This is a genomic window from Pseudomonas sp. 22085, assembly GCF_052045815.1.
GTDB classification, from domain to species: Bacteria; Pseudomonadota; Gammaproteobacteria; order Pseudomonadales; family Pseudomonadaceae; genus Aquipseudomonas; species Aquipseudomonas glycinae.
This window is the reverse complement of the sequence record NZ_JBQEQA010000002.1, coordinates 57,672-115,342: the sequence shown is the minus strand read 5'-3', so window position 1 is coordinate 115,342 and position 57,671 is coordinate 57,672. Positions and strand designations below refer to the sequence as shown.

Below are 57,671 nucleotides of genomic sequence, written 5' to 3'. Positions count from 1 at the left end.
AAACTCATCCCTTACGGGCGCATCGGCGATGTCGAGGACGTGGCCAACGCGGTGGTGTTTCTCGCCTCCGATGCCTCCGACTACATCGTCGGCACCACCCTGTTCATCGACGGCGGCATGAGCCTCTATCCGGAGTTCCGTGGCAATGGCTGAGCATCAATCCGAACGACAAAGCCCCATCGACGCCCACGGCATCATTGGCGACATGCGCAGCGCCGCGCTGGTCAACGACAAGGGCAGCGTGGATTTCTTCTGCTGGCCGGAGTTCGACAGCCCGTCGATTTTCTGTTCGCTGCTGGACACCCCCGACGCGGGGATTTTCCAGCTCGCGCCCGACCTGCCCGATGCCCGGCGCGAACAGATTTACCTGCCCGATACCAACGTCCTGCAAACCCGCTGGCTAAGCGATCACGCTGTGGTGGAAATCACCGATCTGCTGCCCATCGGCGACAACGACGATGCCTTGCCGCTGTTGATGCGCCGGGTGCGAGTGGTCAGCGGGCAGGCAACGTTTAATCTGCGCTGCGCCGTTCGGCATGACTACGCCCGCGCTGAAACGCGCGCCGTCATCGATAAACAGGATGTGCTGTTCAGCGCCAGCGGGCAGCCGACACTGCGGCTGGCCTCGGATCAAACATTGAGCGTCGATCACGATGCGGCGGTCGGGCAATTCACTCTCAAGCAGGATCAGACCGCCGCGTTCATGCTCGGCGCCAGCGACGATCCGCGATTTGCCGAAGGCGCCGCGCAGTTGTGCATCGAGCGCACGCTGAAGTTCTGGCGCGACTGGATCGGCCAGTCCAACTATCGCGGCCGCTGGCGGGAGATGGTCAACCGTTCGGCCCTCGCCCTGAAGCTCCTGACCTCACGCCAGCACGGCGCAATCCTCGCCGCCGCCACCTTCGGTCTGCCGGAAACACCCGGCGGCGAACGCAACTGGGACTATCGCTATACCTGGATCCGCGACGCCTCGTTCACCGTTTACGCCTTCATGCGCCTGGGGTTTGTCGACGAAGCCAACGCCTATATGCGCTGGCTGCGCGGGCGGGTCAGCGATTGCAGTGGCCAATCATCGATGAAGCTGAATATCCTCTACGCCATCGACGGCCGCCAGGAACTGCCGGAAACCGAACTCACGCATTTGTCCGGCCATGGCGGTGCGAAACCGGTGCGCATCGGCAATGGCGCGTACGACCAGATTCAACTGGATATCTTTGGCGAACTGATGGACGCCGTTTATCTGGTCAACAAGTACGGCGACGCGATTTCCCACGAAGGCTGGAAACATGTGATGGAAGTGGTCGATCAGGTCTGTGAGACCTGGCAGACCAAGGATGTAGGCATCTGGGAAATGCGCGGTGAGCAACATCACTTCCTGCATTCGCGGCTGATGTGCTGGGTGGCGCTGGACCGGGCGATCCGCCTGGCTTCGAAACGCTCGCTGCCGGCACCGTTCGCCCGTTGGGATCAGACCCGTCAGGCCATCCATGCCGACATCTGGGACAATTTCTGGAACGAAGAGCGTGGGCATTTCGTGCAGTACCAGGGCGGTACCGCGCTGGATGGCTCGATGCTGCTGATGCCACTGGTACGCTTCGTGAGCGCCAAGGATCCGAAATGGCTCGCGACCCTGGAAGCCATCGAGAAACATCTGGTGCGCGACGGCATGGTTTACCGCTATCGCAACGATGATGCCGGCATCGACGGTTTGTCCGGCACCGAAGGCGCGTTCGCCGCGTGCTCGTTCTGGTACGTCGAATGCCTGGCCCGCGCCGGGCAAGTGGAAAAGGCCCACCTGGAATTCGAGCAACTGCTGCGTTATGCCAATCCGTTGGGGCTTTATGCGGAGGAATTCGACAATCGTGGCCGGCATCTGGGCAACACGCCCCAGGCGTTGACCCACCTGGCGCTGATCAGCGCGGCGAGTTTTCTCGATCGCAAATTGAGCGGGGAGAAAAATTACTGGCAGCCATAGTCATCATTTTTCGCCACACGCTGTAAGAAAGATCTCCACTCCAACCGCCGTTTGTAGGATGACCACCTACGAACGGCAAACACCCCAGACCCTTGCGGTTGAAGGGCTGGCCCACACAATCGATTCCTTTCGATACAACTGGTTGATGACACGGCCTACAGAAACCTGCCAACCCGGTGTAACGCTTGGCCCGCAACTCGCACTTACACCCCGAAATACCTTGTTGCCAGCTGTTACATCCCCCCCTACCATCCACCGCAACGGGCACAGCGGAGCTGTCCAATAAAAACCCGATTCAAGGAACCAGAATGAGCCAACGTATCCACCGCCCCATCGCCTCCCCATTGAGGTCTGGCCTGACCCGCGACGAACTGTGGGAAGCCGCCGACAAGGGCCTGATCAAATGCTGGGAAATCGGCCGCCAGCGCGCCGCCCGTTTCCCCGGCCTTGCCCAACGCTGCCGCGCCGATGAATTGCCGGTACTGGGCTGGAAAGGCGGGGTCAGTCGCAGCCTGAAGAAGAATGAAAAGTACGGATCGCTGAAATACCTGGCTCAGTGGCAGGGTTTGCGTGGGGAAGATCTGGATATCGATTTGAGTGCCGAACGGGTGCTGACCTGCTCGCGGACGAAAATGGTGGTGACGTTTACGCCGGATCGCAGCAAGTATTTCAATCAGGTGGCGGAAGCCGAAACTTGAGGAATCCCGTATGACCCAAGCCGTGATGCAGTTTTGCAAGACTGAAAGTCTGACCATCGCCTATGAGCATCACGGTCCGGGAAACGGCACGCCGGTCATCCTGCTCCACGGCTTCCCCTACTCTCCCCGCGCCTACGACGAAATCGCCCCGCCCCTCGCCGCCAAGGGTTATCGGGTAATCGTGCCGTACCTGCGCGGTTACGGCCCGACCCGTTTCAACAACCCGGACACGCCGCGTTCCGGCCAGCAAGCAGCGCTGGCGCAGGACCTGCTGGATCTGATGGATGCCCTGGGTATCGAGCAAGCGACATTGTGCGGTTACGACTGGGGTGGTCGGGCGGCGTGCATTGTGGCGGCGCTGTTCCCTGAGCGGGTGCGCGGGTTGGTGACGGGCGATGGCTACAACCTGCAGGACATTCCGAATTCGGTCCGGCCGCTGGATCCCGAGACCGAGCATCGCTACTGGTATCAGTATTACTTCCACACACCCCGTGGCGTTGAAGGGCTGACGCAGAATCGTCGGGCGCTGTGCGAATTGCTCTGGCAATTGTGGTCACCGACCTGGGCGCGGAACGCCGAGCGTTATCCGTTGAGCGCGCCGGCGTTCGACAACCCGGATTTCGTTGAGGTGGTGATTCACTCTTATCGCCATCGCTTCATGTATGCGCCGGGCGATCCGGCGCTGGAGTGGATGGAGCAGGCGCTGGAGAAACAACCGGCGATCGGCGTTCCGACGATTTCGCTGTGCGGTGCGGATGATGGCGTTGGCCCGGCGTCGGCGGACGATGAAGATGCGCACCACTTCACCGGGCCTTATGAGCGGCGGGTGCTGGCGGGTGTCGGGCATAACATCCCCGAGGAAGCGCCGGGCGAAACACTCAAGGCATTACTGGATCTGCTCCAGCGCTGACCGAAAACCGCTCCCGATAAGCCTGCGGCGTCACACCCATGGCTCGCAGGAAACTGCGTCTTAACGTCTCTTCACTGCCAAATCCACAATTGGCCGCGACCCGTTTGATCGGCAAACCGGTATCGCTCAGCAACCGGCGGGCGGTTTCGATGCGAATCAGTTCGATGGCCCGGGCCGGGGTCTGGCCGGTGTCGGCGCGGTAGTGGCGCACGAAACTGCGTTCGCTCATGCCGGCCTGTTCTGCGAGGGTCGGGATGCCCAGATCGCAGGTCAGGTGCTCGGCGATCCACGCGTGCAAATCGTCAAAGCGGTTGCCCTGTTTTTGCAGCGACAGCGTCACGCTGAATTGCGACTGCCCGCCCGGTCGCTTGAGGAACACCACCAGTTGCCGGGCGACGTCCAGAGCCATGTCGCGACCTAGGTCGTCTTCGACCATGGCCAGCGCCAGGTCGATGCCGGCGGTGACGCCCGCCGAGGTCCAGACCGGGCCGTCGTTGATGAAGATCGGATTCGGTTCGACCTGCAATTGCGGGTGCTGCTGCGCCAGTTGTTCGCAACGGGTCCAGTGGGTGACGACCCGACGACCGTCGAGCCAGCCGCTGGCGGCCAGCAGAAATGCACCGGTACACACCGAAGCCACGCGTCGGCATCCGTTCGCATGTTCACGCACCCAATTCACTAACTCGGCATCTTCAGAGGCCGCATACACACCCCAGCCTCCGGCGATGATCAGCGTATCGCTTGGTTGCTCCGGCAGCGATTCGGCCAGCATCGCCAATCCGGCGGACGAGTTGACCACCCCACCACCGCTGGCAATCACCGTTGGCGCATATGGCGCAGGCAAACCCTGCTGGCGGGCGATATCGTTGGCCGAGGCGAAGACCTGCAACGGCCCGGTGACATCGAGCAATTGCACATTGGCGAATGCGAGGACGTGGATGGTTTTCGGCATTTGGCGTAATTCGTGGGCTGATTGGCGTATGCGCCAAAACCTACGCGCCTACAGTGAAGCCGTCTACCCCCTTTTCACGGAGAAGAACCATGGCGTTGCAGATCGGTTTTCTGTTGTTTCCCCAGGTGCAGCAACTCGACCTGACCGGCCCGTACGACGTGCTGGCGTCGTTGCCGGACGTGCAAGTGCACCTGATCTGGAAGGATCTGGTGCCGGTCACCGCCAGCACCGGGCTGGTGCTGAAACCGACCACCACCTTCGAGGACTGCCCGGCTCTGGACGTGATCTGCGTTCCCGGTGGCGCCGGGGTCGGGCCGTTGATGGAAGACGAGCAGACGCTGGCGTTCATCAAGGCGCAAGCGGCGCAGGCGCGTTACGTGACGTCGGTGTGTACGGGTTCGCTGGTGCTTGGGGCGGCGGGTCTGTTGCAGGGTAAACGGGCGACCACGCATTGGGCTTATCACGATCTGCTGCCGACATTGGGCGCGATTGCGGTGAAGGATCGGGTGGTGCGCGACGGCAATCTGTTTACCGGGGGCGGTATCACGGCCGGGATCGATTTTGCCTTGACGCTGGCGCAAGAGCTGGTCGGCGTCGACACGGCGCAGCTGGTGCAGTTGCAACTGGAATATGCGCCGGCGCCGCCGTTTGATTCGGGCAGCCCGGAGACGGCGCCGAGTGCGGTTGTCGATGAGGCGCGCAAGCGTGCGGCGCCTTCGCTGAAGTTGCGCACGGAAATCACCGAGCGTGCGGCGGCAAGGCTCAATCTGCGCTGACATTTCAGCCTTATACAAATCCCTGTGGGAGCTGGCTTGCCGCGATGGCGTCTGCACAGTCGATATCTTCATTGACTGACTCACCGCTATCGCTGGCAAGCCAGCTCCCACAGGTCTCCCACAGGTCTCAGTGTCAGCCACAGGTTTGGGTGTTGTCCCGGTTTCTCGCCTCAACTTCACTTGTCCCCTCGCCCCCACCCGTGTAGAAAGCCTGTCCACAAATCGTGCACAAGGACTTTCCATGACAGCTCTGCCATGGCTCTATCTCGGGCTTCTCAGCCTTGGTTACGGATTGGCGTCGAGTTTCGGCCAGCTCGGCTGGCTGGCGCTGATCTCCATTGCGCTGCTGGTTTTCGCCGGTTACGCCGTGCGCCAGCAAACCGTGCCGGTCGGGCGTTATCTCGGCCATGGCCTGTTTATCGTGCTGGCTCTGGCGCTAGCCCTGCATTGGCTGCCGGGCTTCTACAACGGCCGGGCCATCGAGCCGCAGCGCTTCACCGACAATGCCGTGCCGTTCTCGATGTACCTGAATCTCGACAAACCGCTGATTGGCTTCTGGCTGCTATTGGTCTGCCCGTGGATCGTCGCGCGTCGTTCGTTGCGCCTGACCGTCTACGCCACTGCGCTGGCACTGACGTTGAGCGTGATTCTGGCGCTGGGCGGCGCGGTGTTACTGGGCATGATCACCTGGGCACCGAAATGGCCGGATCAGGCGTGGCTGTGGGTGCTGAACAACCTGCTGCTGGTGACGCTGGTCGAAGAAGCGCTGTTTCGCGGCTATATACAGGGCGGCCTGAGCCGGCGTTTCAAACACCTGCCTTACGGCGAAAACCTCGCGCTGCTGCTGGCGTCCCTGCTGTTCGGCCTGGTGCATGTGGGCGCTGGCTGGCAATGGGTGTTGCTGGCGAGCCTGGCGGGTGTCGGCTATGGTCTGGCCTACCGTTTTGGCGGGCTCGGTGCGGCGATCGCGACGCATTTTGGCCTGAACCTGCTGCACTTCGGTCTGTTCACCTATCCGATGCTCGCGGGTTGAAGCAAGGGCCGTTTTGCGACGCCGTACATATAAATGAAAAAAAATTTCAATAAATGGCTGACCCCGCCGACAACCTTTCAAAGCCTTGCGGATTGAAAAACCATGCGTAACAACCAGCCCATTACACAACGCGAACGGACTTTCCCGGCTCAGCAACGGTTGATTTCCACAACCGACGCCAAGGGCGTGATCACCTACTGCAACGACGCTTTCGTCGAAATCAGCGGGTTTTCGCGTGAGGAACTGATCCGTGCGCCGCACAACCTGGTTCGTCACCCTGACGTGCCGGCGGCGGTGTTTTCGCACATGTGGGGCACACTGAAACAAGGCTTGCCATGGATGGGCATTGTCAAGAATCGCTGCAAGACCGGTGATCATTACTGGGTGAACGCCTATGTAACGCCGGTGTTCGATGGCAATCAGGTGGTCGGTTACGAGTCGGTGCGGGTCAAACCTACCGCCGAACAGATCCGCCGTGCCGAAGCGCTCTATCAACGCATCAACCAGGGCAAGTCGGCGATCCCTCAAACAGACAAATGGCTGCCGGTGCTGCAGGACTGGCTGCCGTTCATTCTGGTCAGCCAGCTGAGCTTCATGATCGGCGCCACCCTGAACTCGCAGTGGGGCTTCGCCCTCGCCGCCGGTCTGTCGGTGCCGCTGGGCCTGCTGGGCCTGCAATGGCAACAACGCGGGCTCAAGCGCCTGCTGCGCCTGGCCGAGCAGACCACCTCCGACCCGTTGATCGCGCAGATGTACACCGACAGCCGCGGCCCACAGGCCCGTCTGGAGATGTCGATCCTCAGCCAGGAAGCGCGCCTGAAAACCTGCCTGACCCGTCTGCAGGACACCGCCGAGCACCTGACCGATCAGGCCAAGCAATCCGACGCCCTGGCGCACAACAGCTCCAGCGGGCTGGAACGTCAGCGCGTGGAAACCGAACAGGTCGCCACCGCCGTCAACCAGATGGCCGCCACCACCCAGGAAGTGGCGAGCCACGTCCAGCGCACCGCCGACGCCACCCAGGAAGCCAATCGTCTGACCGGCCGCGGCCGCGACATCGCCGGCGAAACCCGCGAAGCCATCCAGCGCCTGTCGGTCGTGGTCGGTGAAACCGGCCTGACCGTCACCCAACTGGCCAAGGACAGCGACGAAATCGGCGGCGTGGTCGACGTGATCAAAGGCATCGCCGACCAGACCAACCTGCTGGCGCTCAACGCTGCGATCGAAGCAGCGCGTGCCGGCGAAATGGGCCGTGGTTTTGCCGTGGTAGCCGACGAAGTCCGCCAACTGGCACAACGCACCAGCGAATCCACCGGCCAGATCCACGCCCTCATCGCCAAGTTGCAGCAGACCGCCACCAGCGCCGTACAAACCATGGAAGCCGGCCATCGCCAGGCGGAAGAAGGTGTAGCGCGGGTACTGGAAGCGGATCAGGCCCTGGTGGGCATCAGCGAAGCGGTGGCCAACATCACCGACATGACCACCCAGATCGCCGCCGCGACCGAAGAGCAAAGTGCCGTGGCTGAAGAAATCAGCCGCAACATCAGCAACATCTCGGAACTGGCGGACCAGACCTCGGAACAGGCGCATAACTCGGCGTTGCTGAGTGAAGAGCTGACCAAGACTGCCAACACGCAATACTCGTTGGTGGAGCGGTTTAACCGCTGATTGTTCTGCAATAGAAAAAACCCGGATAGCGAGAGCTTCCGGGTTTTTTATTACCTGTCTGAAATGGATGTGACCAGCACCGCCCTCTTCGTGGGCAAGCCCACTCCCACAGGGTTTCGCATTGGCCACGAAATCTCGCAACACCACCATCCTTGTGGGAGCGGGCTTGCCCGCGAAGAGGCCATAACAGCGAGCGAATCATTAAGGCAATTTCAGCCTGTCCAGCACTCGATTAACCAGCAGCTCGTTCAACATGATCAGCTGTTGCAGCGCCAGCAGCGGTTTGCGCTCCGGGCCTTTCACCGAGTTGGCGATATTGCCGGCCATGGCGTTGGCTGACGACAGTGATTCGCAGGCTTCGACGAGCAGCGTTTCGTCATCGAGCGTTGGATCGACCATGTAGATGGAGCGCGCCTTGGGTGGGAAATACTTCGGGATTTCAGGGCCGAGGTAATAGTCGAGTGCGCGGTCGGCGGCTTCTTTTGTCTTTCGGGACTCGAGCTCGGGGTCGTTGGAGGTTGGATCGGTTTCTGGTGGGTTTGGTGTGGCTTTGAACATGGATAAAACTCCAATTCGAAAAAATGGGAGCCATCACCCTCGCTACCAAACGGCGGGTGGCGGCCATGCGCGGGTTGGTAGACCGGTCGAATTGGGAAACCCGGCGCTCACGAATGAGCCCCACGCATGCCCACCATACAAGGCTGCACCTCAGAAAAGAGACAGCATTGAAGGTGTCGCAATAACCACAACTCGAATCGGGCTACCAAACCCAGCCACTTTTCAGTGACAGGGAAACGATATAGCCCTCTCCAAGCTGCGTAAGCCGGCGGATTCTGGCGTAAGCGTAGGCAACGACGCAAGGTGTTGTAGCCCTTATGGAGTAACGCTTTGTGTGGTTTAAACCTAAACACCCAATCATGTTTACGAATAGCAAATACCCGACAGTAAAACTCAACAGGATGGGGGTTTTCTCGCCTGCAACTCATGATCTTGATCCGTCGACCAGCGGAGCCCAATCGGCAACTCAGATGTCATTTGCCAATGATTACAAAGCCAGGAATCACCACTCAAAACTCAAGTGTGCCTCGCAAAAATCGGACGACGTTCAGGATCAAACTGAACACGTTTAAAACACTTCCTGGAACGTCATACGAAGCCTACAGATCCTCTCGTCATTGCCTACAACAACGACAGAATCCGCCGGCTTGTGCACCTGGCGCGTGGAATTTACCGTAACAAGGTCACTGAAAACTGAAAAACGATCTGGTGAATCAGTTCCACATTAACGTGGCACGGCAAAATTGAAAAAGATGCGCCCAAGCAATTCATATCACCCAGCCTGCTCTGTCATTAAGGATCAAGCACCTGGAGCGCTACTATTTGCTTCTTTTAATACACAATGAGAAACGCAAAATCTGTAATTTCTTTATTGGAGTCCAGCCATTCGACGTCCATTCGTATGCGTAGATCGAAGTAGGCGAAAAAATCGTAGCTAACACCCCTCATCTATCACGGAAATTTTCAATGACACAAACAATATAAGGTCATACCCACAAATGAACTGGCCTTATCAATACATAACAATCTTCAAAATAGTCTCCAACAACTACCGCCAATTCACCATCAACTTTGTAGGCGTATCGATCATTTTTCTTCTATGCAGCGCCTTAAATTCGCTCCTCCCTGTACTGTTGAGAAATACCGCAAACTCTATCCAAGAGGCGAACAACCTACAAACACAGTTCCTCTTTTTTGCAGCCTCTTATTCGGCCATATGGACACTTTCGCAAGTCTTGTCGAACATACGCGGCATTTTTTCAGCCTGGATACTTGCAAAATGCGATACCACAATATACGAGGCGATCATTAACAAAGTCTTTCGCTACCCCTATAAAAAACAACAGAACCTGGATCCTGGATATGTTGTCTCCGATATAAGCAGATCCGCAAGAAGCTTCAGCATGGTGACGGTAGGCGTATTCTGGACAATTATCCCCATCGCAGTAGAAATCATCATTGCCATCAGCGTACTTTATTCGATCATGGGCCTCGCCTATGCACTTCTTTTCCTCCTAGCCTCCTTGGTATTGATTTGCATATCGACATACGTGGCAAAATCCAGCTCGAACATTCACCGAGAATTATTTGAGGCTGATGACAACTTATCCAGTTACACAGTTGAAAGGCTCGGCCGAACTTACGACATCAAACTCAACAACACGCAACACAAGGAATGTCACGCAGGGAAAGTTTTTTTCGACGGTTACGTCAAGACAATCAGAAAAGCCAATCTTCATATGGGCATACGAGTCGGCGCCCAAGGGTTGGCAATCGGAGTCGTGCTGGCTTTTTTTGTTATTCTGTCAGGCACCCACTATGGCTCAAAACTGACAACCGGCGACTTCGTCATGATCATTGGCTACATCACAATGTTTACGATGCAGTTACATTTAATGGCAGGCACCCTTATAAACCTCCAGGCCAATATCGTTTCTCTGAATGACGGCATCAAATACATTGACGAAAAAATAAACCTTCCGCAAAAACCGAATACATCTCAGACTGCACAGGGTTTTGTCCTGAGCAACCTGTCACTCAGCAAAGACAACAACACCATACTCTCCAACATTACTCATGAGTTCAGGCCAGGTGTAAATATCATCTCTGGTGCTTCTGGCGCAGGAAAAACAACACTTATCAATACACTTTTAGGCTTCGAAGAAAGCTATACCGGAACGGCGTACTATAAAGGACATTTGATAAACGAAAGCATGAGCGAATTCATACTCTCTGAAGTTTCCGTGGCGCCGCAAAAACCTATCCTGATAGGCGGAACCTTTAAGGACAACCTCCTGTATGGCGCTGAAAACGCCTGCTCGCAAAAAATAAGACAGGTCGTCGAGCTTCTGGGATTTTCGCGAAAGGATTCCGATACTGATGCTTTACTCGATACCGTAATAGGCGCGACAAATAGCGAACTCAGCGGGGGAGAAAAGCAACGTATTGCTATTGGCCGAGCCATTCTAAGAGACAAGCCAACCGTGATATTAGATGAGCCAACTTCGGCACTCGACAAGGAAACGGCACACACAATCATAGAGTGGCTTGCCGTCAATATCCCGTGCTTGATAATTGTCACTCATGATGAAAACTTAAAGAAAAAATACGGGGTGGCTATAGAGTTGAACGATATACGCCCCCAAGCAACCTAGTCGCCAGTGCCCTTCCCGCTCCGATGGGCGGGGCATTCAGTCCTGTTCCTTTGCTGTGTTCTGGCAGACCGCTTTCGCGAGCAAGCCCGCATTGGATCGAATGCACCTGTCAAAAACTGGTCGCCTCGTAGGCCGCCATCGCTGGCAAGCCAGCTCCCGCAGCGACCGTTTGGCGAAGCCAAACACATCGAGAGGAGGTGCAGCGAAGCAAACCGTAGGCGATGCCCCCCGGATGAATCCCGGAGCGAAGGAACCCCGAGCCTCAGCGAGCGGGCCGAACGCAGGAGCAAGCGTTTTTGGTTACTTTTTTCTGGGCCGGCATTCCGGGCGTTTGTAAAAAGTGACCCGCCGTCAGGGCGGAACCCTAAGCAGCCATACCCGCAGCATCGGATATGCCCACCGTCTAGGTTCTTTAATCACCAGACCGGAAACAAACACATTTGATACTCGTCGCCTAGCTGTCAGGTATGACAGTAGACGCTCATCTTGAAAAAGGCATATCAAGTGTCTGGCGATCTATTAAAAGAACGCCGATCACCCTTCATGAAAAAGGAATTCCAGATGAGCAGTCATACTATCTTTGTCCCTAAATCCAACAGCACTGCGATCCCCGCAAATGAGTTCTACTGGACATTTGGGAGCAATCCCGAAGTGACAGCTGAAAGATCCCTGTTTTATCTATTTACGTATCTGCCAACGGGTGAGCAGTTCTGGTCAATCTTAGGGGCGATCGGATCAATTTCCAGCGGAAACTACTTCGCCTACAACATGAGTTTCCCGTACATCGATGGCGCCCCTCTCAAAGCCACCTACACGCTTAAGGACAAATTGAGCTTCAGTCACGGTAGTTCAATTCCCGCGCCGGAGGGCTTTGAGGGCTGGAGAGTGGTCAAGGCCGATGAAGCCACCCTGACCATAGATCTCGATCCTGCCAAGGGAACTGCAGTGGGCACTTTTGAAGCGAAGTTCAAGAGTCATGGCTTTCGGACACAGCCCATCGGACACTTTAACCTGGTGATCAGCGAATAGCGTCCACGCTTTTGCGACATCAAGGATGTGCCCGGACTTCACCGGTCCGGGCTATATCTGCCCTGCGGTAAACCAAACCTCGCACACCGATCAGGGATTGCACATTTAAAAAACGAAATAATCAACCCGTGCTTAACTGCCAAAAAATATAAAAAGCTGCAACTTCTAACAGGTGCGTGACACGCCAGTGCCCGGCAGAATCAATTCACCCAAACAATCTCGACCATATAAATTACTGGCACGAGAAAAACAGAGGATGCAAACATGATCTTTACTCCTGTGCCAACCCCCATAACGCTTGCACCTGCGGCAACAACCATGTCGAACGCCTTTACAGCCACGGCCGCTGTTCTCATCCCGCCCGGAGTGCCTGGCACTAGTGTTGCCCCACAGATAGACCAGCCTAACGGCCCGAACTTCTTAACTATCCGCTATCTTTTGCCGCGTGCATTGAGAGTAGATGATGAGGTTGAGTTTTATCTTATAGACTCCAACAGTGTTGCCATACTGGTTAAAACCTACACACTTACGGATTCTGATATTTTCTCGGCACTACGCAGAAACGCGGGCGTGTTTATAAGGGGTGAGATACCCACAACTGATTTAACTAAATTAGGAGTTTTACCTGGAACATGGGACTTCATGTGCGTCCACTATAGTAGACTTACGCCAACTGCCCCTTCTCCAGCCCCAACAGGCCCTCAGACCCCTCTACGAGTCGTTGCCACCAGTGCCACGCAAACCTATGTCATCACCTAAGGAATCTCTGAAAAAGACTTTCAGATTCGGTGAAAAACTAGCGGCTTTTTGCTGACTCACACGGCACCGGCGACGCTATTTATGTATTGGTCAACAATTCCCGGACACAGAATTGTTGACCAATTCAATTTTTACGCGGTTCAAAACCTCGATCAGTGCTTGAGAAACTCGACCAGCCTCTGCGCAGCGGCAGCCAAATGCTCCTCATGCGTAAATCCGGACACCTTGAGCGGCTTCAAATCATGATCCCCAGAGGCCAGCCAAAACACCTCAATACTCGGCGATAGATCGTAAGCCTCGACAGCGCCCCGATTCCCCAACGCATCCCGCTCCCCCTGAACAATCAACGTCCGAGTCTTCAACCCAGCCAAATGCTCAACCCGAGGCTTCTCCGGTTTCCCAACCGCATAAAACGGATACCCCAGACAAACCAAAGCATCAGCGCCAAGCTCATCAGCCAACAAACTCGCCATCCGCCCACCCATGGACTTCCCGCCAATCGCAAGCGGACCAGCGACATGAAGTCGCACCAGGCCATAAACCTCACGCCAGCACTCCTGCAATTTCCCCGCAGGATTCGGCGGTCGCTTGACCCCATCAACCCGCCGCTGCGCCATATAAGGAAACTCAAACCGCAACACGTTGATACCAAGCCCGGCAAGGCGCCCAGCCATATCGTTCATCCAGTCGCTATCCATCGGCGCCCCCGCCCCATGCGCCAGGATCAGCGTCGCCGAAGCCTCACCAACAGCCGCATCCCAAAGCCACCCGTGATCCCGCAGGCACTGCGCCCATTGATCCCCGTCAATACTGGCCTTGTGCTGTTTGTCCATGCTTGCCTCGCTTTTAGTCTGCCTATAACTCCAGGCGAAGGACGCGCTGTTGGCGCTCACTTCGGCTGAACCGTGGATGGGGAACCATGAACACTTCTATCAGTACCGCCTACAACTACAAGGTGGTCCGCCAATTCGCCATTATGACGGTGGTGTGGGGCATCGTCGGCATGGGGCTCGGGGTTTTTCTCGCGGCTCAATTGGTCTGGCCCGAACTCAACTTCAACCTGCCGTGGACCAGCTTCGGACGCCTGCGCCCGCTGCACACCAACGCGGTGATCTTCGCGTTCGGCGGCTGTGCCTTGTTCGCCAGTTCGTTCTACTCGGTGCAGCGCACCTGCCAGACGCAATTGTTTGCGCCGAAAATCGCCGCGTTCTGCTTCTGGGGCTGGCAGCTTGTGATTCTATTGGCGGCCATCAGCCTGCCACTGGGTTACACCAGCTCCAAGGAATACGCCGAACTGGAATGGCCGATCGACATTCTGATCACCATCGTCTGGGTCGCCTACGCCATCGTGTTCTTCGGCACGATCATGCAGCGCAAGAGCAAACACATTTATGTGGGCAACTGGTTCTTCGGCGCGTTCATCATCACCGTGGCGATCCTGCACATCGTCAACAACCTTGAGTTGCCGGTGAGTTTCACCAAGTCCTACTCGGTGTACGCCGGTGCGACCGACGCGATGGTGCAATGGTGGTACGGCCACAACGCCGTAGGCTTTTTCCTCACCGCCGGTTTCCTCGGGATGATGTACTACTTCGTGCCGAAGCAGGCCGAACGTCCGGTGTATTCGTATCGCCTGTCGATCGTGCACTTCTGGGCGCTGATCACCCTGTACATCTGGGCCGGCCCGCACCATTTGCACTACACCGCGCTGCCGGACTGGGCGCAGTCGCTGGGCATGGTGATGTCGCTGATTCTGCTGGCGCCGAGCTGGGGCGGCATGATCAACGGCATGATGACCCTCTCGGGCGCCTGGCATAAGTTGCGCAGCGACCCGATCCTGCGCTTCCTGGTGGTGTCGCTGGCGTTCTACGGCATGTCGACCTTCGAAGGTCCGATGATGGCGATCAAGACTGTCAACGCCCTCTCCCACTACACCGACTGGACCATCGGCCACGTACACGCCGGCGCACTCGGCTGGGTGGCGATGATTTCCATAGGCGCGCTGTATCACATGATCCCGAAAGTCTTCGGCAAAGAGCAGATGCACAGCATCGGCCTGATCAATGCGCACTTCTGGCTCGCGACCATCGGCACCGTGCTCTACATCGCCTCGATGTGGGTCAACGGCATCGCCCAGGGCCTGATGTGGCGTGCGGTGAACGAGGACGGCACGCTGACCTACTCCTTCGTCGAGACCCTGGTGGCCAGCCACCCAGGCTTTGTCGTGCGGCTGATTGGTGGGGCGATCTTCCTCAGCGGCATGTTCCTGATGGCTTACAACACCTGGCGCACCGTGCGGGCCTCGCAGCCTGCTGACGTCGTTGCTGCCGCGCAGATGGCCTGAGGAGTCCGCCATGAAACACGAAACGATTGAAAAGAACGTCGGCCTGCTGATGCTGCTGATGGTGTTCGCCGTGAGCATCGGCGGCCTGACCCAGATCGTCCCGCTGTTCTTCCAGGACGTGACCAACAAACCGGTGGAAGGCATGAAACCCTACACCGCGCTGCAACTGGAAGGCCGCGACATCTACATCCGCGAAGGCTGCGTCGGCTGCCACTCGCAGATGATCCGTCCGTTCCGCGCCGAAACCGAACGCTACGGCCACTACTCGGTGGCTGGCGAAAGCGTGTGGGATCACCCGTTCCTGTGGGGTTCCAAGCGTACCGGTCCGGACCTGGCCCGGGTTGGCGCGCGTTACTCGGATGACTGGCACCGCGCGCACTTGTACAACCCGCGCAACGTTGTACCGGAATCGAAAATGCCGGCCTATCCATGGCTGGTCACGCAAGCGGTCGACAGCAGCCACACCGAAACCAAGCTCAAGACCATGCGCACCCTCGGCGTGCCGTACACCGATGACGACATCAGCGGCGCGGTGGCCAGTCTAAAGGGCAAGACCGAAATGGACGCCCTCGTCTCCTACCTGCAAGTGCTCGGCACTGCGATCAAAAGCAAGAGGTGATCGAGATGGCCTTTGAAATGAGCGCGGGGCTGATTCGCGGCCTCGGCACGGTCGTGGTGTTCGTGGCCTTCGTCGGCCTGACCCTGTGGGTGTTCAACCGCAAGCGCACGCCGGAATTCGCCGAAGCGCGCCTGCTGCCGTTTGCCGACGAGCCGCAACCCGACACTACCCAAGTTAATGAAACAAGGAGTACCCGGCCATGACCACCTTCTGGAGTACGTGGATCTGCGTACTGACCATCGGCAGCCTGATCGGCCTGACCTGGCTGCTGATCGGCACCCGCCGGGGCGAGACCAAGGGCAGCGTCGACCAGACCATGGGCCACAGCTTCGACGGCATCGAGGAGTACGACAACCCGCTGCCGCAGTGGTGGTTCATGCTGTTCGCCGGCACGCTGGTGTTTTCCGTGGGTTATCTGATCCTTTATCCGGGCCTGGGCAACTGGAAAGGCATCCTGCCCGGCTACGAGGACGGCTGGACCGGCGTCCACGAGTGGGAAAAGGAAATGAGCAAGGCTGACGCCAGGTTCGGGCCGATCTTCGCCAAGTTCGCCGCCATGCCGGTGGAAGAAGTGGCGAAGGATCCGCAGGCGCTGAAAATGGGTGGCCGTCTGTTCGCCTCCAATTGCTCGGTGTGCCACGGTTCGGACGCCAAGGGCGCGTTCGGTTTCCCTAACCTCGCCGACAAGGACTGGCGTTGGGGCGGCAGTGCCGAAACCATCAAAACCACCATCATGGGTGGCCGGATGGCGGCGATGCCGGCGTGGGGCGAGTCGCTCGGTGAGGCAGGTGTGAAAAACGTCGCGGCATACGTGCGCCACGAACTCGCCGGGCTGCCACTGCCGGCAGACAACAAGGCCGACCTGCAAGCGGGGCAGCAAACGTTCAGCACCATGTGCGTGGCTTGTCACGGGGCAAACGGCCAAGGCACCGAAGCCATGGGCGCGCCGAATCTGACGCATCCGGCCGGTTTCATCTACGGCACCAGCCTGACCCAGCTCGAGCAGACCATCCGCCATGGCCGTCAAGGCCACATGCCAGCTCAGAACGAGCTGCTGGGCAACGATAAAGTGCAACTGCTCGCCGCTTACGTATACAGTCTGTCAAAAAATACTGAGCAGTTGAGCGACAAGCTTCAAGCTGAAAGCTCCAAGTAAAATCACAAGCATGTATACAATCCTGCAGGCGACATGATTCGTCTTGTCGCTTGCAGCTTGCAGCTTGCAGCTGCTTCCTTTTGTCGCACCCCGTTACCCCCTCTCCTTTCGATTACCCGGATTCGGGTCTACGCTTGCTCGATGCGGACTGGCCCGTGCCGGTTCCAGGTCGACCCTGAGCGAGGCGTTGAACGAATCGGCTGACTGACATGGCCGCAAAGGCCGGTAGATACCGGCTGTCGTGCCGATTACCGTCCGTCACCCGAACCGAGCGTTCGAACACACCCCGTTACATCCGACCGGGACCCCTCACTTTTTTTGTTCGCTGCGACATTTTGCCCGAGGGCAATTTTGTCCTTACGCGGCGCATGGAAAGGCCGCAGAATCAGCGTTGGAAAGCATTGACCCAGGTCATGGCGCGTTGCATTGACCCCCTGCTTTCTACATACTTGCGGCCGATTTTAATCCTAATAAAACACCCAAACCGTGGAACCTTAGAATGAGCACAGCAATCAGTCCGACTGCTTATAACTATAAGGTAGTCCGCCAGTTCGCCATCATGACGGTGGTCTGGGGGATCCTTGGCATGGGGCTCGGTGTCTTCATCGCCTCGCAACTGGTCTGGCCGGAGTTGAATTTCGGTCTGCCGTGGACGAGCTTTGGACGCCTGCGCCCGTTGCACACAAACCTGGTGATTTTCGCCTTCGGTGGTTGTGCACTGTTTGCCACTTCCTACTATGTCGTGCAGCGAACCTGCCAGACGCGACTGATTTCCGACAGCCTCGCGGCCTTCACCTTCTGGGGATGGCAAGCGGTAATCGTCGGCGCGATCATTACCTTGCCGCTGGGTTACACCACCACCAAGGAATACGCGGAACTGGAATGGCCCCTCGCCATTCTGCTGGCCATTGTCTGGGTCACCTACGGTCTGGTGTTCTTCGGCACCATCACCAAGCGCAAGACCAAGCACATCTATGTCGGCAACTGGTTCTACGGTGCGTTCATCGTGGTGACCGCGATGCTGCACATCGTCAACCACATGTCGCTGCCGGTCAGCCTGTTCAAGTCCTACTCGGCCTACTCGGGCGCCACCGACGCGATGATCCAGTGGTGGTACGGCCACAACGCCGTGGGCTTCTTCCTGACCACCGGCTTCCTGGGGATGATGTACTACTTCGTGCCGAAACAGGCCGAACGTCCGATCTACTCCTATCGTCTGTCGATCGTGCACTTCTGGGCGCTGATCACCCTGTACATCTGGGCCGGCCCGCACCACCTGCACTACACCGCACTGCCGGACTGGGCCCAATCGCTGGGCATGGCGATGTCGATCATCCTGCTGGCGCCAAGCTGGGGCGGCATGATCAACGGCATGATGACCCTGTCGGGCGCCTGGCATAAGCTGCGCACCGACCCGATCCTGCGCTTCCTCGTGGTATCGCTGGCGTTCTACGGCATGTCGACCTTTGAAGGTCCGATGATGGCGATCAAGACCGTCAACTCGCTCTCGCACTACACCGACTGGACCATCGGCCACGTACACGCTGGCGCACTCGGCTGGGTAGCGATGATCTCGATCGGCGCGATCTACCACATGATCCCGAAACTGTTCGGCCGTGCGCAGATGCACAGCACCGGCCTGATCAACGCGCACTTCTGGCTCGCGACCATCGGTACCGTGCTGTACATCGCTTCGATGTGGGTCAACGGCATCACTCAAGGCCTGATGTGGCGTGCAATCAACGACGACGGCACCCTCACCTACTCGTTCGTGGAAGCCCTGCAGGCCAGCCACCCTGGCTACATCGTTCGCGCCCTGGGCGGTGCGTTCTTCGCCAGCGGCATGTTCCTGATGGCCTACAACGTGTGGCGCACCGTTCGCGCCTCGGACCCGGCTGAAGCTGAAGCCGCCGCCAAGATCGCCGTAGTTGGAGCTCACTGATGAAGCATGAAGCTGTCGAGAAGAATATTGGCCTGCTGGCCTTCTTCATGGTCATCGCCGTCAGCGTCGGTGGCCTGACCCAAATCGTTCCGCTGTTTTTCCAGGACGTCACCAACAAGCCGGTCGAAGGCATGAAGCCGCGCACCGCCCTTGAACTGGAAGGCCGCGACGTTTACATCGCCAACGGCTGTGTCGGCTGCCACTCGCAGATGATCCGACCGTTCCGTGCCGAAACCGAACGCTATGGCCACTACTCGGTAGCCGGTGAAAGCGTCTGGGATCACCCGTTCCTGTGGGGTTCCAAACGTACCGGCCCGGACTTGGCCCGCGTCGGCGGTCGTTACTCCGATGACTGGCAGCGTGCGCACTTGTACAACCCGCGCAACGTCGTCCCCGAGTCGAAAATGCCGGCCTACCCGTTCCTCGTAGAAAACAAGCTCGATGGCAAAGACACGGCCAAGAAAATGGAAGTGTTGCGCACGCTCGGCGTCCCTTACACCGACGAAGACATCGCCGGTGCAAGAGATGCCGTGAAGGGCAAAACCGAAATGGACGCGCTGGTGGCCTATCTGCAAGGCCTGGGCACCATCATCAAAAGCAAACGGTGATTCTGATGGATATCGGGATGATTCGAGGCCTGGGCACCGTTGTCGTGATGGTTGCCTTCATCGGCCTGGCGTTGTGGGTGTTCAGCCCCAAGCGCAAGTCGGAGTTTGAAGACGCGACCTTGCTGCCCTTCGCGGATGATCCCGAAGCCATCAAGCACGTCGAGCAAGCTTCTAGGAGTAACAAAGAATGACTACATTCTGGAGTCTGTACGTCACAGTCCTCAGTCTCGGTACGATCTTTTCCCTGACCTGGCTGTTGCTGTCGACCCGCAAGGGCCAGCGCAGCGAACAGACGGACGAGACAGTGGGCCACTCCTTCGACGGGATCGAGGAGTACGACAACCCGCTGCCGAAATGGTGGTTCATGCTGTTCGTGGGCACCATCGTGTTCGCTCTGGGTTATCTGGTGCTGTACCCGGGCCTGGGCAACTGGAAAGGCCTGCTGCCGGGCTACAACTACCTCGATACCGAGAAGCAGACCGCGTTCGCCAACGGCCAGACCGGCTGGACCGGCGTTCACGAGTGGGAAAAGGAAATGGCGCGTTCGGACGCCAAGTTCGGTCCGATCTTCGCCAAGTTCGCCGCCATGCCGATCGAAGAAGTGGCCAAGGATCCGCAAGCCCTGAAGATGGGGGGCCGTCTGTTCGCCTCCAACTGCTCGGTCTGCCACGGTTCCGACGCCAAGGGCGCTTATGGCTTCCCGAACCTGACCGACGCCGACTGGCGCTGGGGCGGCGAGCCGGAAACCATCAAGACCACCATCATGGGCGGTCGTCACGCCGTGATGCCGGCCTGGGCTGAAGTGATCGGCGAGCAAGGCGTGGCCGACGTGGCCGCGTTCGTGCTGACCAATCTGGATGGCCGCAAGCTGCCGGAAGGCACCAAGGCAGATCCGGCCAACGGCCAGAAACTGTTCGCCGCCAACTGCGTGGCCTGCCACGGTCCGGAAGGCAAAGGCACCCCGGCAATGGGCGCCCCGAACCTGACCCACCCGGCCGCGTTCATCTACGGTTCGAGCTTCGCGCAACTGCAGCAGACCATCCGTTACGGCCGTCAGGGCCAGATGCCTGCCCAGGAACAACTGCAAGGCAACGACAAGGTTCACCTGCTGGCGGCTTACGTTTACAGCCTGTCCCACGGTGAAAAACCAGCGGAAGCCGAGGCTCAGTAAGACCAACGCCTGAAGCAAACAAAACGGCCCCGCCAATGAGAATTGGCGGGGCCGTTTTGTTTCCCTCTCTACTGATTCAAAGAATATTGCCTCCACCGAGACTGTCCAGGCCCGAAGGTCTGCGCTGCTTGCCGGCATCGCCCGGCTGGTTGCCTTTCTGACTGGCCAGATCCTTCGTCCCCTGCGCAGCTTCGACCGGCTCAAGCGCTCGCAGAGCCGTTTGCAGGTACACGACGGCCAAGGGAGCTACCGCGCTGGCGCTATTCAGAATGACGTCCAATGCATCAATTTCTTTCTGAGTAATGCCGAGTGCTTTGAGAGTGCCTTTATTCATACATTTTCATCCTTGAAAGAGTCAGATCTGTAAAAGCGATGCCCGAGCCATTTTTTATGGACGATTGGCCCAGATGGACTTCACCGGAACCGTATGCACGAATCGCGGCTTTTGCCATTCATTGTTCTCGACCAGATTGACGTGCAGCTGCCTGCGATCATCCGAAAAACTGGCCGTCAGGTACGTTTGCTGGGACGTTGCGCCGCTGAGAAACATCGGCACCTTACCCATCCAGCGCTTGGCTCCACCTCGCGCATGGTAATGACCCGCAAAAATGGCCGTGACTTCATATTTCTCGATCATGTCCAGAAAGCGCTGCTCCTGTTGCCAGTCTCCCTGCCAGTCATCCCACTTGTGCATGTTGAGGATGATGGCGTAACCCTGCGCCCTCGCCACCCTCAAATCGTTCTCCAGCCAGTCCAGGGCACTGGTGATATTGAAGGTTGTCGGATTCAACGCATGAGCAATCTTTGTGGCGTAGGTGGGTTCATTGTTGAGCTGCACCAGATGAACTTCTCCGACATTTTTCGAGTAAGCGAGACTGCCTGAATAAAGGACATTCAGAAAAGCACCAGTGACCTTGAGATCAAAGTTATCCACCTTGCTCTTATGATGTTCGTTGAACTCGGTAATACTGCCCGCCGCACAACTATTACTGAAACAGTCATCAACATTATTTTCGTAGTCATGATTACCCAAGCCATACAGGTAATCACCCTTGAAGTATTTCTCAAGGGCCGACTTCATATACGAGCGCTGCCAACCATGGCCAAAAGCAGTAATGTCGCCATTGATCATCAACGGGATTGCCGCCTGCCCACCGTGGGCATTTCGAAATTCGGCGATACTGCCCAGTTGGCTGTCCACCAGCCACTTGGCACGTTTCTCAAAGTCCGCATCGGATTCCGGCGCTCCACTATCGGTATTGTCAGTCCAGGGATACTGCGTATCGGATGCGAACACCATATGCCGTGGCGTGCCCTCGACGGCATGAGCCAGCGTGACAGAAGATAATAAACAGATACCCAGCAGAAACTTTACAACTCCATTTAAATCCATAACATTGAAACTCCATTTAACTTGAATAATGACTGGCAACTGAATTTCGCCAGACGCAAACATATTCGATCAAACGGAAACTTTCAAAGCCGACAACATGAGCAATTAAATAAACTTGTTTCAAATACAAGAACAGCAGAAAACAGAGCCCCTAACTTCAAGTAAGGACCCCTCTAAGTTCAATTACGGAAACCGGACGACGAAGGGCCGGTTTTCGGCCATGCGGATCACCCGGCAGCGCAACGGCAACGAATCGCCTAGACTCATTCATCGACCGAGCAAAAAATGGTGATCCCGCACAAGTCAATTGATTCAAGTCATTACACCATCAATTGATTTTGCCCAACGCGACCAAAGGTCGCACCCGTTCGTCGGTAGTACAGGCGTATCATTGGGCCACTGCAACACCCTTTCTGACCCCGGCCGGCACGTATCGACCGAGGCATTTTTCCACTGCCGTGGGATGCAATGATGAGCAACCAGATTCCGGTACATGACGTCACGCCACCCAGCAAGAACGCGAACAACAGCGTCGACCTTTACGCCTCTCGAGAAAAAATCTACACCCGTGCTTTCACCGGTCTGTTCCGCAACCTGCGGATGATGGGCGGCGCGGCGCTGTTCCTGCTGTATTTCGGTACGGTGTGGTTGAACTGGGGCGGCCATCAGGCGGTGTGGTGGAACCTGCCGGAGCGCAAGTTCTTCATTTTCGGTGCCACCTTCTGGCCGCAGGATTTCATTCTGCTTTCCGGGCTGCTGATCATTGCCGCCTTCGGCCTGTTCTTCATCACCGTGTATGCCGGCCGGGTCTGGTGCGGGTACACCTGCCCGCAAAGCGTGTGGACGTGGATTTTCATGTGGTGCGAGAAGGTCACCGAAGGCGACCGCAACCAGCGCATCAAGCTCGACAAGGCGCCGATGAGCGCCAACAAGTTCCTGCGCAAATTCGCCAAGCATGCGTTGTGGCTGTTGATCGGTTTCGTCACCGGCATGACCTTCGTCGGCTACTTTTCGCCGATCCGCGAACTGGTAATCGAATTCTTCACCGGCCAGGCCGATGGCTGGTCGTATTTCTGGGTCGGTTTCTTCACCCTCGCCACGTACGGCAACGCCGGCTGGCTGCGCGAGCAGGTGTGCATCTACATGTGTCCGTATGCGCGCTTTCAAAGCGTGATGTTCGACAAGGACACCCTGATCGTTTCCTACGACCCGCGTCGCGGTGAAAGCCGTGGCCCGCGCAAGAAAGGCGTCGACTACAAGGCCCAGGGCCTGGGCGACTGCATTGATTGCACCATGTGCGTCCAGGTCTGCCCGACCGGCATCGACATCCGCGACGGCCTGCAGATCGAGTGCATTGGTTGCGCTGCCTGCATCGATGCCTGCGACAGCATCATGGACAAAATGGATTACCCGCGCGGGCTGATCAGCTACACCACCGAACACAACTTGTCCGGGCAGAAAACCCATAAACTGCGGCCACGCCTGATCGGTTATGCCGTGGTGCTGCTGACGATGATCAGCCTGCTGGTGACAGCCTTCTTCATGCGTTCGCTGGTGGGTTTCGACGTCAGCAAGGACCGCGTGCTGTACCGTGAAAACGCCGAAGGCCGGATCGAAAACGTCTACAGCCTGAAGATCATGAACAAGGATCAGCGCGACCACACCTACGTCCTGGAAGCCGCCGGTTTGCCGGATCTGCGCCTGCAAGGCAAGCGCGAGATCAAGGTCCCGGCCGGGGAAATCTTCAGCATGCCGGTCGAGCTGTCGAGCGCGCCCGAACAATTGCCATCGAGCACCAACGAGGTGAAATTCATCCTCAAGGATGCCGATGACGACAGCGTCCACGTAGAAGCCAAGAGCCGGTTCATCGGCCCACAGAATCGTTGAGAGAACTGAACATGCCCGCAGTAAACGCCGCAAGTCCCTGGTACAAGCACCTTTGGCCATGGATCATCATCGGGATTCTGGCCTGTTCGGTGACCCTGACGCTGTCCATGGTGACCATCGCGGTGAACAACCCGGACAATCTGGTCAACGACAACTACTACGAGGCCGGCAAGGGCATCAACCGTTCGCTGGATCGCGAGCTGCTGGCGCAGACCCTGAAGATGCGCGCGGCCGTGCATCTGGATGACGTCACTGGCGAGGTCGACCTGCGCCTGAGCGGCGACAGCCAGCCTAAGACCCTGGAACTGAACCTGATCTCGCCGACCCAGCCGGAGAAGGATCGCAAGATCGTCCTGGCCCGCAGCGAGACTGAAACCGGCCGCTACGTCGGCCAGTTGAGCGACAAGATCGAAGGCCGGCGTTTTGTGGAGTTGCTGGGCACTCAGGACGATCACGTGTGGCGGATGTTCGAGGAAGAGCTGGTCAGCCATGACAAGGATCTGTTGCTGGGTGATGAGCCGTTGCAGGGTGCAGAAGACCTGAAGAAATAAGCCTTACTCTGATCGTTCCCACGCTCTGCGTGGGCACGCAGCCAGGGACGCTACGCGTCCCAGCCGAAGCGGACGCGGAGCGTCCAGGGAGGCATTCCCACGCGGAGCGTGGGAACGATCATCGGAACGCCTCATGACCATTCCAATCCCCTGCTACCACTGCGCCCTGCCCGTCCCGTCCGGCAGCCGCTTCACCGCCGTCGTGCTCGGGGAGTCCCGCGAGTTCTGCTGCCCAGGCTGCCAGGCCGTGGCCGAAGCCATCGTCGCCGGTGGTCTGGAAAGCTATTACCAGCATCGCAGCGAAGCCTCGGCCAATCCCGAAGCGCTGCCGGTGCAACTGGTCGATGAGCTTGAGCTGTACGACCGCGCCGATGTGCAGCAACCGTTTGTGCGCCACGAAGGTGAACTGGCTGAGACCACGCTGTTGATGGAAGGCATCAGTTGCGCCGCCTGCGGCTGGCTGATCGAGAAACACCTGCGCACCCTGCCCGCCGTGGCCGAGGCGCGGCTGAACCTGTCCAATCATCGCCTGCATGTGCGCTGGGCTGACGCTCAGTTGCCGCTGAGCCAGATACTCGGCGAACTGCGCCACATCGGCTACGCCGCGCACCCGTATCAGGCCGACCGCGCCAGCGAACAACTGGCCAGTGAAAACCGCCTGGCCCTGCGCCAGCTCGGGGTCGCCGGGCTGCTGTGGTTCCAGGCGATGATGGCGACCATGGCGACCTGGCCGGAATTCAACATCGACCTCAGCCCGGAGCTGCATACGATCCTGCGCTGGGTCGCGCTGTTCCTGACCACGCCGATCGTGTTCTACAGCTGCGCGCCGTTTTTCAAAGGCGCCATGCGCGACCTGCGCACCCGTCACCTGACCATGGACGTTTCGGTGTCGCTGGCGATCGGTGCGGCTTACGTCGCCGGGATCTGGACCTCGATCACCGGGGTCGGCGAGCTGTATTTCGATGCGGTGGGCATGTTCGCGCTGTTCCTATTGACCGGGCGCTATCTGGAACGCCGCGCCCGCGAGCGCACCGCCGCTGCCACTGCGCAACTGGTCAATCTGCTTCCCGCCTCGTGCCTGCGCCTCGACGACGCCGGCCAGAGCGAGCGGATCCTGCTCAGCGAACTGCGCCTCGGTGATCGGGTGCTGGTGCAACCCGGATCGGTGCTGCCGGCGGACGGCAAGATCCTTGATGGCCAGTCGAGCATCGACGAATCGGTGCTGACCGGCGAATACCTGCCGCAACCGCGTGCCAAGGGCGATGCGGTCACCGCCGGCACGCTGAACGTGGAAGGCGCGCTGACCGTCGAGGTGCAGGCGCTGGGTCAGGACACGCGACTCTCGGCGATCGTCCGCCTGCTGGATCGCGCCCAGGCGGAAAAACCACGGCTGGCGGAAATCGCCGACCGCGCCGCGCAATGGTTCCTGTTGCTGTCGTTGATCGCGGCGGCCGCCATCGGCCTGTTGTGGTGGGAACTGGATTCGTCACGGGCGTTCTGGATCGTCCTCGCCATGCTGGTGGCGACCTGCCCGTGCGCGCTGTCGCTGGCGACACCGACCGCCCTCACCGCCGCCACCGGCACCCTGCACAAACTCGGCCTGCTGCTGACCCGCGGCCATGTGCTGGAAGGTCTGAACCAGATCGACACGGTGATTTTCGACAAGACCGGCACCCTCACCGAAGGCCGACTGGTACTGCGCTCGATCCGCCCGCTCGGCGCCCTCGACAGCGATCAATGCCTGAGCCTCGCCGCCGCCCTGGAAAACCGTTCCGAACACCCGATCGCCCGCGCCTTCGGCCGCGCGCCGCTGGCTGCCGAAGATGTCTACAGCACGCCGGGCCTGGGGCTTGAAGGCTTGGTCGGCGAACAGCGCTTGCGCATCGGCCAGGCGGATTTTGTCTGTGATCTCAGCGGCGCGCCTGTGCCGTCGATGCCGAAGGAACCGGGGCAATGGTTGCTGCTCGGTGACAGTAACGGACCGCTGGCCTGGTTCGCCCTCGACGACCGTCTGCGCGATGACGCCCCGGCCCTGCTCGCGGCGTGCAAGGCGCGCGGCTGGCGCACGCTGCTGCTGTCGGGCGACAGTTCGCCAATGGTCGCCAGTGTCGCCGCCGAACTGGGCATCGACGAAGCCCGGGGCGGTCTGCGTCCGGACGACAAGCTGCAAGTGCTGCAACAACTGCACAGGGACGGCCGCAAGGTGTTGATGCTCGGCGACGGGGTCAACGACGTGCCGGTGCTGGCCGCTGCGGACATCAGCGTGGCCATGGGCTCGGCCACCGATCTGGCAAAAACCAGTGCCGACGCGGTGTTGCTGTCCAACCGCCTCGACGCTTTGGTGCAGGCCTTCACGCTGGCCCGCCGCACCCGTCGGGTGATCATCGAGAACCTGTTGTGGGCCGCGCTGTACAATGGCCTCATGTTGCCGTTCGCCGCCCTCGGCTGGATCACTCCGGTGTGGGCCGCCGTCGGCATGTCGATCAGTTCGCTGACCGTGGTGCTCAACGCCCTGCGCCTGACTCGCCTGCCGAGCGCGCCGGCCGTCAGCGCCACGTCAGAAACCCGCCCGCTGCCGGCTTGAGCCGCGCGGGCATGGAGTACAGATGCCAGCTCTCTACGTGATGATTCCGGCCGCGCTGCTGATCGTGGCCATCGCCGTCTACATCTTCTTCTGGGCGGTGGACAGCGGCCAGTACGACGACCTCGACGGCCCGGCCCACAGCATCCTGTTCGACGATCAGGACCCGAACCACACCGCCGCAGTGGACGAAGCCAACCCGAGCAAACCGGACGACAAGGCGCCACCCCATGCTTGAACTGGCGCCACTGCTGGTGTCTGCGTTGATTCTCGGCCTGCTCGGCGGCGGGCATTGCCTGGGCATGTGCGGTGGTCTGATGGGCGCGCTGACCCTGGCGATTCCCAAGGAACAACGCAGCCGCCGCTTTCGATTGCTGCTGGCTTATAACCTCGGGCGAATTCTCAGCTATGCCACGGCCGGGTTGCTGATCGGGTTGGCGGGATGGGCGGTGGCCAACAGTCCTGCGGCGCTGTTCATGCGCGTGATCGCGGGTTTGCTGCTGATCGCCATGGGCCTGTATCTGGCAGGCTGGTGGAGCGGCCTGACACGCATTGAAAGCCTGGGCCGTGGTCTGTGGCGCTACATTCAACCCGTCGCCAATCGGCTGTTGCCGGTGTCGAGCCTGCCCCGCGCTTTGCTGCTCGGCGCGCTGTGGGGCTGGCTGCCGTGCGGGCTGGTTTACAGCACGCTGCTGTGGTCGGCCAGTCAGGGTAATGCGCTGGACAGCGCGTTGCTGATGCTCGCCTTCGGGCTCGGCACCTGGCCAGTGTTGCTGGCGACCGGACTCGCGGCGGAACGAGTGACTGTACTGTTGCGCAAACGCAGCGTGCGCATGGCCGGCGGTCTTTTGGTGATCCTGTTCGGCATCTGGACCCTGCCGGGGCCGCACCAGCACTGGCTGATGGGCCACTGATCCCGTTGATGCAAATCAAGATGCCTTTTTGTGCCCTCCCCTAGACTCGGCACACTGCCAGCCTAACCGGGGGAATGCCCGCATGCTCGACGCCATTCGTTGGGACACCGATTTGATCCGCCGCTACGACCTGGCGGGGCCGCGCTACACCTCGTACCCGACGGCCGTGCAATTTCACAGTCAGGTCGGCACCTTCGACCTGTTCCACGCCCTGCGCGACAGCCGCAAGGCCCTGCGCCCGTTGTCGCTGTACGTGCACGTGCCGTTCTGCGCGAACATCTGCTACTACTGCGCCTGCAACAAGGTCATCACCAAGGATCGCGGCCGCGCGTTGCCGTATCTGCAACGGCTCGAGCAGGAAATCCAGCTGATCGCCTGCCACCTCGACCCGGCACAGAAAGTCGAGCAACTGCACTTCGGCGGCGGCACGCCGACCTTTCTCAGCCACGATGAGTTGCGCCAGTTGATGGCGCACCTGCGCAAGCATTTCAATCTGCTGGATGACGATTCCGGCGACTACGGCATCGAAATCGACCCGCGCGAAGCCGACTGGTCGACCATGGGCCTGCTGCGGGAACTGGGCTTCAACCGGGTCAGCATCGGCCTGCAGGATCTCGACCCGGCGGTGCAGCGGGCGATCAATCGCCTGCAAAGCCTGGAAGAAACCCGCGCCGTGATCGACGCGGCGCGCACCCTGCAATTTCGCTCGATCAACATCGATTTGATCTACGGCTTGCCCAAACAGACCCCTGACAACTTCGCCCGCACCGTCGAGGAAGTCATCAGCCTGCAACCGGACCGGCTCTCGGTGTTCAACTATGCGCACCTGCCGGAACGCTTCATGCCGCAGCGGCGGATCAACGGCAACGAACTGCCGAGCCCGGCGCAGAAACTGGAGATGCTGCAACGCACCATCGAACAACTGACCGCCGCCGGCTATCGCTACATCGGTATGGACCACTTCGCCCTGCCCGACGATGAACTGGCGATTGCTCAGGAAGAGTCGACCCTGCAACGCAATTTCCAGGGCTACACCACCCACGGCCATTGCGACTTGATCGGCCTGGGCGTGTCGGCCATCAGCCAGATCGGCGACCTGTATTGCCAGAACAGCAGCGACCTCAATCACTACCAGAACACTCTGGCCGGCGCGCAACTGGCAACCAGCCGGGGCCTGGTGTGCAACGCTGACGATCGCCTGCGCCGCGCGGTAATTCAGCAACTGATCTGCAACTTCAGCCTGGATTTCGCCGAGATCGAGCGCAGCTTCAACATCGATTTTCAGGGCTACTTCGGCGGGCTCTGGCCGCAATTGCAGAGCATGGCGCAGGACGGGCTGATCGAACTGGATCGCGAGCGCATCACCGTGCTGCCGGCCGGGCGCCTGCTGGTGCGTTCGGTGTGCATGGTGTTCGACGCGTATCTGGAACAACAGAACCGCCAGCGTTTTTCGCGGGTGATTTGACTTTTTCAATCACAACGCAGGACTGCGTATCCATAACGGTCATCGAAACGGCGCCTTGCACGCCGTCCGAGACCTGTTTATCGGCCGTCATCCCTGCGGCGTTTTGCCGGTGGGGCAATCTCGCCACAGGCTGGCCTGAATGTCTTCGAGTGGGTTACCCTTACGCCTTATGTGTGTTTTCCCACAAGGATCCAAGAAATGTCCGAGCCAGTTAAACTGCGCGCTCACAACCAGGCTAATTGCAAGGATTGCAGCCTGGCCCCTCTCTGCCTGCCACTTTCGCTGAATCTGGAAGACATGGAAGCGCTGGACGAAATCGTTAAACGTGGCCGCCCGTTGAAAAAAGGTGAGTTCCTGTTCCGCCAGGGCGACACCTTCGATTCCGTTTATGCAGTACGCTCCGGCGCCCTTAAGACCTTCAGCCTGAGCGATACCGGCGAAGAACAACTGACCGGCTTCCACCTGCCGAGCGAACTGGTCGGGCTATCTGGCATGGACACCGAGAAACACCCGGTTTCCGCCCAGGCCCTGGAAACCACTTCGGTCTGCGAGATTCCGTTCGAACGCCTCGACGAACTGGCCCTGCAATTGCCGCAGCTGCGCCGTCAGTTGATGCGCGTGATGAGCCGCGAAATCCGCGACGACCAGCAAATGATGTTGCTGCTGTCGAAGAAAACCGCCGACGAACGCATCGCCACCTTCCTGGTCAACCTGTCGGCGCGTTTCCGCGCTCGCGGTTTCTCGGCCAACCAGTTCCGCCTGAGCATGTCGCGCAATGAAATCGGCAACTATCTGGGGCTGGCGGTGGAAACCGTGTCCCGGGTCTTCACCCGCTTCCAGCAGAACGAACTGATCGCCGCCGAGGGCAAGGAAATCCACATCCTCGACCCGATCCAGCTCTGCGCCCTGGCCGGCGGCTCGCTCGAAGTCTGATCTCGACCCGCGGCCGAGCGAATCGTTTCAGCCGCGGGTATACTGCGCCGTTTGCAGCCCTGCCAGGACACCTCGACGATGGTCTTCGACTCCTTCGACATCAAATCCCTGATCCGCCCTGTGATCGACTTCCCGAAACCGGGCGTGATCTTTCGCGACATCACCCCGCTGTTCCAGTCGCCCAAGGCCTTGCGCCTGGTGATGGACAGCTTCGCCCATCGCTACGTGGAAGCCGACTTCACCCACATCGGCGCAATGGATGCGCGTGGTTTCCTGATCGGTTCGGTGCTGGCCTATCAGTTGAACAAGCCGCTGGTGTTGTTCCGCAAGCAGGGCAAACTGCCGGCGGACGTGCTGGCTGAAGGTTACGCGACCGAGTACGGCGAAGCGTTTCTGGAAGTGCACGCCGACAGCCTGTGTGAAGGCGACTCGGTGGTGATGTTCGATGACCTGATCGCCACCGGTGGCACGCTGATCGCAGCGGCCAACCTGATCCGCCGCATGGGCGCCCGGGTTCATGAAGCAGCAGCGATCATTGATCTGCCAGAGTTGGGTGGTTCGCAGCGTCTTGAGGACATGGGGATTCCGACGTTCTGCCTGACGCAGTTTGCGTTGACCGACAAGTAATCAGCCCCGCACCTCGATCGTTCCCACGCTCTGCGTGGGAATGCAGCCCGGGACGCTCCGCGTCCCTTCCAAAGCCGAACGCGGAGCGTCCGTTGAGGCATTCCCACGCAGAGCGTGGGAACGATCAGTCCTCCGTGTAGGGACGATCAGTCAGAGTCCCATCTGCTTGCTGATGATTTCGTTCATCACTTCCCGCGTACCGCCGCCAATCGACAGGATGCGGTTATCCCGATACAGCCGCTCCACCAGGCTTTCGCGCATATAACCCAGCCCACCGAGAATCTGCACCGCTTCATTGGTGATGCGGTCCGAAGTGTCCGTGGCAAAGTTCTTGGCCATGGAAATCTCCTTGATCACGCTCTGCCCCGCCGCCATCTTCGCCGCCTGCCGGTAGGTGAACTCCCGCGAGACTTCCAGCGCCGTGGCCATTTCCGCGAGGCGATGCTTGATCACCTGGAACTTGCCGATGGGTTTGCCGAACGCTTGCCGCTCCTTCGCCCACTTCACGCTCTCTTCCAGCGCCAGTTGCGCGGTCATATTGGCCATCAGCGCCAGCGCCAGACGCTCGCTCTGAAAGTTGCCCATGATGCAGGCAAAGCCCATGTTCTGCGCGCCAATCAGGTTTCCTACAGGCACCCGGCAATCGTCGAAGAACAATTCAGCGGTGTCTGACGCCCACCAGCCCATTTTCTTCAATTGCCGGCCGACAGTGAAACCTGGCGTGCCCTTCTCGATCAGCAGCAGGCTGATGCCGCCAAATCCAGGCGCACCGGTGCGCACCGCGACGGTGTAGTAGTCGGCGCGCACGCCACTGGTGATAAAGGTTTTGCTGCCGCTGACCCGGTAATGATCACCGTCGCGTACGGCGCGGGTCTGCAGGTTGGCGACGTCGGAACCGCCGCCCGGCTCGGTGACGGCCAAGGCGCTGATCTTCTCGCCGCTGAGCACCTGGGGGACGACGCGGTCGCGGACTTCCGGCCGGGCCCATTTGACGATCGGCGGCAAACCGATGTCGAGCGAACCGAGCCCGGCCACCAGCCCGCCGGAGCCGCAACGCATCAGTTCTTCGCTGGCGGCGATCTTGGCGAACAGGTCACCTTCATGACTGCCGCCCAGCGCTTCGGGGTAACCGATGCCGAGGATGCCAGCCGCACCGGCCTTGAGGTACAGCTCACGGGGAAAGTTTTCGGCTTCTTCCCACGCATCGATGTCCGGCAGGATCTCGCGCTCTACGAAACGTCTGACGCTGTCGCGGACCAATTGGTGGCTGGGGTCGAAGTATTCCTGGAAGGCGGGCATCGGCGAACTCCATGGAAGGGTTCGCCGAACTTAACCGAGCGCTTGCTTGGTTTTCAACAGTATTGTGTGGCTCAGAGGGAAATCGGCTTGCGCCCGGCAAACGAGTGAGCCAGCGTGCCGCCGTCCACCAACTCCAGTTCGCCACCCAACGGTACGCCGTGGGCGATGCGCGAGGCGATCAGGCCTTTGTTCTGCAGCAACTGGGCGATGTAGTGGGCGGTTGCTTCGCCTTCTACCGTCGGGTTGGTGGCGAGGATGACTTCGGTGAAGGTGCCCGCCTCTTCGATCCGCGCCATCAATTGCGGAATGCCGATGGCCTCCGGGCCAAGCCCGTCCAGCGGCGACAGGTGCCCCTTGAGCACGAAATAGCGACCGCGGAATCCGGTCTGCTCGACCGCGTAGACGTCCATCGGCCCTTCCACCACGCACAGCAGCGTGTCGTCGCGGCGGGTGTCGGCGCATTGCGGGCACAGATCGTCTTCGGTCAGCGTGCGGCACTGGCGGCAGTGTCCGACCCCTTCCATGGCCTGGCTCAAGGCCTGGGCCAGGCGCGTACCGCCGCTGCGGTCACGTTCGAGCAACTGCAACGCCATACGCTGGGCAGTTTTCTGACCCACGCCCGGCAGAGTTCGCAGGGCGTCGATCAGTTGGCGAATCAAAGGGCTGAAGCTCATGGGAAAAAGTCCGACAAAACAACGAGACGCGGTTTATACCCGCGCCTCCGGCCAGCGTCAAATCCTCAGTCCTGGGCGACCTTCACCACCAGTTTGCCGAAGTTGCGCCCCTCCAACAGCCCGATAAACGCCTCAGGCGCCTGCTCCAGGCCCTCGACCACGTCCTCGCGGAATTTCACCTTGCCATCGCGTACCCACGGCACCATGGCGCTGATGAATTCCGGCTGACGGTCGCCGTAGTCGTCGAACACGATGAAACCCTGAATCCGTACGCGTTTGGTCAGCAAGGTGCGTTGCAAGGCGGGCAAGCGATCCGGGCCTTTCGGCGCTTCCGAGGCGTTGTAGCCGGCAATCAGGCCGCACAGCGGGATCCGCGCCTTGGGATTGAGCAGCGGCACGACGGCATCAAAAACGTGGCCGCCGACGTTTTCATAATAGATGTCGATGCCATTGGGGCAGGCCTTGGCCAGTTGCTCGGCGAAGTCTGGCGCCTTGTGATCGATGCAGGCGTCGAAGCCCAGTTCCTCGACCACGTATTTGCACTTCTCGGCTCCACCGGCCACGCCGACGGCGCGCAGGCCTTTGATCTTCGCCACCTGACCGACCACCGAGCCCACTGCGCCGGAAGCAGCGGCAACTACCAGAGTCTCCCCTTCTTTTGGCTGGCCGATGTCCATCAGCCCCATGTACGCGGTCATGCCGGGCATGCCCAGCACGCCGAGGGCCATCGACGGACTCGGCAGGCCGGACGGGATCGGGATGATATTGCGACCATCGCTGATGCTGTGGCTTTGCCAACCGGTGGCACCGACCACCAGATCGCCGGGGTGGAATTTCGGATGACGCGACTGCTCGACCCGGCTGACAGCCCCGCCGGTCATCACCTCGCCGATTTGTACCGGCGCCGCGTAGGACGGCGCGTCACTCATGCGCCCGCGCATGTAGGGATCGAGCGACAGGTACAGGGTCTTGAGCAACACCTGGCCATCTTCAAGGTCCGGCAGCGCCTCGCGCTCCAGACGAAAGTTCTCGGGCGTTGGCGCGCCCACCGGACGCGAGGCCAGGACGAAGCGTTGATTGAGGGTCAGAGGGTCGGACATGTCAGCGTCTCCTGTGAATGATGAATTCGGCGGTATAGGGAGCAGACCTTGGTGGGCATGGTGCGTTCCGCTTGATAATCGTTGCCCGTTCGAGGTCTCGATCTGCCCACGCGGGAATAGCTTAACGGACGCTCCGTGTACGGCGTTGGATTTGGGACGCGGAGCGTCCCCGGCTGCATTCCCACGCAGACGGTTCGACGCCTCGACGTGGGAACGATCGGGCGGAAACAAAAATGCCAGGCGCGATGCCTGGCATTTTTTGTAGCTCATCCAACCCGCAAAGGCGAATCAGAACGGCAGTTTCATACCGGCCGGCAGGTTCATGCCCGCGGTCATGCTGCCCATTTTCGCCTGGCTGTTGGCTTCGATCTGACGCACAGCGGCGTTGACGGCAGCGGCCACCAGATCCTCGACCACTTCGCGGTCATCTTCGTCCAGGCCCGGCAGTACGCTCGGGTCGATGCTGACTTTCTTCACGTCATGACGACCGGTCATCACCACGGTGACCAGATCGCCACCGGCTTTGCCGGTGACTTCGGCGTTGGCCAGCTCTTCCTGCATCTTGGCCATTTTTTCCTGCATCTGCTGCGCCTGCTTCATCAGGCCGGCCATGCCACCTTTCATCATGGGAATCACCTCAAAAGTACTTGGATCAAAACAGCGCCCGGCCATACAGGCCGGACGCCCTCAGTTATTAGCCCTGACTGACCAGGGCGTCGACAGGTTCAATAGTATCGTGTCGCACGACCGCACCGAACTGCTGCACCATCTGCTGGATGAACGGATCGCCGTGGATCGACTCCTCCGCCTCGCGCTGACGGTTGGCACGGCGCCGGGACGCGGCCTGGGCCGGGGTTTCCTGCTCGGGCTTGATCAGCTCGATGGTCAGGGTCAGCGTGCGCCCGTGGAACTGGTTCAGCGCATCGTTCAGACGACGCTGCTGGGTGGCGTTGAACAACGCGCTGTGGGCCGGGTCCAGGTGCATCAGCCAGTTGTCGCCATCGACCGCGATCAGCGTGCAGTTGGCGGCGATGCTGCCGGTCATGCCGGAGATCGGCAGTTGCGGGAACAGCTCCAGCCATTGCAGGGCCAGGCCGGTGGCCGGCGCGGCGGCGGGTTCCGGCTCGGGTTCGGGGGCTGGCTCTGCGGCGTGCTCGCTGGCCAGATCGTCGAGGTAACTGTAGGCCGAATCCATGTCCGGCTCGATGTAATCCTCGTCGAGCGGCGGCTCGTCGTCCATGTCCATGCCCGGTGTGGCGGCATCGACGTCGGCTACCGATGGCTCGGGGATCGGCGCGGCGGCCCACTCCGGTGCGTCCGGCACGACGCTGTCCGGGGTCGGCAGCGGCATTGGCGGCAGGTCCGGCTGCTCGGCGGTGGTTTCCAGCATCGGCTCGACCGCTGGCTGCTGCACAGGCGCCGGCTCTACCGGGTCATTCCACGGCAGATCGACGACTTCTTCGACGGCGACCGGCTCGGGCTCGGGCTCAGGAACGGGTTCAGGCGCAAGCACCGGGGCAACCGGTGCAGGCTCAGGAGCCGGCGCAGGTGCAACCACCGGCGCTGGCGCTGGCGCCGGCGCAACAGCCGCAGCAACTACCGGCGCAGGTTTCGGCGCGGCAGCCACTGAGTTTGCGGAATCAACTGTGGCCTGGCTGATCCCCACTGGCTTTAGCGGTTGCCTCGGGGCGTCCGCCGTGTCTGCCGGCCGGAAGGCCAGCATCCGCAGCAGCACCATTTCGAAACCGCCTCGCGGGTCCGGCGCCAGCGGCAAGTCGCGGCGACCGATCAGGCCCATCTGGTAATAGAACTGCACGTCTTCGGCCGGCAAGGCCTGGGCCAGTGCCAACACCCGGTCACGGTCGCCGTGGCCGTTGTCGACACCTTCCGGCAAGGCCTGGGCGATGGCGACACGGTGCAGCACGTTGAGAATTTCCGAGAGCACGCCGTTCCAGTCCGGTCCCTGTTCGGCCAGATGACGCACCGCTTCAAGCAATGCCTTGGCGTCACCTTCGATCAGCGCGTGCAGCACGTCGTAAACCTGGCCGTGATCCAGCGTACCGAGCATCGCCCGCACATCGGCGGCCAGCACCTTGCCCTCACCGAAGGCGATGGCCTGGTCGGTCAGGCTCATGGCGTCACGCATCGAACCGTCGGCCGCACGGCCGAGCAGCCACAGGGCGTCGTCTTCGAACGGGACGTTTTCGGCGCCCAGAACGTGGGTCAGATGCTCGACGACCCGCTCAGGCGTCATGTTCTTCAGGGAAAACTGCAGGCATCGCGACAAAATCGTTGCCGGAAGTTTCTGCGGGTCGGTGGTCGCCAGGATGAACTTGACGTAGGGCGGCGGCTCTTCGAGGGTTTTGAGGAGCGCATTGAAGGAATGGCTGGAAAGCATGTGCACTTCGTCGATCAGGTAGACCTTGAAGCGCCCGCGGCTCGGGGCGTACTGCACGTTGTCGAGCAGCTCGCGGGTGTCCTCGACCTTGGTCCGGCTCGCGGCGTCGATCTCGATCAGGTCGACGAAGCGGCCTTCATCGATCTCGCGGCACACCGAACACTCGCCGCACGGGCTTGAAGTGATACCTGTTTCACAGTTCAGGCATTTGGCGATGATCCGCGCAATCGTGGTCTTGCCGACGCCCCGCGTACCCGTGAAGAGGTAGGCGTGGTGCAGGCGCTGGCTGTCCAAGGCATTGATCAGAGCCTTGAGCACATGGGTCTGGCCGACCATTTCGCGGAACGAGCGCGGACGCCATTTACGTGCAAGAACCTGATAACTCATCGAAAACCGTCGCGGCAAAGGAAGCAGAAGCGGCTAATGCTAGCGGAGCAAGGGCAAAATTGCATCCGGTGTGCTCGTCTATTCTGGCTAAGCTGCATGGGCAGGGGCTTTTATCCGTTCGGGATCGGGAATTACCGGAGCGTTTATGCGGTGGGCCGTGGGGGCAATACTGGGAATCAGCCTGAGCGCGATGGCGTCGCAACCGCCGCTACGCTTCGCCGTTGCCGACAGCTGGGCGATGCCGATGGTGCAGATCGAACGCGGCCGTCCGACCCAGGGCATCCTCTACGACATGATGCTCAGCCTGGCGACCCAAGTCGGCGTGCCAGCACAATTTCACGTCCTGCCCCGCGCCCGGGTACAGAACGCCATGGAACACGGCGAAGTCGACGTGCGCTGCTATGCCGCACAATCGTGGCTGCCGAACCAGTCCGGGGACTACATCTGGAGTCTGCCGCTGTTCTTCCAGCGCGACATGCTGATCAGCCGTCAGGATCAACCACCCAGCGCCGATCCGGCCCGCCTGCCCCGCCAGTCGATCGGCACCGTGCTCGGCTACAGTTACCCCACGCTGCAACCGATATTCGACGCCGATCGACTCTGGCGCGAAGACGCGCGCAATCAGGAGCAGGTGCTCGAAAAACTGCTGGCCGGCCGCTATCGCTACGCCGTGAGCAATCAATGGGCCCTGGACTGGTTCAACCAGCGCCTGCTCCCCGGGCAGCAACTGCAGGCGGTGGCGGTGTTGCAGGAGCAGAAGGTCGGCTGCTATGTACGCAATGATCCGAACGTGCCGGTGCAGCGGATATTGAGGACGTTGGTGCGGATGAAAATGTCAGGGGAGATTGATGACATTATCCGGTTGTATACCGGGAGCTCCGAGATCAGCCCATAACATTTTGGAGAGTGTGAGCTTTCGCGGAGGTTGCAGCGTCTTAAAACTGCCTGCACTAACGGCTGCTCCAATTTGCAACGATTTCCAAACAGCGCGCCTTCAGCTCATCCCTTTGAACACCGTAATGGAGCTGGCGATGGGCATCCGCAGTTATTGCTATCACGTTATCAACCGTATCAGGACCACCCTCTGAAAGCGGGATAATGTGATGAGTTTCTAAATAAACACCACCATTTGCCATCTTAAAGCCGGCAACTTTCGTTAGCTCACAGATGCCTCCAGATCGTGCTAATACTCTACGGCGAACGCTCGGATCACGAAGACGCTTCACTCCTCCATAAACATAGCTATCAACGCGCACCTCAACGAGAAACTGATCGACGACTCTTCCATCAGCAGATATATCAGCCCCATCAAGAATTTCTTCAGCTCCAGTATTTCTACAGATAATGTTTGGCTGATCTCGCACGCCACGAACCAAAACGAAGGCTCCTGTAGCACTGTCAAACGACTCTACGAACCATGCTTGATCATCCAGCTCCCGCCCGACTGCACGATCATGCCCTGCTTCGCCTTCTTCTTTTTCGCGAACAGGTCCAGAGACAATAACTACCCGAACATTTTTTTCATTCACGTACGCAAGTTCAACGGTAGAACTGAAATGCTGTGCCCGCGTGATACGCGGATCCTTGATCGTACGGTTTCTATTCCTTATGTCTTTTTCAAGTTGCCGTATTAGCGTGTCGGCATAGCCCCTCAGGTTTCCAACAAAACAGATTCGACCACGACTATCGACCTCCATTTCTTCAAACCAAACGCATAAAAGTAATACGTCACTACTTTCACTTCGAAAAGACCATTCATAGCAGTACCCACCATTTGATTGAGGCAGGGCTACTGGCTGTCCACCTTTTTTTCTGAAGCTCCACGCTCGAACATCGATACCTGCGCTTTGCACACAATCTATGATCATCCATTTGCCAGTCGGTTTTAGGGAATCCAGAACTGGCTCCATTGCGCACTTCCTTGTGATTTTATGTGGAGGGGCTCTTGAGGATAGCAGTCACTCGTGTTGAACACCCAGATGCACCGACGACCGCTTTCAGTCACGAAAATCTAAATGACGACCAGATTGACGAAGTAAATCTGTATCAAGCCGGTGACCTAAAAAATAACCCTGTTCAGAAAGCATTCACAAAGGAGGGCTCAGAGGATTGAGCCCTTTGTTATTGAAGAAGCTCCTTCAATATTGTGCCTTTACATAACTTTCGATCGGTTTCTCCAGGAGATCCTGTGGATGATCGCCGCCGAAAGTCAGCCACTTGCTCTTGCCTGACACCACAGTCGACGCCAGGGGCTCGTCGCCCTTCGCGCCGTAAATCGCCAATTTCACTTCGATCCGGTCCGGAATACCTGACCACTCTGTAGCCCGGTCTTCCCAATGCAGGATTTCCGGCACAACGTAGTACCCGGCATTCCCCTGCTGCCTGATACAGGCAAGATCGGCACAGGATTCGGACACTTTCACCTTACTGGCATAGCGGGCAAATGCCGACCGGACCGCGCCCGCCGTCATGGCACCCGACGCTTTATAAACAGTGGTCTCGTAACGACCGTCGACTGGGGTTGCGATAGAGACAGACTGACCCTGGATCAACTTTTCAGGGCTTGTCGTCAAATCCTGCTGAACGTACTTGGCGGAACAGCCTGACAGCAGGACAGATAAAACGATGATTGAACGCTTGAACACAGTGTCTCCATGACTTTCGATAAAAAAAAGAGCTCAACCCGCCTACGGCAGGGCTGAAGCGCGCGAATGCTACTAATGCGCCACCACTCTGTCCATGACCGATGGATCTCAACGACCTGACACAATCAATGCCCAGCCGTATCACGAAACTGCTGGTACTCGTGATACTCGACCCACTCAACCACATCGTACGGCACATAAAGCTTCAGCCTGGCGCGGGAGATGGCGATGTACACGGCGCAGATCCGCTGATCGAACGCGTAGGCGTCCTTGAATTTCTCGTTGGTCAACAACCCCGGTGTCAGTAGCACCTTATCGAACTCCATGCCCCCCGCCTCTTCCGCGAGCATCAGCAGGCAGCCGTTGCCGGCGTTGTCGATCATTCGGTTCAGGCGCGTCAGGTCGGCAATCATGAAGCCGTTTTCCAGCTTGGCCCTGACCCGCAGAAAGGACTCGTCGAACCGGTTGGCGTCGCACACGGCCTGCCAGTCTGGCAGGTCGCTGAAGTACGGATGCACGCCGTTTTCGCTGAATTCGGAACGGTAGAAGTCAGGTTTGAACAGTTCGATGGCGGTGGCCATGAAATGCTTGAGGTCTTCCTGGGTTCGCTTGTCCGGAAATCTGAATTTGCAGTTGGAGTCGTGCAGGTGGATGGCCCAGATCATCGTGTCCCACAGCGATGCCGTCAGGACCACGCAGCCCTCGGGCGGCACGAAACCTTCCGGATATTCCTTGATGATGACATCAGCATCACTGGCGCCCTCGAATGGTATCTTGCCCTTCTGCGAATGCCGGGCGATCAGCGGATTGACCAGCCGCTCGACGTTGCGGCCCGAGCGCACGGAATAGCTGATATCGCTTTGGCGAACCTCGCGGTGCCGCTTGACCGGTACGCCGCTGGCCTGCTGGTACTCGTCACCGAGGGTAATCAGCACCTGACGACCGCGCTCGATGATCTGCAACAGCGAGCCGGGAATGTCCTGGCTCTCATCGATCAACACGTGCGTGTAGCGCGCCGGCACCACGCAACCGGCGATGCAGGCGCGCTTGATCATCAGTAGCGCTTCGAACCCGGTCTGGCTGCCCCACGCCGGGTTGAGTTCGAGATAGCCCCACACCCGGCTCGAATACTCAAGCAACACTTGAGCGTCGACGCTGGAGAGCGGCTGGTTGAAATGCGGCAGATGCTTCGCCGAAAAGGTGTGATCGCGGAAGCGGCAATAGCGCTCGATCACTTTGAGGCAGAGTTCAAGGGTCGCCTGTCCATCGTGGTGGTGGAAACCGTAGATGTTCAGTTCCTGCGCCAGCGCCTGTCGACTCAGAATCCGAGTCGCCCCTTCAGCCTGAGGCCTGCGCCCGAGCATCAGTGACTGTGCAAACGCCAGGAAGGTCTTGCCGGCCTTCTTCTCGCTCGGTCCTGTCATGCGCTGGCGAAGGACCTCCAGCTTGGCCGGGGTGCGCGCCAACAATAAGGTCTTTTCCGGGCGCAAGTGCTCCAGCAAAGCGACCAGCAGATGGCTTTTGCCGATCCCCGCGTAGCCTTGAACGTGCAGGTCTTCGTCCAGGTTGGCGCGGAAGGTTCTGACCAGTTTGTCCTGTGCCGGGCTTAACCAGCGCTCGCGGTAACGGGGCGTCACGATCGGCTGGCTGAACGGGTCATGGCTGCGATGGCGCCGGACTTTGTATTCAAAATCCCACTGGCCATCGGGCAACAAGTAGTCGCGGGCCGATATTTCTTCGGCCAACAGAAAACGCAGGTTCAGAGGGTTCAGGACCTTCAGACCGAAATACAGTTTGCGCGGGTCGAACAATCGCTGCGCTTCGGACAGCAGGCTCGCAGTCGCTGACTGTCGGTTTTCGGCAGCCCAAGACAAGAGTTTGGCCAGAATTTTCTCAGCCGCCACGGCGCCGAGATCCTGCTCTTTCGTCTGCACCAGATTCTGGATAACCAACACTGCCGCCAACTCGGGATCAGTGAGGGCTTCGAGGGCTTTGGCGCCACTCGCCTGCAACAGGTTCGCGCAGGTTTCATCCGTGACGGGCAAGAACACAGGGATGGATAAATCGGAATGTTCCGGGAGCATAAAACCTCGCGGCCAGGGCGCAGACCTTGCAAGGTCGATCCTGGCCAGACTCTTCATTTATTTCGGTGATGGCGAGTATGCGGGATTGAAGAGCAAATGATTACCCCGTGTCGACGCCACCGCGAGCAGGCTCGCTCCCACAGGGTGTGCTGACTCGAACGACAAATCGCGGGCATAAAAAAACCGCAGTGGGCGAAACCCATGCAGTTCGGTCTGATTCGTTCGAGGGTCGTTAAGGTGGTAACCCTACCAGCCACACCCCGGCACACAATGTTCCCGCTGTGGCTGCTGCCTTCCGGCTCTGACCAGGTTCACGGGTAATCGTTGCGGGGGGACCGATAGGGTCACCATAACGACGCTCGCCTGTCGGCGAGCCGCGCCATTGTACCTATCTGAGACGAAGTTACAACCGCTGGTTGCAGATTAAAAATATGAAGGGCTTCAAGCACTTGCTATTGCGCTTGCAGCACCTCGTCCGCGCGGCCGCCCTCTTGCTGGATCACCAGATGAATGAAGTGCAGCTTGGCGATCGCCGCCGGCGGCAGGACGAACGGATAGAAATCCGGCTGGCCCATGCTGCGCGACAGTTCGTTGAGCATGCCAGCCAGTTCGATCCACGCATTGACGAACGACAGGAACGCCGCGCCGCCGGGGTGCTCGGGGTCGTACAGCGTGCTCGGCGGAAACGGCTGGTAATCCAGATCCATTTCACGGGCGCTCATACCGAAACCCAGCGCCGTGTCCACCGCGTCCATCATGTGCAGGTAATGCGCCCAGGTTTCCGCCCAGTCTTCCCAGGGGTGCATGGTGGCGTAGGCGCTGACGTAGTGCTGCGACCAGTCCGCCGGCGCGCCCTGTTGATAATGCCGTTCCAGCGCCTCGGCATAACTGGCGCGCTCGTCGCCGAACAGATTGCGGAATGAACCGAGCCACGGACCGTTATCGATCAGGCGATCCCAGTAATAATGCCCGACCTCATGACGAAAGTGCCCGAGCAGCGTGCGATAAGGCTCGTGCATCTGCGCCCGGACCCGCTCGCGGTGGGCGTCGTCGGCTTCTTCGATGTCGAGGGTGATCAGGCCGTTGGCGTGACCGGTCATCGGCGCATTGCCTTGCAGATCAACGCCGATGAAATCGAAGGCCAGGCCGGTGACTTCGTCGACGGTTTTCGGGACGACCGGCAGGCCGAGGCTGATCAGTTGCGCCACCAGCCGCCGCTTGGCGATTTCCACCTTGCGCCAGCGTTCGGGGTTTTCCGGGACGGACAGATCGGGGATGGTGCGGTTCAGAGCGCACGCCGCGCACAGGCTGGCGTGATCGTTGGCGGGCAGCAGCCAGTTGCAGGCCGCAGGAGTATCGAGGTTGGCACAGCGCCGGAACAACCCGGCTTCGGGATCGACATCCAGCGTCCACGTGCCCTCCTGCGGGCCCGGTTGCAGCGAGGTCAGCCGACTGTATTCCGGTTGATAGCCCAGCGCCGCGTTGCAGGCCAGGCACTGACTGTTGCGAAAGAACAGCGACTGGCCGCAACGGCACGGCCAGATTTTGCTGTTGCGCGAGGATTCGCCCATGAACGGCGCGACGATGCGGGAACTGAGCTGCTCGAAAAAGCGGTACATGGCGATCTCTCCCTTGGGCTTGCCAAGACTAGATCATTCCCGCCCAAAGATCGTTCCCACGCTCTGCGTGGGAATGCATACCGTGACGCTCTGCGTCACAGCGGACGCGGAGCGTCCGGGGCGGCATTCCCACGCGGAGCGTGGGAACGATCATCAGGCGCTGATACCGTGTCCTTTCAGGAACGCGATGAACGCCTCCTCATCCATGACCTTCACGCCCAGTTCGTTGGCCTTGGTCAGTTTCGACCCGGCGCCCGGCCCGGCGACCACGCAATGAGTCTTGGCCGACACGGAGCCGGCGACCTTGGCGCCGAGGCTTTCCAGGTGTTCCTTGGCCACGTCGCGGCTCATCAGCTCGACCTTGCCGGTCAGTACCCAGGTTTCCCCGGCCAGCGGCAGGCCTTCGACGACTTTCTTTTCGCTCTGCCAGTGCATGCCGAAATCGCGCAGTTGTTTTTCAGCGTCTTCAGCCAGCTGACGATGCTCGGGCAAGGCAAAGAACTCGCGAACCGAGTTGGCCTGCTTCTCCGGCAATGCCTGGCGCATGTCCAGCCAGTCCGCGTTCATCACCCCTTCCAGCGATTCGAACTTGTCCGCCAGCTTCTGCGCCCCGCCCGGCCCGACCGAAGGAATGTGCAGCTTGTCGAGGAAGCCGCCCAGCGTGGTGCTGGCGGCAAACTCGGCGCCCAGCTCGCCCTGATCCTGAATCTGCAAACCATGACCCAGCAGCTCGGTGATCACCTGCCGGTTGTGCGCATCCTCAAAGAAACTGTGAATCTCGTGCGCCACTTCCAGGCCGATGTCCGGCAGGTAGGTCAGCACCTGAGGCAAGGCTTGCTGGACGCGCTCCAGCGACCCCAGCGAGCGGGCCAGCACCTTGGCCGTCTCTTCGCCGACATCCGGAATGCCCAGCGCATAGATGAAGCGCGCCAGACCAGGCTTCTTGCTGTCTTCGATAGCGGTCAGCAACTTGTTGCTCGACACTTCGGCAAAGCCTTCCAGATCGACAATGTCCTCGAACTTCAGCGCATAAAGATCAGCCGGCGAACTGACCAGCCCCTCATCGACCAATTGCTCGACACTCTTGTCGCCGAGGCCTTCGATGTCCATCGCCCGACGGGAGACAAAGTGAATGATCGCCTGTTTGAGCTGCGCACCGCAGGCCAGTCGGCCGACGCAGCGATACACCGCACCTTCGCTGATGGTTTCCTTGCCCTTGCTGCGCTTGACCAGTTGCGTGCGCTCGACGTGGGATCCGCACACCGGGCAGCTCTCGGGAATCTGCACCGGCCGCGCATCTTCCGGGCGGCGCTCCATGACCACTTGCACCACTTGCGGGATCACGTCACCGGCGCGACGAATGATCACCGTGTCGCCGATCATCAGGCCCAATCGTGCGACTTCATCCATGTTGTGCAGCGTGGCATTGGCCACCGTGACGCCAGCGACCTTGACCGGTTTCAAGCGCGCCACCGGGGTGACGGCGCCGGTGCGGCCGACCTGGAATTCCACGTCGAGCAGCTCGGTGAGCTCTTCCATGGCCGGGAATTTGTGGGCGATGGCCCAGCGTGGTTCACGGGCGCGGAAGCCCAGTTCGCGCTGATCGGCAATGCTGTTGACCTTGAACACCACACCGTCGATTTCATAGGCCAGCGAATTACGGCGCTCACCGATATCGCGGTAATAATCCAGGCATTCGCCGATGCCCTTGGCCAGTTTCAATTCGTGGCTGATCGGCATGCCCCAGGCTTGCAGTTGCTTGAGGTTGCCGATGTGAGTGTCGGAAATATCGTGGGACACCTGGCCGATGCCGTAGCAGCAGAATTCCAGCGGCCGGTTGGCGGTGATCTTCGAATCCAGCTGACGCAGGCTGCCGGCGGCGGCGTTGCGCGGGTTGGCGAAAGTCTTGCCGCCGACTTCCAGTTGCGAGGCGTTGAGGCGTTCGAAACCGGCCTTGGACATGAACACTTCGCCACGCACTTCCAGCGTCGCCGGCCAGCCCGTGCCGTGCAGCTTCAGCGGAATGTTGCGCACGGTGCGCACGTTGACGCTGATGTCTTCGCCGGTGGTACCGTCGCCGCGCGTGGCACCGCGCACCAGCACGCCGTCCTGATACAGCAGGCTGACCGCCAGACCATCGAGTTTCGGCTCGCAGCTGTATTCTACCGCCGCGCCTCCGCCGAACAGATCGCCGGCCGGCAGATCCAGACCTTCGGTCACCCGGCGGTCGAACTCGCGCATGTCGGTTTCTTCGAAGGCGTTGCCGAGGCTGAGCATCGGCACTTCGTGACGCACCTGGGTGAACGCGGTCAGCGCCACGCTGCCGACGCGCTGGGTCGGCGAGTCGCTGGTGATCAGTTCCGGGTTGGCCGCTTCCAGCGCCTTGAGCTCGTGGAACAACCGGTCGTACTCGGCATCCGGAATGCTCGGCTCATCGAGGACGTGGTAACGGTAGTTGTGCTGATCGAGTTCAGCGCGCAGCTCTAGAATGCGGTCTTTGGCGGCAGTCATGGGTGTTCTCTCATAAAGCAAAAGAGCAGCCGAGGCTGCTCAATCTATTTTGCCGATTGCCCCTTTATTGCGAGGCAACCTTTTCAATCAACGCTTCTGGGTCAGGGCGCGACGTTCGAATTCGACGATGCGCTGACGGTAGTGCTCGATGGTCTGCGCGGTCAGGACGCTGCGCTGGTCATCTTTCAATTCACCGTTCAGTTCCTGGGACAGCTTACGGGCTGCCGCCACCATCACGTCGAAGGCCTGCTTCGGATGACGCGGGCCTGGCAGGCCGAGGAAGAAGCTCACCGCCGGGGTGCTGAAATGGTCGATGTCGTCCAGATCGAAGATGCCCGGCTTGACCGCGTTGGCCATGGAGAACAGCACTTCACCGTTGCCGGCCATGCTTTCGTGACGGTGGAAGATATCCATCTCGCCGAAACGCAGGCCGCTTTCCAGAATGTTCTGCAGCAGTGCCGGGCCCTTGAAGCCGGCCGGATCGCGGCAGATCACGCTGATCACCAGCACTTCTTCGGCTTGCGGCTGATCTTTATCGGCAACTGCAGGCGACGACTTGGCGGCAGGCTCGACGAAATCATCGTCGCGGCTGCTGAAACTCGGGCCGCCGTCCAGGTCCAGATCGAGGTTCAGGTCGCCCTGGGCCGGACCGTTGCTGCCACGCTTGCCGCGCTTGGAACCGGATTCGCGAGGCTCGCGTGCTTCGCGGGCCGGCATGCTCACCGATGGCAGATCGTGTTCGTCCAGTTGCGGCTCTTTGTGGGTATCCAGCACGCGGGCCGGGCCCAACAGCTCGGCGCTGGTGTCCTCGTCCGGCAGGTTGGACAGACTTCGGTCAAGACGGAATTTCAGTTTTCCCTTGCCGCCGCGCATACGGCGCCAGCCATCGAAAAGAATACCGGCTATCACAATGATGCCGATGACGATCAGCCACTCGCGCAGACCGATTTCCATGTAATCCCGTGCCTCTATAAAAAATGCTGAAAAATAAGGGGTTTACACTGTGCAAACCGCTTTAAAACGTGGCGCCAACTCTATGTTCTGACAGGCGTTTTGCCCACGTATACGAAAAATTGACATTAAACTAGCACGACCAAAGACAACTTTACACCGTCTGTCTCATTGGCTTGCGCGATTATGTCGATTGGCCAGCAAGTCGAAGCCGGTAAATATGTCCTACAGACTACAAATACCTTTTCCGACAGCGCCGGCTCAGGCATCCACCATCGCCATCGCCTCCTCGACATCCACGGCTACCAGTCGCGAACAACCCGGCTCGTGCATCGTCACGCCCATCAACTGGTCAGCCATTTCCATGGCGATCTTGTTGTGGGTGATATAGATGAACTGCACGGTCTGCGACATCTCTTTGACCAATCGTGCGTAGCGTCCAACGTTAGCGTCATCCAGTGGTGCGTCAACCTCATCGAGCATGCAGAACGGCGCCGGATTCAACTTGAAGATCGCAAACACCAGTGCCAGTGCGGTCAGGGCTTTCTCGCCGCCGGAGAGCAAATGGATGGTGCTGTTCTTCTTCCCGGGCGGTTGCGCCATGATCGTCACCCCTGTATCGAGTAGATCTTCGCCCGTCAGTTCCAAATACGCCCGCCCGCCACCGAAAACTTTCGGGAAAAGTGCCTGTAAACCGCCATTGATCTGATCAAAGGTATCTTTGAAACGGTTACGGGTTTCCTTGTCGATCTTGCGGATGACGTTTTCCAGGGTCTCCAGTGCCTCGACCAGATCGGCGTCCTGGGCGTCCAGATAACGTTTACGCTCGGATTGTTGCTGGTATTCGTCGATCGCCGCGAGGTTGATCGCGCCCAGGCGCTGAATCCGCGCGGCGATGCGTTCAAGCTCTTCCTCGGCAGCCCTCTCGCTGGCCTCGGCAGTCAAGGTGTTGAGCACCCCGTGCAGATCGTAGCCGTCTTCCAGCAGTTGATCCTGCAGGGCCTTGCGGCGCACGGTCAGGGCCTGCCATTCCATGCGTTGCTGTTCGAGCTGGCCACGGATCAATTGCGATTGCTGTTCGGCCTGAGTCCGGCGTTTTTCCGCGTCGCGCAGTTCGCGATCGGCATCTTCGAGGGCGATCTGGGCGGTCTTGAGTTCGTCGTCGACGCTCATGCGCTTGTCGAGCAATTCTTCAAGCTTGAGGCGCAGCTCTTCCAGCGGCGCCTCGCCCTCCTCCAGATTCAGGCTGAGCTGTTCACGTTTTTCGGTGAGGCGCTCGGCCTGCATTTCCAGACGCTCAAGGGCCTGGCGAGTCGAATCATGCTGGGCCCGCAGCGAGCCAAGACGCACGGCCAATTGATGGGCGTGATCCTTGTGCTGACGGGCTTCCTGACGTACCCGATCCAGCCGTTCGCGCAGGCTGTCGCGCTGGGCCAGCAGCAATTCGCGCTGCTCGGTGTCGAGGGCCATGGCGTCGAGAGCGTCCTGCAACTGGATCCGCGCTTCGCCGATGTTTTCGTGTTCCAGTTCGCGCTGCTCGGCGAGCTCGACCAGCTCTTCGTCGAGGCGGGTGCGACGCAGGTTCAACTGCTCGGCCTTGGCCTTGCCGGCGGACAGTTGAGCTTTCAACTCGCCTTGCTGACGGGCTTCGTCTTGCAGCAAACGACGTAGATGTTCGCGACCGTTTTCCTGCTGACGCTGTTGCGCGCGCAGGGTTTGCAAACGGGCTTCCATGGCCTCGACCGTGGCTTCGCGCTCTTCGCGTTCGGCATGCAGCGATTCGATTTCCTGGCCGCGCGCGAGCATGCCGCTTTCGGCTTCGCTGGCGCGGCGCACCCGCAGAAAGTGCCGGCCAACCCAGTAACCGTCACGACTGATCAGGCTCTGCCCGGCAGCCAGTTGGCCGCGCAGGGCCAGCGCCTGTTCAAGGCTGTCGACCGGTTTGACCTGAGCGAGCCAAGGCGACAAATCCACCTGTGCCTCGACCTTGTCCAGCAGGCTGCCGGCCACGCGCACGCCGTCATTGCCGGGGCTGAGCAAACGCAGATCGCCCTGGGCAAAACCGGACAGATCGAAGCCGTCGAAATCATCCACCAGCACCGCTTGCAGGTCGGCGCCGAGTACGGTTTCCACCGCCAGCTCCCAACCGGCCTCGACCTTCAGGCCTTCGGCCAGGCGCGGGCGTTCGGCGAGGTTGTGTTCTTTCAGCCATTCGGCAGTGCCGGTGCCCGGATCGAGCGCAGCCTGCTGCAAGGCTTCGAGGGATGCGAGTCGGCCATTGAGGCGCTGCAAATCGCCCTGCGCCTGTTGCTGCGCGGTCAGCGCCTGCTGCAATTCCTGGCGCAGTTGCTCAAGTTTTTCGACCTGGGCTGCTTCGCTGGTCTGCAAATCTTCAAGGGTGGCTTCGGACTCGGCGAGCTGCTCGCTGAGTTCCATGATCGCCGCATCCTCGGGATCGGCCGACAGCAGCGCCCGCTCTTCACTCAGGCGCTTTTGCCGATCGGCCAGACGCTCCATGCTGGTTTCCAGCTGCTGGATGCGCGACTGCTGCACTTCGGCCTGACGACGGGGTTCGGCGGCGGTCAGGTTGAAGGCGTCCCACTGCTCCTGCCAGCCGTGCATGACGGTTTCGGAATCTTCCAGCGCCGCGGCGGCTTCTTCAGCGGCGGCGTTGGTGATTTCCTGCTCAGGGGTCAGTTGATCGAGTTCTTCGCCGAGGGTCAGCAGCAAGGTGCGGTCGTGGCCCAGGTGCGATTCGGTTTCCAGGCGTGCGCGTTCGGCTTCTTTCAGATCGTCCTGCAATTGGCGCAAGCGTTGCTGACCATGCTGGATGCTCTGCTCGACCCGGGCGATGTCGCCGCCGACCGAATAGAAGCGCCCCTGCACCAGATTGAAGCGCTCGGACAGGTCATGGTGACCGTCGCGCAGGCGTTCAATGGCGGCGTCGGCGTTGCGCTGCTCGGCGACCAGCGCTTCGAAGCTGATTTCCTGGTTGCCGATGATCGATTCACGCTGGCTGACCTGATCGTTCAGATCCTGCCAGCGCAGGGCCGACAGTTGCGCCTTGAGCTGGCGTTCTTCGGCCTTGTATTCCTGATACTTCTTGGCAGCCTCGGCCTGACGGTGCAGGCGTTCGAGCTGGCGTTCGAGCTCTTCGCGAAGGTCGGTCAGACGGGCAAGGTTTTCGTGGGTGCGACGGATGCGGTTTTCAGTCTCGCGCCGGCGCTCCTTGTACTTGGAGATGCCGGCGGCTTCTTCGATGAAATTACGCAGGTCTTCCGGTTTGGACTCGATCAGCTTGGAGATCATCCCCTGCTCGATGATCGAGTAGCTGCGCGGACCGAGGCCGGTGCCGAGGAAGATGTCGGTGATGTCGCGACGACGGCATTTGGCGCCGTTGAGGTAATAAGTCGTCTGGCTGTCGCGGGTCACTTTGCGGCGGATCGAAATTTCCGCATAAGCGGCCCACTCGCCCAGCAGCGTGCCGTCGGAGTTGTCGAACACCAGTTCGATGCTCGCCTGGCTCACCGGTTTGCGGCTGGTCGAGCCGTTGAAGATGACGTCGGTCATCGACTCGCCGCGCAGGTTCTTGGCCGAGCTTTCGCCCATTACCCAGCGCACGGCGTCGATGATGTTCGACTTGCCGCAACCGTTCGGCCCGACGACCGCCGCCATGTTGCTGGGGAAGTTCACCGTGGTCGGATCGACGAAGGATTTGAACCCCGCCAGCTTGATGCACTTGAGCCGCAAGGTCAGGCAACCGTCAGGGCGGACACCACCAGATCGCAGCTGCGCTGGGCGTATGCCGTCAGCACGATGCGGATCTGCGGCAGGTCACGGGCGAGGACGGCGGCGAGCAGGCGTTCGAACAGTTCGAGGAATTCGCTCATCTCGGCCTTGCGCTGTTCCAGCGCGAGGAAATACGCACGGCTCATGGCCGGTTGCAGGTTCTCGACGGTTTCCTGCAGGTACGGGTTGTTGGCGAACGGATACGCGGCGCGCATCACGTTGAAACTGTCGTCGACGAAGGTGCGGATGTCCTGACGCTCGTAGCTGGCGGTCAGGCGTTGCTGGATCTGCACGAACGGCGCCATGTCAGCATGCGTCTGCCAGCCATTGGCCACGGCGTTGCCGAGCAGGATGTACAACTCGCTCATCAACGTGCACAGGCTCTGCACCTTGTGCGCCGTCAGTTCGGTGACGTGGGCGCCGCGGCGCGGCAGGATCGCGATCAGGTGACGGCGCTCGAGGATCAGCAAAGCTTCGCGGACAGAGCCGCGGCTGACGTTCAGCGCCAGCGTGACCTTTTGTTCCTGGATGCGCTCTCCCGGCTTCATTTCGCCGCGAATGATCCGTTCGGCGAGGTGGTGAGCGATTTGCTCGGCGAGGCTGTCCGGCGCCTTGAACGTCATGGTTGTCCTTCAAACTCTTCGATCTGCACAAGCGGCGCAGTGTAGCGCAATGCGCGGTCATGGCGGAGTGCCCGCACAGCGGTTTTTGGCACGAATCCCGCAAAAAAGCGCTTGATCCAATGAGGGTCAATACTGAAGAGACACGAGGTTGAGCGACAAAACGGTTTTTCCTGACCTTTAAGTCAGAAAACCATTGACCGAAAAGTCAGACCTGCTAAATTCGGCTCAAGTCGCTCAACAACAATAATGAGTCTGCGAGGCCTTCCGTGATCCAGTTTTTACTTAACCAGGAACTCCGTAGCGAGCACGCCCTGGACCCGAACCTGACTGTGCTCAACTACCTGCGCGAACACGTGGGTAAATCCGGCACCAAAGAAGGCTGCGCCAGCGGAGACTGCGGCGCCTGTACGGTGGTGGTCGGCGAGTTGCAGACGGATGACGATGGCCGCGAGCACATTCGCTATCGCAGCCTCAACTCGTGCCTGACGTTCGTTTCGTCGCTGCACGGCAAGCAATTGATCAGCGTCGAAGACCTCAAGCACAAGGGCGAACTGCACAGCGTGCAGAAAGCCATGGTCGAGTGCCACGGTTCGCAGTGCGGTTTCTGCACCCCTGGTTTCGTGATGTCGCTGTTCGCCCTGCAAAAGAACAGCGATGCACCGGATCAGGCCAAGGCCCACGAAGCGCTGGCCGGCAACCTCTGCCGCTGTACCGGCTACCGGCCGATCCTCGCCGCCGCCGAACAATCCTGCTGCGCCAAGCAACCGGACCAGTTCGACGCCCGGGAAGCGGAAACCATCGCCCGCCTCAAAGCCATTGCCCCGACGTCGATCGGCGAACTCAACAGCGGCGACAAACGCTGCCTGGTGCCGCTGACCGTGGCCGACCTGGCCGATCTCTACGACGCTTATCCACAGGCCCGCCTGCTGGCCGGCGGCACCGATCTGGCGCTGGAAGTCACGCAGTTCCACCGCACCCTGCCGGTGATGATCTACGTCGGCAACGTCGCCGAGATGAAGCGCATCGAGCACTTCGAGGATCGTATTGAAATCGGCGCTGCCACCGCCCTCTCCGACTGCTATGAAGCGCTGAACGCCGAGTACCCGGACTTCGGCGAACTGCTGCACCGCTTCGCCTCCCTGCAGATCCGCAACCAGGGCACTTTGGGCGGCAACATCGGCAACGCCTCGCCGATCGGTGATTCGCCACCGCTGCTGATCGCCCTCGGCGCGCAGATTGTGCTGTGCAAGGGCGAGACCCGCCGCACGCTGGCGCTCGAGGATTACTTCATCGATTACCGGGTCACTGCGCGTCAGGAAAGCGAGTTCATCGAAAAGATCATCGTGCCTCGCGCCACGGCCGAGCAGCATTTCCGCGCCTACAAAGTCTCCAAGCGTCTGGACGACGACATCTCTGCCGTCTGCGCCGCGTTCAACCTGCGGGTCGAGAACGGCGTAATCACCGACGCCCGCGTCGCCTTCGGCGGCATGGCCGCGATCCCGAAACGCGCCGCTCACTGTGAAGCCGTGCTACTCGGTCAGCCGTTCAACAACGCTGTGATCGAACGTGCCTGCACCGCGCTGGGCGAGGATTTCACCCCGCTTTCGGACTTCCGCGCCAGCAAGGAATATCGCCTGCTCAGCGCGCAGAACCTGCTGCGCAAATACTTCATCGAACTGCAAACACCGCACATCGAGACTCGGGTGACCGCTTATGTCTAACCATCACGGCGTAGAGAAAACGCAAGCTGAACTGGCTGAACTGTTCGCCAAGGACCTGACCACCGGTGTCGGCCGCAGCGTCAAGCACGACAGCGCCGCCAAGCATGTGTCCGGTGAAGCGCAGTACATCGATGACCGCCTGGAATTCCCCAACCAGTTGCACGTTTACGCGCGGTTGTCGGATCGCGCGCACGCGAAAATCATCAGCATCGACACCCAGCCTTGCTACGCCTTCGAAGGTGTGCGCATCGCCATTACCCACGAAGACGTACCGGGCCTGAAAGACATCGGCCCGCTGCTGCCGGGCGATCCGCTGCTGGCCATCGATGACGTGCAGTTCGTCGGTCAACCGGTGCTGGCCGTGGCCGCCAAGGATCTGGAAACCGCACGCAAGGCCGCCATGGCCGCGATCATCGAATACGAAGATCTGGAGCCGGTGCTGGACGTGGTCGAAGCCCTGCGCAAGCGCCATTTCGTGCTCGACAGCCACACCCATCAGCGCGGCGATTCGACCACGGCTCTGGCCACGGCCGAACATCGCATTCAAGGCACGCTGCACATCGGCGGCCAGGAACACTTCTATCTGGAGACCCAGATCTCCTCGGTGATGCCAACCGAAGACGGCGGCATGATCGTCTACTGCTCGACCCAGAACCCCACCGAAGTGCAGAAACTGGTGGCTGAAGTCCTCGACGTGTCGATGAACAAGATCGTGGTCGACATGCGCCGCATGGGCGGTGGTTTCGGCGGCAAGGAAACCCAGGCCGCGAGCCCGGCGTGCCTTTGCGCGGTGATCGCGCACCTCACCGGCCAGCCGACCAAGATGCGCCTGCCGCGTGTCGAAGACATGCTGATGACCGGCAAGCGTCACCCTTTCTACGTCGAGTACGACGTCGGTTTCGACAGCACCGGGCGCCTGCACGGCATCGCGATGGATCTGGCCGGTAACTGCGGCTGCTCGCCTGACCTGTCGGCCTCGATTGTCGACCGGGCGATGTTCCACTCGGACAACTCGTACTACCTGGGCGATGCGACCATCAACGGTCACCGCTGCAAGACCAACACCGCGTCGAACACCGCATACCGTGGTTTCGGCGGCCCGCAAGGAATGGTCGCGATCGAAGAAGTGATGGACGCCATTGCCCGTCACCTGAACCTCGATCCGCTGGCCGTGCGCAAGGCCAACTATTACGGCAAGACCGAGCGCAACGTCACCCATTACTACCAGACCGTCGAGCACAACATGCTCGAAGAGATGACCGCCGAGCTGGAAGAAAGCAGCCAGTACGCCGAGCGCCGCGAAGCGATCCGTCGCTACAACGCCAACAGCCCGATCCTGAAAAAAGGCCTGGCGCTGACCCCGGTGAAATTCGGCATTTCCTTCACTGCCAGCTTCCTCAACCAGGCAGGTGCCTTGGTGCACGTCTACACCGACGGCAGCATCCACCTGAACCACGGCGGCACGGAAATGGGCCAGGGCCTGAACACCAAAGTCGCCCAGGTCGTGGCCGAAGTGTTCCAGGTGGAAATGGACCGCGTGCAGATCACTGCGACCAATACCGACAAGGTGCCGAACACCTCGCCGACCGCGGCCTCCAGCGGCGCCGACCTCAACGGCAAAGCGGCGCAGAACGCTGCCGAGACAATCAAGCAGCGTCTGGTCGAATTCGCAGCCCGCCACTACAAGGTCAGCGAAGAAGACGTGGAATTCCACAACGGCCACGTACGGGTGCGTGACCACATCCTGACCTTCGAAGCGCTGATCCAGCTGGCGTATTTCAATCAGGTTTCGCTGTCGAGCACCGGGTTCTACAAGACCCCGAAAATCTACTACGACCGCAGCCAGGCCCGTGGCCGGCCGTTCTACTACTTCGCCTTCGGCGCGGCGTGTTGCGAGGTGATCGTCGACACCCTGACCGGCGAGTACAAGATGCTGCGTACCGACATCCTCCACGACGTCGGCGCCTCGCTGAACCCGGCCATCGATATCGGCCAGGTCGAGGGTGGTTTCGTTCAGGGCATGGGCTGGCTGACCATGGAAGAACTGGTCTGGAACAACAAGGGCAAGCTGATGACCAACGGCCCGGCCAGCTACAAGATCCCGGCCGTGGCGGACATGCCGCTGGACCTGCGGGTGAAGCTGGTGGAAAACCGCAAGAACCCGGAAGACACGGTGTTCCACTCCAAGGCTGTGGGTGAACCGCCGTTCATGCTCGGCATCGCCGCGTGGTGTGCGATCAAGGATGCGGTGGCCAGCCTTGGCGATTACAAACATCAGCCAAAGATCGACGCGCCGGCGACCCCGGAGCGGGTGTTGTGGGGCTGCGAGCAGATGCGCCAGCTCAAGGCGGTGAAAGCCGTCGAAGCTGAAACCGAGGTTGTTTGATGATCGTTCCCACGCTCTGAGAGGTGAGATATGTACAACTGGATCGACGCCCTCGCCGACCTGCAGAACCAGGGCGAACCCTGCGTTCTGGTGACGATCATCGAAGAGCTCGGCTCGACGCCGCGCAATGCCGGCTCGAAAATGGTCGTCAGCGCCCGCCAGACGTTCGACACCATCGGTGGCGGGCACCTGGAGTACAAAGCCATGCAGATCGCCCGCGACATGCTCGCCAGCGGCAGGCAGGACACCCATCTGGAGCGCTTCAGCCTCGGCGCCAGCCTGGGCCAGTGCTGCGGCGGCGCCACGGTGCTGCTGTTCGAACCGATGGGCCAGGTGCAGGCGCAAATCGCGGTGTTCGGCGCCGGTCATGTCGGCCGCGCGCTGGTACCCTTGCTCGCCAGCCTGCCCTGCCGGGTGCGCTGGATCGATTCCCGGGAAGAGGAATTCCCCGAACAGATTCCCCACGGCGTGCGCAAGATCGTCGCCGAGGAACCGGTGGATGAAATCGACGACCTGCCCGCCGGCAGCTACTGCATCGTCATGACCCACAATCATCAACTGGATCTGGAACTCACCGCCGCGATCCTCAAGCGCAACGACTTCACCTGGTTTGGCCTGATCGGCTCGAAGACCAAACGGGCCAAGTTCGAACATCGCCTGCGTGACCGTGGTTTCGACGCCAGCGTCGTGCAACGCATGCGCTGCCCGATGGGCATCGGCGAAGTCAAAGGCAAGTTGCCTGTGGAAATCGCCATCTCCATCGCCGGCGAAATCATCGCCACCTATAACGCCAATTTCGGCCAGCACACCGCCAGCGCCGAACCGATTGCCAAACTGCTGCCGGTTTCGCGCCGCAGTCAGGCCGCCACACTCAAAGCCTCAAACTGATTAGAGAACCCTCATGCCTCTGACTCGCAAAGCCTACCGCGCCGCCATCCTGCACAGCATCGCCGATCCTGCCGAGGTCGGCATCGAAGCCTCCTACGAGTATTTCGAGGACGGCCTGCTGGTGGTCGATGACGGCAAGATCAGTGCCCTCGGCCACGCCAGCGAACTGCTCCCGACGCTGCCGGCGGACATCGAGATCACCCATCACAAGGATGCGCTGATCACCCCGGGCTTCATCGACACCCACATCCACCTGCCGCAGACCGGCATGGTCGGCGCCTATGGCGAGCAACTGCTGGACTGGCTGAACACCTACACCTTCCCGTGCGAAAGCCAGTTTGCCGACAAGGCCCACGCCGATGAAGTGGCGGACATTTTCATCAAGGAACTGCTGCGCAACGGCACCACCACCGCGCTGGTGTTCGGCAGCGTGCACCCGCAGTCGGTGAACTCGTTCTTTGAAGCGGCCGAGAAGCTCGACCTGCGAATGATCGCCGGCAAGGTGATGATGGACCGCAACGCGCCGGACTACCTGACCGACACCCCGGAATCGAGCTACGTCGACAGCAAGGCGCTGATCGAGCGCTGGCACGGCAAGGGTCGTCTGCACTATGCAGTCACCCCGCGTTTCGCCCCGACCAGCACCCCGGAACAGCTGATGCTCGCCGGCCAGTTGCTCAGCGAATACCCGGATCTGTACATGCAGACCCACATCAGCGAAAACCTCAAGGAAGTCGAATGGGTCAAGGCGCTGTTCCCGGAGCGCAAAGGCTACCTCGACGTCTACGATCACTATCAATTGCTCGGCGAGCGCTCGGTGTTCGCCCACGGCGTGCACCTGTGCGACGACGAATGCGCACGCCTGGCGCAGACCGGTTCGGCGGTCGCGTTCTGCCCGACCTCGAACTTCTTCCTCGGCAGCGGCCTGTTCAACCTGCCAATGGCCGAGAAGCACAAATTGAATGTCGGCCTCGGGACTGACGTCGGCGGCGGCACCAGTTTCTCGCTGCTGCAAACCCTGAACGAAGCCTACAAGGTGATGCAGTTGCAAGGCGCACGCCTGAGTCCGTTCAAGTCGCTGTACCTCGCCACCCTCGGCGGCGCGCGGGCACTGCGCCTGGAAGACAAGATCGGCAACCTGCAACCGGGCTCCGACGCCGACTTCCTGGTGCTGGACTACAACGCCACGCCGCTGCTGAGCTACCGCTTGAAGCAGGCCAACAACATTGCCGAAACGCTGTTCGTGCTGATGACCCTGGGCGATGACCGCACTGTGGCTCAGACCTATGCGGCGGGTGCGCTGGTGCACCAGCGCTAACTGATTGCTCGATCGTTCCCACGCTCTGCGTGGGAATGCCTCTGGGGACGCTCCGCGTCCAGTGACGCAGAGCGT

General features: G+C 60.0%; 48 protein-coding genes and 1 other RNA gene (1 of these 49 only partly in view). 30 read left to right on the top strand and 19 right to left on the bottom strand.

Annotation, left to right across the window (positions count from 1 at the left end):
* The 4 genes from ACTJK7_RS02880 to ACTJK7_RS02865 form a co-directional block, all read left to right on the top strand.
* On the top strand, positions 1–153 hold the 3' end of the coding sequence (locus tag ACTJK7_RS02880) for a glucose 1-dehydrogenase (RefSeq protein WP_440780242.1). The gene continues 648 nt to the left of window position 1, outside the view; the window shows 153 of its 801 coding nt (coding positions 649–801); the start codon falls outside the window, past its left edge; it ends in the stop codon at positions 151–153.
* On the top strand, positions 146–1,975 hold the full coding sequence (locus ACTJK7_RS02875; protein WP_440780241.1) for a glycoside hydrolase family 15 protein: 1,830 nt from the start codon (positions 146–148) through the stop codon (positions 1,973–1,975). The genes ACTJK7_RS02880 and ACTJK7_RS02875 overlap by 8 nt, the downstream gene beginning before the upstream one ends.
* Positions 1,976–2,283: 308 nt before the next feature.
* The gene (locus tag ACTJK7_RS02870; RefSeq protein WP_108560610.1) at positions 2,284–2,673 is read left to right on the top strand and encodes a hypothetical protein; all 390 of its coding nucleotides are present in this window, start codon (positions 2,284–2,286) and stop codon (positions 2,671–2,673) included.
* Positions 2,674–2,683: 10 nt separating this feature from the next.
* Entirely contained in the window at positions 2,684–3,583 is a 900-nt protein-coding gene (locus tag ACTJK7_RS02865) for an alpha/beta fold hydrolase (protein WP_108560607.1), read from the top strand.
* Here the strand turns inward: ACTJK7_RS02865 and ACTJK7_RS02860 are convergent.
* Positions 3,552–4,535: a GlxA family transcriptional regulator gene (locus tag ACTJK7_RS02860; RefSeq protein WP_108560604.1), complete on the bottom strand. Its 984-nt coding sequence runs from the start codon at positions 4,533–4,535 to the stop codon at positions 3,552–3,554. The two genes, ACTJK7_RS02865 and ACTJK7_RS02860, sit on opposite strands and share 32 nt — an antisense overlap.
* Before the next feature lie 89 nt (positions 4,536–4,624).
* Between ACTJK7_RS02860 and inhA the strand changes: the two genes are divergently transcribed.
* The 3 genes from inhA (at position 4,625) to ACTJK7_RS02845 (ending at position 8,012) form a co-directional block, all read left to right on the top strand.
* Positions 4,625–5,311 (top strand): isonitrile hydratase, encoded by a 687-nt coding sequence (gene inhA, locus ACTJK7_RS02855; RefSeq protein ID WP_440780240.1) that lies wholly within the window; start codon positions 4,625–4,627, stop codon positions 5,309–5,311.
* A 241-nt stretch (positions 5,312–5,552) separates the two neighbouring features.
* Positions 5,553–6,344: a CPBP family intramembrane glutamic endopeptidase gene (locus ACTJK7_RS02850; protein ID WP_108560595.1), complete on the top strand. Its 792-nt coding sequence runs from the start codon at positions 5,553–5,555 to the stop codon at positions 6,342–6,344.
* A 102-nt stretch (positions 6,345–6,446) separates the two neighbouring features.
* The gene (locus tag ACTJK7_RS02845) at positions 6,447–8,012 is read left to right on the top strand and encodes a methyl-accepting chemotaxis protein (protein ID WP_108560592.1); all 1,566 of its coding nucleotides are present in this window, start codon (positions 6,447–6,449) and stop codon (positions 8,010–8,012) included.
* A gap of 201 nt (positions 8,013–8,213) precedes the next feature.
* Here ACTJK7_RS02845 and ACTJK7_RS02840 read toward each other — a convergent pair whose 3' ends face one another.
* Entirely contained in the window at positions 8,214–8,570 is a 357-nt protein-coding gene (locus ACTJK7_RS02840; protein ID WP_323151579.1) for a DUF6124 family protein, read from the bottom strand.
* Between the two features lie 998 nt (positions 8,571–9,568).
* On the opposite strand from ACTJK7_RS02840, the gene ACTJK7_RS02835 reads away from it, so the two are divergent.
* Complete coding sequence (locus tag ACTJK7_RS02835) at positions 9,569–11,224, top strand: ATP-binding cassette domain-containing protein (protein ID WP_440780239.1); 1,656 nt, start codon at positions 9,569–9,571, stop codon at positions 11,222–11,224.
* A 561-nt stretch (positions 11,225–11,785) separates the two neighbouring features.
* The gene (locus tag ACTJK7_RS02830) at positions 11,786–12,253 is read left to right on the top strand and encodes a hypothetical protein (protein ID WP_323151577.1); all 468 of its coding nucleotides are present in this window, start codon (positions 11,786–11,788) and stop codon (positions 12,251–12,253) included.
* Between the two features lie 911 nt (positions 12,254–13,164).
* On the opposite strand, the gene ACTJK7_RS02825 is transcribed toward ACTJK7_RS02830, so the two are convergent.
* Positions 13,165–13,845 (bottom strand): alpha/beta family hydrolase, encoded by a 681-nt coding sequence (locus ACTJK7_RS02825; protein ID WP_064378783.1) that lies wholly within the window; start codon positions 13,843–13,845, stop codon positions 13,165–13,167.
* A gap of 86 nt (positions 13,846–13,931) precedes the next feature.
* Here ACTJK7_RS02825 and ccoN (ACTJK7_RS02820) point away from each other — a divergent pair, with 86 nt between their 5' ends.
* The 8 genes from ccoN (ACTJK7_RS02820) to ccoP (ACTJK7_RS02785) all read left to right on the top strand — a co-directional run bounded on the left by ccoN (ACTJK7_RS02820) (position 13,932) and on the right by ccoP (ACTJK7_RS02785) (position 20,852).
* The gene (gene ccoN, locus ACTJK7_RS02820; RefSeq protein ID WP_323151576.1) at positions 13,932–15,356 is read left to right on the top strand and encodes a cytochrome-c oxidase, cbb3-type subunit I; all 1,425 of its coding nucleotides are present in this window, start codon (positions 13,932–13,934) and stop codon (positions 15,354–15,356) included.
* 10 nt (positions 15,357–15,366) lie between these two features.
* On the top strand, positions 15,367–15,975 hold the full coding sequence (ccoO, locus tag ACTJK7_RS02815) for a cytochrome-c oxidase, cbb3-type subunit II (RefSeq protein ID WP_003223389.1): 609 nt from the start codon (positions 15,367–15,369) through the stop codon (positions 15,973–15,975).
* A gap of 5 nt (positions 15,976–15,980) precedes the next feature.
* A complete protein-coding gene (locus tag ACTJK7_RS02810) occupies positions 15,981–16,178 on the top strand; it encodes a cbb3-type cytochrome oxidase subunit 3 (protein WP_011333290.1) in 198 nt (65 codons plus the stop codon).
* Positions 16,175–17,131 (top strand): cytochrome-c oxidase, cbb3-type subunit III, encoded by a 957-nt coding sequence (gene ccoP / locus ACTJK7_RS02805; protein WP_440780238.1) that lies wholly within the window; start codon positions 16,175–16,177, stop codon positions 17,129–17,131. Before ACTJK7_RS02810 ends, ccoP (ACTJK7_RS02805) begins: the two co-directional genes overlap by 4 nt.
* Before the next feature lie 499 nt (positions 17,132–17,630).
* A complete protein-coding gene (gene ccoN, locus ACTJK7_RS02800) occupies positions 17,631–19,073 on the top strand; it encodes a cytochrome-c oxidase, cbb3-type subunit I (protein ID WP_011333288.1) in 1,443 nt (480 codons plus the stop codon).
* Positions 19,073–19,681, top strand: a complete 609-nt coding sequence (ccoO, locus tag ACTJK7_RS02795) for a cytochrome-c oxidase, cbb3-type subunit II (protein WP_011333287.1) — start codon at positions 19,073–19,075, stop codon at positions 19,679–19,681. Before ccoN (ACTJK7_RS02800) ends, ccoO (ACTJK7_RS02795) begins: the two co-directional genes overlap by 1 nt.
* 5 nt (positions 19,682–19,686) lie before the next feature.
* Positions 19,687–19,872 (top strand): CcoQ/FixQ family Cbb3-type cytochrome c oxidase assembly chaperone, encoded by a 186-nt coding sequence (locus tag ACTJK7_RS02790; protein WP_003175465.1) that lies wholly within the window; start codon positions 19,687–19,689, stop codon positions 19,870–19,872.
* Positions 19,869–20,852, top strand: a complete 984-nt coding sequence (ccoP, locus tag ACTJK7_RS02785; protein ID WP_011333286.1) for a cytochrome-c oxidase, cbb3-type subunit III — start codon at positions 19,869–19,871, stop codon at positions 20,850–20,852. The genes ACTJK7_RS02790 and ccoP (ACTJK7_RS02785) overlap by 4 nt, the downstream gene beginning before the upstream one ends.
* A gap of 76 nt (positions 20,853–20,928) precedes the next feature.
* Here ccoP (ACTJK7_RS02785) and ACTJK7_RS02780 read toward each other — a convergent pair whose 3' ends face one another.
* Positions 20,929–21,186 carry a hypothetical protein gene (locus ACTJK7_RS02780; protein ID WP_064378779.1) on the bottom strand — a complete coding sequence of 86 codons (258 nt, stop codon included), beginning with the start codon at positions 21,184–21,186 and terminating at the stop codon, positions 20,929–20,931.
* A 54-nt stretch (positions 21,187–21,240) separates the two neighbouring features.
* Positions 21,241–22,245, bottom strand: coding sequence for a metallophosphoesterase family protein (locus ACTJK7_RS02775; protein WP_064378778.1), 1,005 nt, complete (start codon positions 22,243–22,245; stop codon positions 21,241–21,243).
* Between the two features lie 471 nt (positions 22,246–22,716).
* Between ACTJK7_RS02775 and ccoG the strand changes: the two genes are divergently transcribed.
* The 8 genes from ccoG (at position 22,717) to ACTJK7_RS02735 (ending at position 31,203) form a co-directional block, all read left to right on the top strand.
* A complete protein-coding gene (gene ccoG / locus ACTJK7_RS02770) occupies positions 22,717–24,132 on the top strand; it encodes a cytochrome c oxidase accessory protein CcoG (protein ID WP_064378777.1) in 1,416 nt (471 codons plus the stop codon).
* Positions 24,133–24,143: 11 nt separating this feature from the next.
* Positions 24,144–24,683: a FixH family protein gene (locus ACTJK7_RS02765; RefSeq protein WP_108560572.1), complete on the top strand. Its 540-nt coding sequence runs from the start codon at positions 24,144–24,146 to the stop codon at positions 24,681–24,683.
* 133 nt (positions 24,684–24,816) lie between these two features.
* Positions 24,817–27,267, top strand: a complete 2,451-nt coding sequence (locus ACTJK7_RS02760) for a heavy metal translocating P-type ATPase (RefSeq protein WP_323151575.1) — start codon at positions 24,817–24,819, stop codon at positions 27,265–27,267.
* 22 nt (positions 27,268–27,289) lie between these two features.
* Complete coding sequence (ccoS, locus tag ACTJK7_RS02755; RefSeq protein WP_064378774.1) at positions 27,290–27,502, top strand: cbb3-type cytochrome oxidase assembly protein CcoS; 213 nt, start codon at positions 27,290–27,292, stop codon at positions 27,500–27,502.
* Entirely contained in the window at positions 27,495–28,178 is a 684-nt protein-coding gene (locus ACTJK7_RS02750; RefSeq protein WP_236194461.1) for a sulfite exporter TauE/SafE family protein, read from the top strand. The genes ccoS and ACTJK7_RS02750 overlap by 8 nt, the downstream gene beginning before the upstream one ends.
* 82 nt (positions 28,179–28,260) lie before the next feature.
* Complete coding sequence (hemN, locus tag ACTJK7_RS02745; RefSeq protein ID WP_108560566.1) at positions 28,261–29,643, top strand: oxygen-independent coproporphyrinogen III oxidase; 1,383 nt, start codon at positions 28,261–28,263, stop codon at positions 29,641–29,643.
* A gap of 198 nt (positions 29,644–29,841) precedes the next feature.
* Entirely contained in the window at positions 29,842–30,576 is a 735-nt protein-coding gene (gene fnr, locus ACTJK7_RS02740; RefSeq protein WP_039770035.1) for a fumarate/nitrate reduction transcriptional regulator Fnr, read from the top strand.
* A 78-nt stretch (positions 30,577–30,654) separates the two neighbouring features.
* Positions 30,655–31,203 (top strand): adenine phosphoribosyltransferase, encoded by a 549-nt coding sequence (locus ACTJK7_RS02735; RefSeq protein WP_003223345.1) that lies wholly within the window; start codon positions 30,655–30,657, stop codon positions 31,201–31,203.
* 150 nt (positions 31,204–31,353) lie between these two features.
* On the opposite strand, the gene ACTJK7_RS02730 is transcribed toward ACTJK7_RS02735, so the two are convergent.
* The 5 genes from ACTJK7_RS02730 to dnaX form a co-directional block, all read right to left on the bottom strand.
* Positions 31,354–32,502: an acyl-CoA dehydrogenase family protein gene (locus ACTJK7_RS02730; RefSeq protein ID WP_108560563.1), complete on the bottom strand. Its 1,149-nt coding sequence runs from the start codon at positions 32,500–32,502 to the stop codon at positions 31,354–31,356.
* 71 nt (positions 32,503–32,573) lie between these two features.
* Positions 32,574–33,176, bottom strand: a complete 603-nt coding sequence (gene recR / locus ACTJK7_RS02725) for a recombination mediator RecR (RefSeq protein ID WP_007951652.1) — start codon at positions 33,174–33,176, stop codon at positions 32,574–32,576.
* A 65-nt stretch (positions 33,177–33,241) separates the two neighbouring features.
* The gene (locus ACTJK7_RS02720; protein WP_085667904.1) at positions 33,242–34,276 is read right to left on the bottom strand and encodes an NADP-dependent oxidoreductase; all 1,035 of its coding nucleotides are present in this window, start codon (positions 34,274–34,276) and stop codon (positions 33,242–33,244) included.
* Positions 34,277–34,564: 288 nt separating this feature from the next.
* A complete protein-coding gene (locus ACTJK7_RS02715; RefSeq protein ID WP_007951650.1) occupies positions 34,565–34,903 on the bottom strand; it encodes a YbaB/EbfC family nucleoid-associated protein in 339 nt (112 codons plus the stop codon).
* 67 nt (positions 34,904–34,970) lie between these two features.
* Positions 34,971–37,061 (bottom strand): DNA polymerase III subunit gamma/tau, encoded by a 2,091-nt coding sequence (dnaX, locus tag ACTJK7_RS02710; protein ID WP_108560554.1) that lies wholly within the window; start codon positions 37,059–37,061, stop codon positions 34,971–34,973.
* Between the two features lie 145 nt (positions 37,062–37,206).
* Here dnaX and ACTJK7_RS02705 point away from each other — a divergent pair, with 145 nt between their 5' ends.
* A complete protein-coding gene (locus ACTJK7_RS02705) occupies positions 37,207–37,956 on the top strand; it encodes a substrate-binding periplasmic protein (RefSeq protein ID WP_323151100.1) in 750 nt (249 codons plus the stop codon).
* A gap of 55 nt (positions 37,957–38,011) precedes the next feature.
* Here the strand turns inward: ACTJK7_RS02705 and ACTJK7_RS02700 are convergent, their stop codons facing one another.
* From ACTJK7_RS02700 to ACTJK7_RS02660, 9 genes are all read right to left on the bottom strand, one after another.
* The gene (locus ACTJK7_RS02700) at positions 38,012–38,971 is read right to left on the bottom strand and encodes an HNH endonuclease (RefSeq protein WP_108560548.1); all 960 of its coding nucleotides are present in this window, start codon (positions 38,969–38,971) and stop codon (positions 38,012–38,014) included.
* A gap of 228 nt (positions 38,972–39,199) precedes the next feature.
* On the bottom strand, positions 39,200–39,706 hold the full coding sequence (locus ACTJK7_RS02695; RefSeq protein WP_108560546.1) for a DUF4823 domain-containing protein: 507 nt from the start codon (positions 39,704–39,706) through the stop codon (positions 39,200–39,202).
* A gap of 125 nt (positions 39,707–39,831) precedes the next feature.
* Positions 39,832–41,790, bottom strand: a complete 1,959-nt coding sequence (locus ACTJK7_RS02690) for a hypothetical protein (protein WP_236196496.1) — start codon at positions 41,788–41,790, stop codon at positions 39,832–39,834.
* A 244-nt stretch (positions 41,791–42,034) separates the two neighbouring features.
* An RNA gene (ffs, locus tag ACTJK7_RS02685) (signal recognition particle sRNA small type) lies at positions 42,035–42,131 on the bottom strand.
* Positions 42,132–42,242: 111 nt separating this feature from the next.
* Positions 42,243–43,409, bottom strand: coding sequence for a zinc-binding metallopeptidase family protein (locus ACTJK7_RS02680; protein WP_323151096.1), 1,167 nt, complete (start codon positions 43,407–43,409; stop codon positions 42,243–42,245).
* A gap of 153 nt (positions 43,410–43,562) precedes the next feature.
* Entirely contained in the window at positions 43,563–45,920 is a 2,358-nt protein-coding gene (gene ligA, locus ACTJK7_RS02675; protein WP_064378763.1) for an NAD-dependent DNA ligase LigA, read from the bottom strand.
* Between the two features lie 87 nt (positions 45,921–46,007).
* On the bottom strand, positions 46,008–46,874 hold the full coding sequence (zipA, locus tag ACTJK7_RS02670; protein WP_064378762.1) for a cell division protein ZipA: 867 nt from the start codon (positions 46,872–46,874) through the stop codon (positions 46,008–46,010).
* 258 nt (positions 46,875–47,132) lie between these two features.
* A complete protein-coding gene (gene smc, locus ACTJK7_RS02665) occupies positions 47,133–50,621 on the bottom strand; it encodes a chromosome segregation protein SMC (RefSeq protein WP_108560535.1) in 3,489 nt (1,162 codons plus the stop codon).
* A gap of 2 nt (positions 50,622–50,623) precedes the next feature.
* Positions 50,624–51,283: a GntR family transcriptional regulator gene (locus ACTJK7_RS02660; RefSeq protein ID WP_440780235.1), complete on the bottom strand. Its 660-nt coding sequence runs from the start codon at positions 51,281–51,283 to the stop codon at positions 50,624–50,626.
* Positions 51,284–51,549: 266 nt separating this feature from the next.
* On the opposite strand from ACTJK7_RS02660, the gene xdhA reads away from it, so the two are divergent.
* Genes xdhA through guaD form a run of 4 tightly spaced genes read left to right on the top strand, consistent with a single transcriptional unit; the run spans position 51,550 to position 57,596 of the window.
* On the top strand, positions 51,550–53,004 hold the full coding sequence (gene xdhA / locus ACTJK7_RS02655; RefSeq protein ID WP_440780234.1) for a xanthine dehydrogenase small subunit: 1,455 nt from the start codon (positions 51,550–51,552) through the stop codon (positions 53,002–53,004).
* Positions 52,997–55,390, top strand: a complete 2,394-nt coding sequence (gene xdhB, locus ACTJK7_RS02650) for a xanthine dehydrogenase molybdopterin binding subunit (protein ID WP_102686948.1) — start codon at positions 52,997–52,999, stop codon at positions 55,388–55,390. The genes xdhA and xdhB overlap by 8 nt, the downstream gene beginning before the upstream one ends.
* 30 nt (positions 55,391–55,420) lie before the next feature.
* Positions 55,421–56,278: a xanthine dehydrogenase accessory protein XdhC gene (xdhC, locus tag ACTJK7_RS02645; protein WP_085655244.1), complete on the top strand. Its 858-nt coding sequence runs from the start codon at positions 55,421–55,423 to the stop codon at positions 56,276–56,278.
* A gap of 13 nt (positions 56,279–56,291) precedes the next feature.
* A complete protein-coding gene (gene guaD / locus ACTJK7_RS02640) occupies positions 56,292–57,596 on the top strand; it encodes a guanine deaminase (RefSeq protein WP_108560526.1) in 1,305 nt (434 codons plus the stop codon).
* The last annotated feature ends 75 nt before the right edge of the window (positions 57,597–57,671 follow it).

Excerpts from the sequence above, each read along its gene's own strand:
- ACTJK7_RS02875 (WP_440780241.1), top strand. The coding sequence starts at position 146 with ATGGCTGAGCATCAATCCGAACGACAAAGCCCCATCGACGCCCACGGC.
- ACTJK7_RS02870 (WP_108560610.1), top strand. The coding sequence starts at position 2,284 with ATGAGCCAACGTATCCACCGCCCCATCGCCTCCCCATTGAGGTCTGGC.
- ACTJK7_RS02865 (WP_108560607.1), top strand. The coding sequence starts at position 2,684 with ATGACCCAAGCCGTGATGCAGTTTTGCAAGACTGAAAGTCTGACCATC.
- ACTJK7_RS02860 (WP_108560604.1), bottom strand. The coding sequence starts at position 4,535 with ATGCCGAAAACCATCCACGTCCTCGCATTCGCCAATGTGCAATTGCTC.
- inhA (WP_440780240.1), top strand. The coding sequence starts at position 4,625 with ATGGCGTTGCAGATCGGTTTTCTGTTGTTTCCCCAGGTGCAGCAACTC.
- ACTJK7_RS02850 (WP_108560595.1), top strand. The coding sequence starts at position 5,553 with ATGACAGCTCTGCCATGGCTCTATCTCGGGCTTCTCAGCCTTGGTTAC.
- ACTJK7_RS02845 (WP_108560592.1), top strand. The coding sequence starts at position 6,447 with ATGCGTAACAACCAGCCCATTACACAACGCGAACGGACTTTCCCGGCT.
- ACTJK7_RS02840 (WP_323151579.1), bottom strand. The coding sequence starts at position 8,570 with ATGTTCAAAGCCACACCAAACCCACCAGAAACCGATCCAACCTCCAAC.
- ACTJK7_RS02835 (WP_440780239.1), top strand. The coding sequence starts at position 9,569 with ATGAACTGGCCTTATCAATACATAACAATCTTCAAAATAGTCTCCAAC.
- ACTJK7_RS02830 (WP_323151577.1), top strand. The coding sequence starts at position 11,786 with ATGAGCAGTCATACTATCTTTGTCCCTAAATCCAACAGCACTGCGATC.
- ACTJK7_RS02825 (WP_064378783.1), bottom strand. The coding sequence starts at position 13,845 with ATGGACAAACAGCACAAGGCCAGTATTGACGGGGATCAATGGGCGCAG.
- ccoN (WP_323151576.1), top strand. The coding sequence starts at position 13,932 with ATGAACACTTCTATCAGTACCGCCTACAACTACAAGGTGGTCCGCCAA.
- ccoO (WP_003223389.1), top strand. The coding sequence starts at position 15,367 with ATGAAACACGAAACGATTGAAAAGAACGTCGGCCTGCTGATGCTGCTG.
- ACTJK7_RS02810 (WP_011333290.1), top strand. The coding sequence starts at position 15,981 with ATGGCCTTTGAAATGAGCGCGGGGCTGATTCGCGGCCTCGGCACGGTC.
- ccoP (WP_440780238.1), top strand. The coding sequence starts at position 16,175 with ATGACCACCTTCTGGAGTACGTGGATCTGCGTACTGACCATCGGCAGC.
- ccoN (WP_011333288.1), top strand. The coding sequence starts at position 17,631 with ATGAGCACAGCAATCAGTCCGACTGCTTATAACTATAAGGTAGTCCGC.
- ccoO (WP_011333287.1), top strand. The coding sequence starts at position 19,073 with ATGAAGCATGAAGCTGTCGAGAAGAATATTGGCCTGCTGGCCTTCTTC.
- ACTJK7_RS02790 (WP_003175465.1), top strand. The coding sequence starts at position 19,687 with ATGGATATCGGGATGATTCGAGGCCTGGGCACCGTTGTCGTGATGGTT.
- ccoP (WP_011333286.1), top strand. The coding sequence starts at position 19,869 with ATGACTACATTCTGGAGTCTGTACGTCACAGTCCTCAGTCTCGGTACG.
- ACTJK7_RS02780 (WP_064378779.1), bottom strand. The coding sequence starts at position 21,186 with ATGAATAAAGGCACTCTCAAAGCACTCGGCATTACTCAGAAAGAAATT.
- ACTJK7_RS02775 (WP_064378778.1), bottom strand. The coding sequence starts at position 22,245 with ATGGATTTAAATGGAGTTGTAAAGTTTCTGCTGGGTATCTGTTTATTA.
- ccoG (WP_064378777.1), top strand. The coding sequence starts at position 22,717 with ATGAGCAACCAGATTCCGGTACATGACGTCACGCCACCCAGCAAGAAC.
- ACTJK7_RS02765 (WP_108560572.1), top strand. The coding sequence starts at position 24,144 with ATGCCCGCAGTAAACGCCGCAAGTCCCTGGTACAAGCACCTTTGGCCA.
- ACTJK7_RS02760 (WP_323151575.1), top strand. The coding sequence starts at position 24,817 with ATGACCATTCCAATCCCCTGCTACCACTGCGCCCTGCCCGTCCCGTCC.
- ccoS (WP_064378774.1), top strand. The coding sequence starts at position 27,290 with ATGCCAGCTCTCTACGTGATGATTCCGGCCGCGCTGCTGATCGTGGCC.
- ACTJK7_RS02750 (WP_236194461.1), top strand. The coding sequence starts at position 27,495 with ATGCTTGAACTGGCGCCACTGCTGGTGTCTGCGTTGATTCTCGGCCTG.
- hemN (WP_108560566.1), top strand. The coding sequence starts at position 28,261 with ATGCTCGACGCCATTCGTTGGGACACCGATTTGATCCGCCGCTACGAC.
- fnr (WP_039770035.1), top strand. The coding sequence starts at position 29,842 with ATGTCCGAGCCAGTTAAACTGCGCGCTCACAACCAGGCTAATTGCAAG.
- ACTJK7_RS02735 (WP_003223345.1), top strand. The coding sequence starts at position 30,655 with ATGGTCTTCGACTCCTTCGACATCAAATCCCTGATCCGCCCTGTGATC.
- ACTJK7_RS02730 (WP_108560563.1), bottom strand. The coding sequence starts at position 32,502 with ATGCCCGCCTTCCAGGAATACTTCGACCCCAGCCACCAATTGGTCCGC.
- recR (WP_007951652.1), bottom strand. The coding sequence starts at position 33,176 with ATGAGCTTCAGCCCTTTGATTCGCCAACTGATCGACGCCCTGCGAACT.
- ACTJK7_RS02720 (WP_085667904.1), bottom strand. The coding sequence starts at position 34,276 with ATGTCCGACCCTCTGACCCTCAATCAACGCTTCGTCCTGGCCTCGCGT.
- ACTJK7_RS02715 (WP_007951650.1), bottom strand. The coding sequence starts at position 34,903 with ATGATGAAAGGTGGCATGGCCGGCCTGATGAAGCAGGCGCAGCAGATG.
- dnaX (WP_108560554.1), bottom strand. The coding sequence starts at position 37,061 with ATGAGTTATCAGGTTCTTGCACGTAAATGGCGTCCGCGCTCGTTCCGC.
- ACTJK7_RS02705 (WP_323151100.1), top strand. The coding sequence starts at position 37,207 with ATGCGGTGGGCCGTGGGGGCAATACTGGGAATCAGCCTGAGCGCGATG.
- ACTJK7_RS02700 (WP_108560548.1), bottom strand. The coding sequence starts at position 38,971 with ATGGAGCCAGTTCTGGATTCCCTAAAACCGACTGGCAAATGGATGATC.
- ACTJK7_RS02690 (WP_236196496.1), bottom strand. The coding sequence starts at position 41,790 with ATGCTCCCGGAACATTCCGATTTATCCATCCCTGTGTTCTTGCCCGTC.
- ACTJK7_RS02680 (WP_323151096.1), bottom strand. The coding sequence starts at position 43,409 with ATGTACCGCTTTTTCGAGCAGCTCAGTTCCCGCATCGTCGCGCCGTTC.
- ligA (WP_064378763.1), bottom strand. The coding sequence starts at position 45,920 with ATGACTGCCGCCAAAGACCGCATTCTAGAGCTGCGCGCTGAACTCGAT.
- zipA (WP_064378762.1), bottom strand. The coding sequence starts at position 46,874 with ATGGAAATCGGTCTGCGCGAGTGGCTGATCGTCATCGGCATCATTGTG.
- ACTJK7_RS02660 (WP_440780235.1), bottom strand. The coding sequence starts at position 51,283 with ATGACGTTCAAGGCGCCGGACAGCCTCGCCGAGCAAATCGCTCACCAC.
- xdhB (WP_102686948.1), top strand. The coding sequence starts at position 52,997 with ATGTCTAACCATCACGGCGTAGAGAAAACGCAAGCTGAACTGGCTGAA.
- xdhC (WP_085655244.1), top strand. The coding sequence starts at position 55,421 with ATGTACAACTGGATCGACGCCCTCGCCGACCTGCAGAACCAGGGCGAA.
- guaD (WP_108560526.1), top strand. The coding sequence starts at position 56,292 with ATGCCTCTGACTCGCAAAGCCTACCGCGCCGCCATCCTGCACAGCATC.